The 57671-nt window shown below is 35.0% G+C and carries 51 protein-coding genes and 1 tRNA gene (1 of these 52 running past the window's edge); 28 read left to right on the top strand and 24 right to left on the bottom strand.

Annotated elements, in window-relative coordinates; all coding sequences use genetic code 11:
• Both DLK05_RS12325 and DLK05_RS12320 read left to right on the top strand, forming a co-directional pair.
• Nucleotides 1-432 carry the 3' end of a thiamine pyrophosphate-dependent enzyme gene (locus DLK05_RS12325; RefSeq protein ID WP_127344307.1) on the top strand. Its footprint begins 1191 nt before the window's first position, so only the last 432 of its 1623 coding nucleotides appear in the window; the start codon falls outside the window, past its left edge; the stop codon is at nucleotides 430-432.
• Between the two features lie 86 nt (nucleotides 433-518).
• Nucleotides 519-1103, top strand: coding sequence for an indolepyruvate oxidoreductase subunit beta (locus tag DLK05_RS12320; RefSeq protein WP_127344306.1), 585 nt, complete (start codon nucleotides 519-521; stop codon nucleotides 1101-1103).
• Nucleotides 1104-1718: 615 nt separating this feature from the next.
• Here DLK05_RS12320 and DLK05_RS12315 read toward each other — a convergent pair.
• Nucleotides 1719-2141, bottom strand: coding sequence for a hypothetical protein (locus DLK05_RS12315; protein ID WP_127344305.1), 423 nt, complete (start codon nucleotides 2139-2141; stop codon nucleotides 1719-1721).
• 156 nt (nucleotides 2142-2297) lie between these two features.
• Here DLK05_RS12315 and DLK05_RS12310 point away from each other — a divergent pair, with 156 nt between their 5' ends.
• Nucleotides 2298-3596: a hypothetical protein gene (locus DLK05_RS12310; RefSeq protein ID WP_209319864.1), complete on the top strand. Its 1299-nt coding sequence runs from the start codon at nucleotides 2298-2300 to the stop codon at nucleotides 3594-3596.
• Nucleotides 3597-3676: 80 nt separating this feature from the next.
• Here DLK05_RS12310 and nhaA read toward each other — a convergent pair whose 3' ends face one another.
• Nucleotides 3677-4978, bottom strand: a complete 1302-nt coding sequence (gene nhaA, locus DLK05_RS12305; RefSeq protein ID WP_127344304.1) for a Na+/H+ antiporter NhaA — start codon at nucleotides 4976-4978, stop codon at nucleotides 3677-3679.
• Between the two features lie 379 nt (nucleotides 4979-5357).
• Nucleotides 5358-5431 (bottom strand) — tRNA-Arg (locus DLK05_RS12300).
• Between the two features lie 251 nt (nucleotides 5432-5682).
• On the opposite strand from DLK05_RS12300, the gene DLK05_RS12295 reads away from it, so the two are divergent.
• The 4 genes from DLK05_RS12295 to DLK05_RS12280 all read left to right on the top strand — a co-directional run bounded on the left by DLK05_RS12295 (nucleotide 5683) and on the right by DLK05_RS12280 (nucleotide 9298).
• Nucleotides 5683-6561, top strand: a complete 879-nt coding sequence (locus tag DLK05_RS12295) for a helix-turn-helix domain-containing protein (RefSeq protein WP_127344303.1) — start codon at nucleotides 5683-5685, stop codon at nucleotides 6559-6561.
• Nucleotides 6562-6682: 121 nt separating this feature from the next.
• Nucleotides 6683-7282 carry a YceI family protein gene (locus tag DLK05_RS12290; RefSeq protein WP_127344302.1) on the top strand — a complete coding sequence of 200 codons (600 nt, stop codon included), beginning with the start codon at nucleotides 6683-6685 and terminating at the stop codon, nucleotides 7280-7282.
• Between the two features lie 168 nt (nucleotides 7283-7450).
• Nucleotides 7451-8635: an alpha/beta hydrolase gene (locus tag DLK05_RS12285; protein WP_127344301.1), complete on the top strand. Its 1185-nt coding sequence runs from the start codon at nucleotides 7451-7453 to the stop codon at nucleotides 8633-8635.
• Between the two features lie 117 nt (nucleotides 8636-8752).
• Nucleotides 8753-9298: a heme NO-binding domain-containing protein gene (locus DLK05_RS12280; protein ID WP_127344300.1), complete on the top strand. Its 546-nt coding sequence runs from the start codon at nucleotides 8753-8755 to the stop codon at nucleotides 9296-9298.
• Here DLK05_RS12280 and DLK05_RS12275 read toward each other — a convergent pair.
• The 6 genes from DLK05_RS12275 to ligA all read right to left on the bottom strand — a co-directional run bounded on the left by DLK05_RS12275 (nucleotide 9290) and on the right by ligA (nucleotide 15627).
• Nucleotides 9290-10705, bottom strand: coding sequence for a COG3014 family protein (locus DLK05_RS12275; RefSeq protein ID WP_127344299.1), 1416 nt, complete (start codon nucleotides 10703-10705; stop codon nucleotides 9290-9292). The genes DLK05_RS12280 and DLK05_RS12275 overlap by 9 nt on opposite strands.
• A 56-nt stretch (nucleotides 10706-10761) precedes the next feature.
• Nucleotides 10762-11358 (bottom strand): penicillin-binding protein activator LpoB, encoded by a 597-nt coding sequence (locus tag DLK05_RS12270; RefSeq protein ID WP_209319863.1) that lies wholly within the window; start codon nucleotides 11356-11358, stop codon nucleotides 10762-10764.
• Nucleotides 11359-11429: 71 nt separating this feature from the next.
• The gene (gene dapA / locus DLK05_RS12265) at nucleotides 11430-12317 is read right to left on the bottom strand and encodes a 4-hydroxy-tetrahydrodipicolinate synthase (RefSeq protein WP_127344298.1); all 888 of its coding nucleotides are present in this window, start codon (nucleotides 12315-12317) and stop codon (nucleotides 11430-11432) included.
• Between the two features lie 6 nt (nucleotides 12318-12323).
• A complete protein-coding gene (locus DLK05_RS12260; protein ID WP_127344297.1) occupies nucleotides 12324-12866 on the bottom strand; it encodes a DUF6913 domain-containing protein in 543 nt (180 codons plus the stop codon).
• Nucleotides 12867-12975: 109 nt separating this feature from the next.
• Entirely contained in the window at nucleotides 12976-13563 is a 588-nt protein-coding gene (locus DLK05_RS12255; protein WP_127344296.1) for a 3'-5' exonuclease, read from the bottom strand.
• Nucleotides 13564-13617: 54 nt separating this feature from the next.
• Nucleotides 13618-15627, bottom strand: coding sequence for an NAD-dependent DNA ligase LigA (ligA, locus tag DLK05_RS12250; protein WP_127344295.1), 2010 nt, complete (start codon nucleotides 15625-15627; stop codon nucleotides 13618-13620).
• An 845-nt stretch (nucleotides 15628-16472) separates the two neighbouring features.
• On the opposite strand from ligA, the gene DLK05_RS12245 reads away from it, so the two are divergent.
• The 9 genes from DLK05_RS12245 (at nucleotide 16473) to DLK05_RS12205 (ending at nucleotide 28142) form a co-directional block, all read left to right on the top strand.
• Entirely contained in the window at nucleotides 16473-16817 is a 345-nt protein-coding gene (locus tag DLK05_RS12245; protein WP_127344294.1) for a LiaF transmembrane domain-containing protein, read from the top strand.
• 24 nt (nucleotides 16818-16841) lie between these two features.
• Nucleotides 16842-17555 carry a LiaF transmembrane domain-containing protein gene (locus tag DLK05_RS12240; protein ID WP_127344293.1) on the top strand — a complete coding sequence of 238 codons (714 nt, stop codon included), beginning with the start codon at nucleotides 16842-16844 and terminating at the stop codon, nucleotides 17553-17555.
• 5 nt (nucleotides 17556-17560) lie between these two features.
• Complete coding sequence (locus DLK05_RS12235) at nucleotides 17561-18613, top strand: sensor histidine kinase (protein ID WP_127344292.1); 1053 nt, start codon at nucleotides 17561-17563, stop codon at nucleotides 18611-18613.
• A gap of 3 nt (nucleotides 18614-18616) precedes the next feature.
• Nucleotides 18617-19369, top strand: coding sequence for a LytR/AlgR family response regulator transcription factor (locus DLK05_RS12230; protein WP_127344291.1), 753 nt, complete (start codon nucleotides 18617-18619; stop codon nucleotides 19367-19369).
• Between the two features lie 286 nt (nucleotides 19370-19655).
• Nucleotides 19656-22055 (top strand): TonB-dependent receptor, encoded by a 2400-nt coding sequence (locus tag DLK05_RS12225; protein WP_127344290.1) that lies wholly within the window; start codon nucleotides 19656-19658, stop codon nucleotides 22053-22055.
• Between the two features lie 249 nt (nucleotides 22056-22304).
• Complete coding sequence (locus DLK05_RS12220) at nucleotides 22305-22637, top strand: cupin domain-containing protein (protein ID WP_127344289.1); 333 nt, start codon at nucleotides 22305-22307, stop codon at nucleotides 22635-22637.
• A 231-nt stretch (nucleotides 22638-22868) separates the two neighbouring features.
• A complete protein-coding gene (locus DLK05_RS12215) occupies nucleotides 22869-24245 on the top strand; it encodes an MATE family efflux transporter (protein ID WP_127344288.1) in 1377 nt (458 codons plus the stop codon).
• Nucleotides 24246-24323: 78 nt separating this feature from the next.
• Nucleotides 24324-26930, top strand: coding sequence for a T9SS type A sorting domain-containing protein (locus DLK05_RS12210; RefSeq protein ID WP_127344287.1), 2607 nt, complete (start codon nucleotides 24324-24326; stop codon nucleotides 26928-26930).
• 168 nt (nucleotides 26931-27098) lie between these two features.
• On the top strand, nucleotides 27099-28142 hold the full coding sequence (locus DLK05_RS12205; RefSeq protein ID WP_209319862.1) for a lactonase family protein: 1044 nt from the start codon (nucleotides 27099-27101) through the stop codon (nucleotides 28140-28142).
• Between the two features lie 99 nt (nucleotides 28143-28241).
• On the opposite strand, the gene DLK05_RS12200 is transcribed toward DLK05_RS12205, so the two are convergent.
• The 3 genes from DLK05_RS12200 to DLK05_RS12190 form a co-directional block, all read right to left on the bottom strand.
• Complete coding sequence (locus tag DLK05_RS12200) at nucleotides 28242-28547, bottom strand: ASCH domain-containing protein (protein WP_127344285.1); 306 nt, start codon at nucleotides 28545-28547, stop codon at nucleotides 28242-28244.
• Between the two features lie 83 nt (nucleotides 28548-28630).
• Nucleotides 28631-29068, bottom strand: coding sequence for an NUDIX hydrolase (locus DLK05_RS12195; RefSeq protein ID WP_127344284.1), 438 nt, complete (start codon nucleotides 29066-29068; stop codon nucleotides 28631-28633).
• The gene (locus tag DLK05_RS12190; protein ID WP_127344283.1) at nucleotides 29065-29490 is read right to left on the bottom strand and encodes a VOC family protein; all 426 of its coding nucleotides are present in this window, start codon (nucleotides 29488-29490) and stop codon (nucleotides 29065-29067) included. Before DLK05_RS12190 ends, DLK05_RS12195 begins: the two co-directional genes overlap by 4 nt.
• A 450-nt stretch (nucleotides 29491-29940) precedes the next feature.
• Between DLK05_RS12190 and DLK05_RS12185 the strand changes: the two genes are divergently transcribed.
• The gene (locus DLK05_RS12185; RefSeq protein ID WP_127344282.1) at nucleotides 29941-32127 is read left to right on the top strand and encodes a GH92 family glycosyl hydrolase; all 2187 of its coding nucleotides are present in this window, start codon (nucleotides 29941-29943) and stop codon (nucleotides 32125-32127) included.
• Nucleotides 32128-32147: 20 nt separating this feature from the next.
• The gene (locus tag DLK05_RS12180; protein ID WP_127344281.1) at nucleotides 32148-32984 is read left to right on the top strand and encodes an endonuclease/exonuclease/phosphatase family protein; all 837 of its coding nucleotides are present in this window, start codon (nucleotides 32148-32150) and stop codon (nucleotides 32982-32984) included.
• A gap of 788 nt (nucleotides 32985-33772) precedes the next feature.
• Here DLK05_RS12180 and DLK05_RS12175 read toward each other — a convergent pair.
• From DLK05_RS12175 to DLK05_RS12135, 9 genes are all read right to left on the bottom strand, one after another.
• Complete coding sequence (locus DLK05_RS12175) at nucleotides 33773-34375, bottom strand: FmdE family protein (RefSeq protein WP_127344280.1); 603 nt, start codon at nucleotides 34373-34375, stop codon at nucleotides 33773-33775.
• 12 nt (nucleotides 34376-34387) lie between these two features.
• Complete coding sequence (locus DLK05_RS12170) at nucleotides 34388-35290, bottom strand: cation diffusion facilitator family transporter (protein ID WP_127344279.1); 903 nt, start codon at nucleotides 35288-35290, stop codon at nucleotides 34388-34390.
• A 3-nt stretch (nucleotides 35291-35293) separates the two neighbouring features.
• A complete protein-coding gene (locus DLK05_RS12165) occupies nucleotides 35294-36283 on the bottom strand; it encodes a porin (RefSeq protein WP_127344278.1) in 990 nt (329 codons plus the stop codon).
• Nucleotides 36284-36288: 5 nt separating this feature from the next.
• The gene (locus DLK05_RS12160; RefSeq protein ID WP_127344277.1) at nucleotides 36289-36666 is read right to left on the bottom strand and encodes a rhodanese-like domain-containing protein; all 378 of its coding nucleotides are present in this window, start codon (nucleotides 36664-36666) and stop codon (nucleotides 36289-36291) included.
• Between the two features lie 12 nt (nucleotides 36667-36678).
• Nucleotides 36679-37431, bottom strand: a complete 753-nt coding sequence (locus DLK05_RS12155) for a sulfite exporter TauE/SafE family protein (protein ID WP_127344276.1) — start codon at nucleotides 37429-37431, stop codon at nucleotides 36679-36681.
• 252 nt (nucleotides 37432-37683) lie between these two features.
• A complete protein-coding gene (locus DLK05_RS12150; protein WP_127344275.1) occupies nucleotides 37684-40773 on the bottom strand; it encodes an efflux RND transporter permease subunit in 3090 nt (1029 codons plus the stop codon).
• Nucleotides 40774-40776: 3 nt separating this feature from the next.
• Nucleotides 40777-41826 (bottom strand): efflux RND transporter periplasmic adaptor subunit, encoded by a 1050-nt coding sequence (locus DLK05_RS12145; RefSeq protein ID WP_127344274.1) that lies wholly within the window; start codon nucleotides 41824-41826, stop codon nucleotides 40777-40779.
• Entirely contained in the window at nucleotides 41823-43106 is a 1284-nt protein-coding gene (locus DLK05_RS12140; RefSeq protein ID WP_127344273.1) for a TolC family protein, read from the bottom strand. Before DLK05_RS12140 ends, DLK05_RS12145 begins: the two co-directional genes overlap by 4 nt.
• A gap of 70 nt (nucleotides 43107-43176) precedes the next feature.
• Nucleotides 43177-43767 (bottom strand): TetR/AcrR family transcriptional regulator, encoded by a 591-nt coding sequence (locus DLK05_RS12135; protein ID WP_127344272.1) that lies wholly within the window; start codon nucleotides 43765-43767, stop codon nucleotides 43177-43179.
• 146 nt (nucleotides 43768-43913) lie between these two features.
• Here DLK05_RS12135 and DLK05_RS12130 point away from each other — a divergent pair, with 146 nt between their 5' ends.
• From DLK05_RS12130 to DLK05_RS12120, 3 genes are all read left to right on the top strand, one after another.
• Nucleotides 43914-46457: a phosphoenolpyruvate carboxylase gene (locus tag DLK05_RS12130; RefSeq protein WP_127344271.1), complete on the top strand. Its 2544-nt coding sequence runs from the start codon at nucleotides 43914-43916 to the stop codon at nucleotides 46455-46457.
• A gap of 97 nt (nucleotides 46458-46554) precedes the next feature.
• A complete protein-coding gene (locus tag DLK05_RS12125; RefSeq protein ID WP_127344270.1) occupies nucleotides 46555-47196 on the top strand; it encodes a tRNA (guanine-N1)-methyltransferase in 642 nt (213 codons plus the stop codon).
• A 185-nt stretch (nucleotides 47197-47381) separates the two neighbouring features.
• Nucleotides 47382-48056 (top strand): ferric reductase-like transmembrane domain-containing protein, encoded by a 675-nt coding sequence (locus DLK05_RS12120; RefSeq protein WP_209319861.1) that lies wholly within the window; start codon nucleotides 47382-47384, stop codon nucleotides 48054-48056.
• Nucleotides 48057-48076: 20 nt separating this feature from the next.
• Here the strand turns inward: DLK05_RS12120 and DLK05_RS12115 are convergent, their stop codons facing one another.
• Nucleotides 48077-48751: a Crp/Fnr family transcriptional regulator gene (locus DLK05_RS12115; RefSeq protein WP_127344268.1), complete on the bottom strand. Its 675-nt coding sequence runs from the start codon at nucleotides 48749-48751 to the stop codon at nucleotides 48077-48079.
• 196 nt (nucleotides 48752-48947) lie between these two features.
• Between DLK05_RS12115 and modA the strand changes: the two genes are divergently transcribed.
• Genes modA through modC form a run of 3 tightly spaced genes read left to right on the top strand, consistent with a single transcriptional unit; the run spans nucleotide 48948 to nucleotide 51568 of the window.
• Complete coding sequence (modA, locus tag DLK05_RS12110) at nucleotides 48948-49733, top strand: molybdate ABC transporter substrate-binding protein (protein WP_127344267.1); 786 nt, start codon at nucleotides 48948-48950, stop codon at nucleotides 49731-49733.
• A 1-nt stretch (nucleotide 49734) separates the two neighbouring features.
• Complete coding sequence (gene modB / locus DLK05_RS12105) at nucleotides 49735-50430, top strand: molybdate ABC transporter permease subunit (protein WP_209319860.1); 696 nt, start codon at nucleotides 49735-49737, stop codon at nucleotides 50428-50430.
• Nucleotides 50431-50473: 43 nt separating this feature from the next.
• Nucleotides 50474-51568 (top strand): molybdenum ABC transporter ATP-binding protein, encoded by a 1095-nt coding sequence (gene modC / locus DLK05_RS12100; protein ID WP_127344266.1) that lies wholly within the window; start codon nucleotides 50474-50476, stop codon nucleotides 51566-51568.
• A gap of 8 nt (nucleotides 51569-51576) precedes the next feature.
• Here modC and DLK05_RS12095 read toward each other — a convergent pair whose 3' ends face one another.
• Nucleotides 51577-51825 (bottom strand): DUF3820 family protein, encoded by a 249-nt coding sequence (locus DLK05_RS12095; RefSeq protein ID WP_235831996.1) that lies wholly within the window; start codon nucleotides 51823-51825, stop codon nucleotides 51577-51579.
• Between the two features lie 155 nt (nucleotides 51826-51980).
• On the opposite strand from DLK05_RS12095, the gene DLK05_RS12090 reads away from it, so the two are divergent.
• Nucleotides 51981-52472, top strand: a complete 492-nt coding sequence (locus DLK05_RS12090) for a GAF domain-containing protein (RefSeq protein WP_127344265.1) — start codon at nucleotides 51981-51983, stop codon at nucleotides 52470-52472.
• 28 nt (nucleotides 52473-52500) lie between these two features.
• Here DLK05_RS12090 and mnmA read toward each other — a convergent pair whose 3' ends face one another.
• Nucleotides 52501-53625 (bottom strand): tRNA 2-thiouridine(34) synthase MnmA, encoded by a 1125-nt coding sequence (gene mnmA / locus DLK05_RS12085; RefSeq protein ID WP_127344264.1) that lies wholly within the window; start codon nucleotides 53623-53625, stop codon nucleotides 52501-52503.
• A gap of 141 nt (nucleotides 53626-53766) precedes the next feature.
• Here mnmA and DLK05_RS12080 point away from each other — a divergent pair, with 141 nt between their 5' ends.
• The 3 genes from DLK05_RS12080 to DLK05_RS17540 all read left to right on the top strand — a co-directional run.
• A complete protein-coding gene (locus DLK05_RS12080) occupies nucleotides 53767-55806 on the top strand; it encodes a M13 family metallopeptidase (protein ID WP_127344263.1) in 2040 nt (679 codons plus the stop codon).
• A gap of 559 nt (nucleotides 55807-56365) precedes the next feature.
• A complete protein-coding gene (locus tag DLK05_RS12075; RefSeq protein WP_127344262.1) occupies nucleotides 56366-57031 on the top strand; it encodes a hypothetical protein in 666 nt (221 codons plus the stop codon).
• Between the two features lie 441 nt (nucleotides 57032-57472).
• On the top strand, nucleotides 57473-57671 hold a 199-nt coding region (locus tag DLK05_RS17540; protein ID WP_209319859.1), incomplete at its 3' end, for a hypothetical protein.

Here is a 57671-nt window from a genome sequence, read left to right as displayed (position 1 = left end):
GTAGATATGGGAGCTTCGGTAACCATGGCAAAAGGTGCTGCTGATGCTGGCTTGATTCCTGCCGTTGCTGTTATTGGTGATTCTACATTTACTCATTCCGGAATGACTGGTTTGTTAGATGCTATCAACGAAAAGGCACCAATCACTGTTATTATTTCTGATAATGAATCTATTTCTATGACTGGAGGCCAGGAATCTTCAGCAAAAGGTAAACTGGAAGATATTTGTGAAGGACTTGGTGTAGAAAAAGAACACATCCATGTTTTACTTCCTGTTCCTAAAAAGCACGAAGAAATAAAAGATATGATTCGTAAAGAATGCGATTACCAAGGAGTATCTGTTATTATTCCTCGTAGAATATGTGTTCAGAAAAATATTAGAGATCAAAAAATAAAAAAAGCTGCTAAAGCAAGAGCTGCTGCAAAGGCGTAATTAATAATTAACAATCTGAAAAATCATTCAAGAAATTACAAAACAGAATTTCTGTTTTGTAATTTCTGAAACTAAATTAAAGACAAATGAAAACAGATATGGTCATAGCAGGTGTTGGCGGTCAGGGTATTTTATCCATTGCTGCTGCATTAGGTTTTGCTGCATTAGACAACGATTTATATATGAAACAAGCTGAAACTCATGGAATGAGTCAGCGAGGTGGAGATGTTCAATCTTTTATGAGAATCTCCGATCAGCCAATTTATTCGGATTTAATTCCAAAAGGTGGGGCAGATATTATTTTATCTGTGGAACCGATGGAAGCTTTACGTTATTTACCTTTTTTAAAGAAAGGCGGATATTTGGTGACCAACTCCACTCCCTTTATTAATATTAACGATTATCCTGAAGAAGAAAAATTGGTAGAAACCATTCATTCTTTACCTAATTATATTCTTATTGATGCAGATCGAATTGCTAAGGAAGAAGTGGGTTCTGCCCGTGCTTTCAATTTTGTGATGTTGGGTGCTGCTTCTCCATTTATCGAAGTTCCTTTTGAATATTTGGAAGAAGGAATTCGTAAGATATTTTGTAAAAAAGGGGATGATGTGGTTGATATGAACATCAAAGCCTTGCATGCCGGACGCAAATTTGCAGAAGAGCATAAATAAGCCTAATCTAAGCTTAATTATATAATCAAAAATCCCGAGCTGGAATTATTTCCGGTTCGGGATTTTTTTAATGCTTCGGATTTTTTAATTGATTGTTGCCATAAACCGAGTTTCTCCTACTACTTGGATGGAACGGCTAGAGGTTTCTCTTTAAATTATTTCCTTAGTCTAATCGTTTTTTGCAATGATTTATTCGCAGACTAATTAGGTTAAGATAAGGCGTATTGGATGTTTTATGCAGCTTATCATCCGCAGTTTGCATTACAGGTTCTCCTTCTTGCAATTTAGTATCTAATAGGCCGCATAGCATGTTGTTGTGCTTGCAGCATGGCATCCGTTGTCTGCATAGCGTATTGTAGTTCTTGCAGGCAGGAATTCACAAACTACAAAGCATATTGTAGTTCTTGCATTTTTGTAAGCAAATGCAATGAAGCATAGCCTGATTCTTGCATCTTAGTGTCCATAAACTACAATGCATACTAGTGATTTTACATCTTCGTAGTCGCAAAGCACATAGCATATTGTGGTTTTTGCAGCTTAGCATTCCAGAGCTGCAAAGCGTATTGTGTATCTTGCAGTTGAAGAGTTATAAGCTTCGACTGGCGAATGGAATAATCAAGCTTTATTATCTAAAATTTCATTAATGGTTCTTAAACAATTGGCAATTTCTCTTTTAAAGGGATGATTTGGCATGATACCGCTTTCCGCATCCAGACCATTTAAAATGCCCATCCATATGGCACTAATTCCAAATCCTACTAAAACATCCTTTTTATAATTCGAAATGAAAACCTGTCGGTATTTTTCAATGAAGTTGTTGAAATGAACCGAGATTTGAAACCGGTAGGAAGCATCTGGATTTTCGCCATTTGCCATATGGAATTGAATAGTATTAGCAAAAGTTTTAGCAAGAGTGTCTGCCGCCTCGACTATTTCATCGCGTTGCTGCTGTTGAATATCCATATCCATTATTCCTTTTTGGATTAGTCCGATAATATCTGCTGTGCTTAAATTATCTTTTAGTAGTATCGCTTCCATTTATAATAATTGTTGAAGATTCAAACTTATTTTTAATGAGTCTAAAATACTAGAATTAATTGTATTTTTTGTTTTGGGGAATAATCATTTGCCGAAAATAATAACTAAAGGATTTTTAAATTTGATATCTAAATTAATCATCACAAAATTGAAACAATGAAAAATTATTTACTCTATTTGCTTTTAGCAGGTTTGTTTATATCATGCCAGCAAAAAAAGAATGTTGAGGAAGAAATGAATGGAATTGCAGAAAAATATGTGAAAACGGTTTTAGAAGTTGGGTTGTATGATCCGCTTTACGTTGATGCTTATTACGGATCAGATGCATGGAAAAAAGAGGTAGAACTGCTGAAGCAGGATAAGCTTCCCGCCGAAAAGTTGCTCGCTGATATCAGTACCATGAAAATAGAATTGAATGCTTTGCAGATAATGAAAAAGGAGGAGATGTTGAATCTGCGAAAGCTTTATTTGCAAAAACAACTAATTGCAGTTCAGGCAAGAGTGAAAATGCTGAATGGAAACAAATTTACTTTTGATGAAGAATCGGAAGTTTTATACGATGCCATAGTTCCTCCTTTCGAAGAGGATTATTTTGCTGAGATTATTACGGAATTAGATAAGTTGTTGCCAGGAAAAGGAAACCTTATCGCTCGATTGTCTGACTTTCAGAAGGATTTTATTATCCCGATAACTAAGCTGGATACAGTTTTTAAAACTGCTATTAAAGAATCGCGCAGGCGTACAAAATTACATATCAACTTGCCAGAAAATGAAAATTTTGAATTGGAGTATGTTACTGATAAAGCATGGGCAGGATACAATTGGTACAAGGGCAATAACTTTAGTTTGATTCAGGTGAATACGGATTTTCCGATATTAATCGATCGGGCAATAGATATTGCTTGTCACGAAGGTTATCCCGGTCATCATGTGTATAATTCGTTGCTTGAAACCAATATGGTAAAAAAGAGAGGATGGATGGAATTCTCGGTTTATCCTCTATTTAGCCCTCAATCGCTTATTGCCGAAGGAAGTGCCAATTACGGAATTGATGTGGTTTTTCCCAGAGTCGAAAAGCTTAAATTTGAGAAGGAAGTGTTGTTTCCACTTGCAGGTTTAGATACGACAAGTGTAGATCTTTATAACAAGGTACAGGATTTATCTCATGAGTTGACATATGCCAGAACGGTTGCGATGCGTAACTATTTAGATGAAAAATGGGATAGAGAAACTACAGGTAAATGGCTTGAAAAATTCGGTCTTCGAAGAGCCAACGATGCCACATTCCGTTTTCCGGAAACCTATCGTTCTTATATCATTAATTACAATTGGGGACAGGATCTAGTGAAGGCTTACGTTGATAAAAATCAAGGTGACAAAGAAAATTCAGATAGGAGATGGGAGATTTTCACTCATTTGATTTCTACACCTCAGGTTCCTTCAAACTTAAAATAATAGAAATGGATTGCCATTAATATTTAGTTGGTTATTAATGGCGATTATTTTAATTATAAATCAAATTTAAATTATTAGGGTTAGTCTAATCTCTTCGTATTAAATCTTAGAATGAAATAGCCAATTAAGCCCGATATTAAAGAGCCAATTAGTATTCCAATTTTCGCAGAATCAATAAAGATTGGATCATTATTAAAAGCTAAATTTGCTACGAAAATAGCCATGGTAAATCCGATTCCAGCCAGAAATGAAATTCCAATAACATGTATTTTTCGCACTCCTATTGGTAGTTCTGCTAATTTTAATCTTGTGCTCAGAAATGACATAAAAGAAACCCCAATGCTATTGCCAACAACTAAACAAACGGAGATGTTTATTACCAATTGGTAATCTAAATGTATATCGCCCATGAAACTAACGCCAGCATTTGCCAAAGCAAAAATAGGCATGATAAAAAAGGCAACCCAATTGTGTAATTTGTGTTCCAAATGCTGTAATGGGGATTGAACTTGTGTGGTCCAGTCTTCTAAATTATCAATTTGTTCTATTTGTTGATTGGATAGGACTGGAACTTTATTATCTGCAGAGTCACTAATGTTTTTTACAATATCTGAGAGTTTATCAGAATAAGTTCGAAAGTTAATTTTTTGACGAATAGGAATCGTAAAAGCGATTAGAACCCCAGCAATAGTTGGATGGATACCGGATTTCAAAAAAAGATACCAAATTAGAATGCCAGCAAGAAATACAAAGTATTTTAAATAGATTTTTTTGTAAGCTAGAAATGCTAACAGAAGCAATGGTAGGAGAGCCAAGATCAAAAGATTCCATTGAATATCTGAGCTATAAAAGATTGCAATTACTAGTACTGCAACTAAATCATCTACAATTGCAAATGCAGTAAGAAATATTTTTAATCCTATTGGAATTCTTTTGCCGAGTACTCTTAATATGGCAAGAGAAAATGCAATATCTGTAGCCATTGGAATACCCCATGCGTTTATAGTAGAAGGATTACTGTTAAAAATAAAAAAAAGAAGAACTGGAACAAACATTCCTCCAATAGCTGCAAAAATTGGAAAACTAGCTTTGCGTAAGGTATTTAATTCACCAATGATTAATTCTCGTTTTATCTCCAGGCCAATAAGAAAAAAGAAAATGGCCATTAAACCATCATTAACCCAGAGAATTAAAGGTTTATATAGCGTAAATCCGTCACTAATTATTCCAATTTTATATTGCCAAATATTTTTATATAATTCTGAAAAGGTAGAGTTTGACCAAATAAAAGCTATGACTGTAGCTACGAATAATAATATTCCACTAAAACTTTCAATTTTTACAAATTTTTGAAATGGTGTAATGAGTATTTTCTGTATCATAGATGTATATTAAATAGGTGTATGTAAGCGTAATCTAATTTACGAAAAAATATTATTTAGATTATCGGCTAAGTCGAAATGAAACCAATTTTCATTTTGTATGATCTAATATCGGATATAATAGTTACATCAAATCATGTTTAGATGATAGAGCTACATTCTTATAAGTCTTATGGTATATAAAATAATGACATCTGTATTGAATTCGGAGAATTTGAAATGCAATAGAGAAGAATATTATTTTGTATATGTGAGTAATTACTAATGTGATGTTGATTAATCAGATTTAGGGGTGGATATATTCCTGCTATATCTAATTGCAGGATATACTGAACTTTATACGCAAAAAAAGCCTTGGTAAAATACCAAAGCTCTTATGTGAACGCGGAGGGACTCGAACCCCCAACCTCTACGGCCGTAACGTAGTGCACTATCCAGTTATGCTACGCGTCCGATCATGTCTCAAATACCCTGTAAATATAGGCCTTTTGAATGTATTTGTAAAAGTATTTTTAATATTTTTTTAAGGCAATAGGTATACTTCTTTAAGCTATTAATTGGTAGGTTTTTCTAATATAGTATAATATTATATCAGCGAGATGAAGGAGGGATAAAATGAAAATAAGTCAGATATTTTAACAATGGATTAACGAAACCTCTTATAGATATTGCATAAATTTACAATTACATTAAATTTAAAATAGATGAATAGAGAAGCCTCCGAGTTATTTGAACCCATTGGTGAATCCAAGGCCTTGTTCCATATCCATAAACTGCAGGACATGTGTAATGAGGTTCGCAAACAAAACAGCGATAATCATATGCACAACTATTTCACCATTACCTGGATAAAGGAGGGAGAGGCGATCCATGCAACCAAATATGTGGAATATACATTAAGGAAGAATGCTATTTTATTTGTTCCACCTGGACTCATGCATCGATTTTTAATAAATAGCCATTGTACAGGTTATGCTATCACATTTAATGAAACTTTTTTTGCCATTAAAGAAAATGGAGAGGGCTCTGTCTCTGATTCTACCTTATTTTTTAATCCTGATTTTCGATCGATTATTCAATTGAATGAGGACAAATTGGAAGTTTTTAATGGTATCGTCGGTTTAATGGAAAAAGAGTTTAATGGCGATGATAGATATAGGCACGACATGCTATATCATCAATTAAAGTTGTTTTTATTGGAATCGAGAAGAATCTATGAGAAGCAGCACGATCTAAATATAGCTTTGGACGAGGAGCATCCCGGATCAGTAATAATAAAATTTAAACAATTGATTGATGGAAATTATAAAGACCATAAAAATGTCTCGGCTTATGCTGAAATGCTAAATCTGAGAGCTACCGGCCTTAATGAGATCTCGAAGAAAACAACAGGTATTACCGCAGGAGAATTAATTCGCAACCGTGTGATTAAAGAAGCTAAAAAAATGCTCTATAGTTCCGATTTAAACACCAAAGAAATTGCTTATGAGTTAGGCTTTCAGGATCCGGCTTATTTTAGTAGATTCTTTAAGAAGTATACCAATCAGACATTAAGCGATTTTCGAAGTTTCGTAAGAAAATAGTACATCAATAATCGAAATTTATCCATTTATTGTCAGTGATTCATCCTCTAAATTTGTAATTGTAAAGTTTTAATTCAAACTCGAAAAAATTAATTAGCGATTTAAATAAAATTTAGAAGTTATGAGAAGAAAAAGTTTAATTATTGCAAGTATCCTGTTATTTAGTACATTCCTTTTATCTAGTAGTAGTTTTGCACAGGTAAAGAGTTTTATTGTAAATCCGGAAAAAAGTATTGTAAACTGGCACGGTAAAAAAGTAACAGGAGAACATTTGGGAACGATCAACGTGAGTAAAGGTAATCTTGTACTTCAAGATGATCAAATTAAGGCGGCAGATTTTATTGTTGATATGAAAAGTATCGCAAACACAGACTTGAAAGATCCAGGCTATAAGGCAAAATTAGAAGGGCACCTTAAATCCGATGACTTTTTTGGTGTTGAAAAATATCCTGAATCTGAATTTATTCTTACTGAAAGTAAGAAATTAGCAGATGGTTCTTATGATGTAAAAGGAAATATAACCATTAAGGGTATTTCTAATCCAATCGAATTTAAAGTAATGCTTGAAAAACAAAATGAAGTAGTTCATGTTAGTGGAAAGGTCGTAATTGATCGTAGCAAATTTAATGTTCGTTATGGTTCGGGTAGTTTCTTCGATAATTTAGGTGATAAAACAATTTATGATGATTTTGAACTTGATTTGGATTTGATACTACAGTAAATTGCAATCCTATTTAATACAAAGCCGGAATTTATATAATTCTGGCTTCTTTTTATTTGTAAATATCTCCTAAAATGATATTATTGAGCAACTTATAATCGTAAATGTTTGATATTATTATAAATAGTTGTAAATTAATCGATAGCTTTTAAACCTAAACCACATTACATGAAGATAAGATTAATTGCATCTTTCTTTGTATTACTTCTGTATAATAATACTTTGGCCGAAATTAACCAACGCAATCTTCGTTCCGTCAGAGTCTATTCTACGGTATTAAAGGAGTACAGAGAACTACAGGTATTTGTTCCCAGTGAATATGATAGTACTTATTATACCTATCCAGCAATCTATTTGCTGGATTCCGAAAAGAATTTTTCTACAGGAGTTGAGGTGCTTAGTTTTATGATGGATAATCATTTTATTCCTCCTCACGTTATAATTGGAATTCCAAATACCGATCGGTTTAGAGATATGACACCTGTGGATTCGGTGATGAATAAAAACATTTTCCCTACTAGAGGAGGAGCAGATAATTTCTTGAAAGCTTTAGAAATGGATATATTTCCCTTTGTAAAACACCACTTCCGATTAAATTCACAGCGTTTGTTAATGGGGCATAATTATAGTGGATTATTCGTAGTTTATACATTCATAACTAGAAATGATTTATTTGATAGATATCTTGCGTTTAGTCCTATTTTATGGTGGAATAATGATGCTATTGTGGGAGATATGCGAAAATTCCTCCGGTCTAAATCTACTTTGCGAAATCATTTTTTTGTCTCTTTTGCAAAAGAAGCTAATAATATGTTAGAAGCGTGTAAAGAATTAATCTCAATTATGGAAGAAGATGCACCGGATGATTTACATTGGAATTACGAATGGATGCCGGATGAAGATCATTATAGTTTGTATCGAAAAAGTTTAATGAAAGGCATGGATAACATGTTTCAAGATTATAAATATCCTAACGTTCAAAAGTTAGTAACTGAAGGTATTGAAGGAGTTAAATCATATCAGCGTAAAGTACTTTTAAATTATGGAAGGAATGAAAAATTGCCATTTTCACTTTTAGAGAGTGTTTGTCTGGAATTGAAAAATAATGGTAGTGTTAATGATGCGCTTAGATTTTTAAACTATACCTTACTTGTTTACCCGGGAAAAGCTGAAACTTATTTTTATGTTGGTGAGATTTATGAACAAGAGAATATGATTCAAAAAGCGTTTCAGTTTTATGAAATTGCACATAATAAAGATAAAGGAAGATGGGATTACGAACAAAAATATATATCAGTTCACAAACGCTTGAATGAAATGAATAACGAGCAAGCCAACCAAACCAATTTGTAAAATAGAGCATTGGCTACAATATAATATCTTATTGAATCGTTTTGTATCGTGAAGTGAACAGCCTATAATTTTTTAAAAAATAAAATTGTTCTTTTCTAATAGTAAATCTGATAATTAATGAATGGTATTTTTTTCGAGGAATTTTTAGAAATGATAGAATCTGATTATGGTTCTGAATTGGTGGAAGGCATAATTATAGATTTTGATGGGATCGGTATTTTCGATTCTCATTATGATTATCCATATGCTCAGTTTGATGAATTGATGAATTTAGTAGGTCATGTGGTTCGACGTTCCGTTTCTGATTTAAAAAAGTGTTTTGGAGAGTATTTATTTAGTAGATTGGTAATATTATATCGACCGGAATTCGCCGGAAATTCTGATATATTTGAATTCCTGGAGCATTTGGAAAAATTAATCCACGACAGAATACAGACCTATTTTCCTTCTGTAAGTATTAAAAATTTTAGTTCACAAAGAGTAAGCGATAACACTTTTCAGGTTACTTATCAAACAAAAAGTGAACATATTGATTTGGCAATTGGATTATTTATGGGATGTCAGAAATTTTTTAATGAGGAACTCCTTTTAAATACAGAATTTCTTCCCAATAAGAACAGTATCGTAAAATTTACACTTTCTAAAAATCAAGTTTTAATTTGATTCCATATTGTGAAAAGTGAAAAATTTTGTTTCTCCAGCTTTTATTGCAATGGTAAGGTTCTGTTTCTTGCTAACACCGTTTGGGGTATTTACTTCTAAGTTTATATTTTGATTTCCTCCTTTTAACCGTATTCGGGTATAATAAATAGAATGTGGCAAAGTTTGCCAATTGCGTGTATCTGCTTTCTCGGTAACCGCATTAATAATACTAAGTAGGGTTCCCAGGTTTTCATCCTTACTTCTGGTGTATTTTTCCAAAGCTTGTTTAGTGGCCAAACGTAGTAAAGAGTTTGCCATTTCCCGAAGCATGCGATCATGTAATGATTTAAAGGCAATTGCATTTAAATCCTCACCTTTATCTAGCGGAATAGCAATAGAATCATTCACCCAAACATTGGCATTGGTAAATACTGGTACTCTTTCGCGATATTTGGGAAAAGCAACGCGAACAAAATCCAAATCACTGAATGAATTTCGGGTTCTATTATCCATATTTCCAACATAGAATGGTAAACTGATATTTTCGTCACCATTAACCATTGTAAGATAACCACCGCCACTATTTACTGCACTAAAGTTAATACTCCATTCATCCTTTACAGGACCAAGCCCAGTCATCCAAATAAATATGATGTCTCCTTCAGATTTATCTCTTTTCTCAAAATCAAAACCAAACTTACGCTTATAAAAATCATATTCTTGTTCTAAGCCTGTTAAGTGAGCCGTTCTTAATAAATCATCTTTTAATTGATGGGGCGGAGGAGTATTGAAATTTTTTAAATAATTATTTTCATAGATATTATAAGCATTTCTGTAAGCAATAAAAGCATTATTATAGTCGCCGGCAGAATCATAAATTAGTCCCATTAGTGTGTGAGCAAAGGCATCATCGCTATATCTGTTCTGATAATTTTTGGGATATTTGTCATTTAAAGCATACAATTTTTCATTCACTCTTCGGCATTCTACTAAAGCGGATTGTGTATTTCCCATTTCCAGATAGCTTAATGCTTTATAAAAATTCAGCATTACATTCTCGAAATCTTCAGGGACATAAGGCTTAATTGCCGGATTTAAGAGTAGTGCCAGTGCTTCGGAACCAATGTTTTTTCTCTGATCCTCAATAAATAAATCTGCTTGATTGAAATAATCGGTAGCTGCAACATAGTTTTGTTGCATCCACGCAAGTGTGCCTTTGTTGAGAAGATATAAGGCTTTATTTTTTTTGCGATTACTTCGTTTATCCTTATCCAATGTTTTTTCGGCATTGGCAATATCACCTTGAGTGAAATAATTATTGAATGCTTCATTTTGTGCATAATAGGTAGCACAGCTGGTAAGTGCTAGAACGAAAAGGAGAACGAACAATCGTAAACCCAATTTATTTGCAGACAACTTTATATTCATCGGGTAGAGATAAGAAGGAATCAGGAAGTCTTTATAGACTTCCTGAACTATTGAATTTATCGATTAACGTATTTTTTGATTTTCTTGTCGCCCAACCAAACCAGTTCATTATTTTCCAGATTTGTTAAGGAAAGGTTCAATTGATAATATCTTACTTTTTCTTTTTTGTAGCTATCTATAATAGAAGAAATATCACCTTGTAGCATAAAATCGGCACCAAGTTCACGGCCCCATTTCTTAATGGTTTCTTTAGCTGCAAAATCTTGCTGATCTGCTCTTTCCTGACGAAGTGCTTCTCTCTTGGCACCTGCTTGAACCAAGCGAACTCTACCATCGTTCAAAATTGCTTTTTCAATATCTTTGATATAAGTGTCCGCATCGATATGTTCTGAGCTTTTGTTTGTGATTAAGCCAACAATTACTACCGGTTTTCGATTGAATTCCTGTTTGAAATTTTCAATCCAATTTTGAGATAATACCTGATCGATTAATGCTTCTGAAGCTAATTTTGAATCGGTATCGTTCCAACGACCGCTTAAATCAATTTGCTGATCAGGAGAAACTCTGGTTACTTGTCGCGAGCATGAAGCAAAGCTTAATAGTGCCAGTGCGAAAATAAATAGACGAAAGGAGTATTTCATTTTACTTTTCATTTTTGGTTAAATTAATTTCCTAAATTTTAGCTTTTAAATACTCAAGCTATCAAACAATTTTTATGCCAATTTTATTGTATTATCTCTAACAATTTTGCAATTTTTTGGTAGTGCTCAACACTAACCGGACAAAGGGGCAAGCGCAAGTAGTTGGGGGTGATCTTCTTTAGATGTAAAACAGCCTTTACTCCGGCAGGATTTCCTTCTTTAAAAATATTTTGAATCATATCCAGCATCTTGTAATGCAGTTCTAGAGCTTTTTTATTTTTTCCTTTTAAAGCAAAATGAACCATATCGCTCCATTCTTTAGGAAAGGCATTCCCAATTACCGAAATAACTCCGGCTGCACCAAGTTGAATCATAGGAAATGTTAAGGCATCGTCACCCGAAATTAATAGAAAATCATTCGGTTTATTATTCAGGATATTCATTACCTGCTCCATGTTTCCAGAGGCTTCTTTAATAGCGATAACCTTGTCTATTTCTTGTGCGATTTTCAAACTTGTTTCTGCTGTGATATTCACACCAGTTCTGCCGGGAACATTATAAATAATTATAGGAACAGGACTTACTGCAGCTATACTTTGGTAATGTAAAAATATACCCTGTTGACTTGGTTTGTTATAAAATGGAGCAACAGATAGGATGGCATCAATATTATCAAATGATTTAAAATCTTTTATTTGTTGAACTACATCTGCCGTATTGTTGCCACCAAACCCAACTACGATGGGAATACGCTTGGCATTAATCTGGCAAACTCGCTCGACTACCGTCTTTTTCTCTTCTTTGGTAAGGGTTGCAGCTTCACCGGTGGTTCCCATTACCACAAGATAATCTATACCTCCTGAGATTTGGTATTCAACCAGTTTATCAAGAGATTCAAAATCGATATTACCATTTTCCTGAAAGGGAGTAATCAGGGCAACACCTGTTCCTGTGAATTTATTTTTTGTCATTTTCTATTAGTTTTTTTGAATCAGAGAAAGATAGTTGATGCTTTCCTGTATTAGGTTCTCTATAGATTTATCTTTGGTTTGTTCAATCATCAAATCCAGATATTCGCATTCCTTTGAAAATGATCCTACTTTGCAGGAAGCTTTGGATACATTTACTAAATATTGAATAGCCAGATGATCGGCTTTCGTTAGGATGAATAATAAATCAAAGCTTTTATTCATAAATTCTATTAATTCCGGAATAGCAGGAGCACCATTCCATTTTACATCTTTGTTGGTGTAAAAAATAATCTTTTGTGCAATTCCAAAGTCAGGTATTTCATTGGCATTTACCCATCCAGCTGTGCTCACCTGAAATCCTTTTTGAATTAAATCTTCCGAAAACTTTTTTACGATTTTGTGATTCTTTTCTTCCAGCGTATCGAAAATAATTCCGATGCTTTTGGCACTATCCAAATTATGAAATTCCTTTTTGCGAGGATTTTTCTTTTGTTTGCCAGTAATTATCTTTTGGGCTAGCTTGATTTTAATATCTTGAAAAATACTCATTGTAAATAGAATAGTTAATGTTTTTAGGATTTATGAACGCTTGAATTGGGCTGTTCCGTTTCGAATCACAAGTTAGGAAAATTTTTATTTTCGAAATTAGTATTTAAACTTATTTAAGTTTTTTAGGCGATTGACATTTGTTGGCAGACCATTTCCCAGGGCAAATTCCTATTTCCTTGGCAAGATCGCTTAATTGGCTTGCATTCATTGTTTCGCATGCTTTAATAGCAATTTTAGCACAGGCTAAAGTATCCTCCAAAGCATCGTGATGTTTTAAGGGAATATTAAAAAGATGGGCCATCGTGTTTAGCTTGTGATTGGGCATGCCAGGCCATAAAATACGACTAATTTGCACGGTACACATATAGTCGAAATGCGGTAAAGGGATACCATAAGTATTTAAACAAGCCCGGAGTACCGAAGTATCAAAACTGGCATTGTGGGCAATTACCATCTGATTTTGCAGATATCCTTCTACCTCTTCCCAAATATAATTGAAACTTGGTTCATTGCGAACATCCTCTTCGGTAATACCATGTATGCTTACATTCATTGGATGAAAATACATCTCTGGAGGAGAAATCAGCCAGTCTTTACTTTCAACAATTTTGCCATTTTCTACCCGAACCATTCCTAATGAACAGGCTGAATTTCTTTTGCCGTTAGCAGTTTCAAAATCTATTGCGGTAAAATTCATAAATAAAAATTAAAAGGATAAAAGAGTTAAAAGACACAAGGATGAAAATTGAGATTATTCCCCAATTTTTCCTAAAAACTCATCTTCGCTAATCATTGGGATGTTTAAGGTTTCAACCTTAGCTAATTTGCTGGGACCAATTTTTTCTCCTGCCAGCAGAAAGCTTGTCTTTTTAGAGATAGAACTTACATTTTTGCCACCATGCAACTCAATTAATTCCTTTAATTCATCTCGTGAATATTTAGAAAAACTACCGGAAATTACAATCGATAATCCTTCCAAAATTTTGCTTCCTACTCCTTCTTCCTGTTCTTTGCCTTGTAATTGCAGACCAAAAGATTTTAGCCTGGCGATCAATTCCTGATGATAATCATTCGAAAAATACTCCATGATGCTCACTGCAATTTTATCGCCAATTTCATCAACTTCCACCAGTTCTTCCATGGTAGATTGAGCCAACGTATCAATCGAAGGTATAGCTTTAGCAAGTTTTTTTGCCACTGTTGCACCAACATAGCGAATGCCGAGTGCGTACAAAACTCGTTCATACGGGACTTGCAGGGAATCCTGAATGCTATTTAAAATTCTTTCGGCTGATTTATCACCCATGCGTTCCAAGGGAACAATATCAGCTTTGCTTAATTCATATAAATCTGCAACATTACGAATTAATTTTTTCTGATAAAGCAGATCAATTGTCTCTTCGCCTAATCCATCGATATTCATTGCTCTACGACTAATAAAATGTTCAATCTTTCCTTTAATCTGTGGAGGGCAGAGCATGTCGTTCGGACAATAATGATTGGCTTCTCCCTCTTTACGGATCAATAAACTTCCACATTCGGGACAGGTATCAATAAATTCAATTGCTTTTGCATTTGCCACGCGTTCATTGGTTTCTACACCTACAATTTTGGGAATTATTTCCCCACCTTTTTCCACATAAACCGTATCGTTTTCGTGCAAATCGAGATTCTGAATAATGTCTGCATTGTGTAGCGATGCTCTTTTTACTGTTGTTCCAGCCAGCTGTACCGGATCAAGATGTGCAACTGGTGTTATCGAACCGGTTCTTCCAACCTGATAAGTGATTTTTTGTAATCGGGTGGCAACTCTTTCTGCTTTATATTTATAGGAAATAGCCCAACGTGGTGATTTGGCCGTAAACCCCAATTCTTCCTGCTGATCCAGAGAGTTTACTTTTATTACAATCCCATCGATGGGAACCGGAAGATCTTCCCTTTTTTTATCCCAAAGCTGAATAAATGCGATTACCTCGTCGATATTTTTACAAAGGGCAGTATTCTCTGATATTTTAAAACCCCAATTGGCAGCCTGTTGCAGGTTTTGATAGTGGGTGCGGGCAGGGATTTCTTTTCCTAATAAATAGTAGAGATAACAGTCCAGATTTCGCTTGGCTACCATCGCAGAGTTCTGCATTTTTAATGTACCCGAAGCAGCATTTCTGGGATTGGCAAATGGCAGTTCTCCAATTTCTTCGCGTTCTTCGTTTAGTTTTTTAAAAACAGCAAAAGGCATCAAAATTTCGCCACGGATCTCAAATTCATCGGGATAATCATTACCACTTAATCGCAAAGGAATGGAGCGAATCGTTTTTACATTTGCAGTAACATCATCGCCTCTAACACCATCACCACGAGTAACGGCCTGTATCAGATTCCCGTTTTTGTAGCTCAAGGAAATTGAGGTGCCATCGTATTTCAATTCACAGGCATATTCCACTTCTCCATCTATCAATTTCTTGATTCTGGTTTCAAAATCACGGATTTCTTCTTCGGAATAGGTATTCCCAAGCGAGAGCATGGGATATTTGTGTTCTACCTGATTAAACTCCAGATTGATATCACTTCCTACTCGTTGCGATGGGGAATTGGGGTCCTGCAGTTCCGGATGCTGTTTTTCCAGATCTATCAATTCTTTCAGGAGCATATCGAAATCGAAATCGCTAATGCTGGGTTGAGATAAAACGTAATAATTATGGTTGTAGGTATGTAATTGTTCGCGTAATGTTGCGATGCGAATTTTTGCTTCTTCTTGATTCATAAGTGTTAAGATAAATCATAAGTGAATAGGAGAGAGGGAGCTTTGGATTCCGCTCTGCCATGGTAAAAATAATAAACATGAACGGCTTTATCGAATAGATTGGAATGAATATTTCTATGATTTTTGTGGCGGAAAGAAGCTTCCTTTTTGTAGGCTTTGAAACCTATCGTTCACACTCAATAAGGATCTTTGATTTTAAATTAGTTGAACTATTATAAGCTATAAAAGTGGTAAGTGATACCCCGCTTTTTTCTTGATAAAAGCCCTCTACGAGAATTTATGGCTTGATTCTTATTCACATCGCTTGTATTCAATTTGGAAATTGCATCTCTCACAAAAAATGAGTGTCAACTCATGAATAAAGCTATTCCTCTCATCCCTGAACTCACTCCTCTCACTCCGAAAACTATTCCTCTCACCTCCGAACCCCCATTTCTCACCTGGGAACCCTTCATTTCTCACCTGGGAACCCCCATTTCTCACTTCCAAACCCCTCTTTCTCACAAAATATGCCATTGAAAATAGGAGAGGAGATTACTAATAAAAGCAATTCAATATCCTTGAAGTTCCTGGCAGAAAGAAATGTAAAAAGATTGAAAGAAGAATTGTTTTTTGAAGGAAAACTGCCACAAAAATAAGTGTTGTATCTCCTATTTCAACCAAACAAGAGAATCCTCGCTATTCATTTTAGAAGACCACCATAGTGTGGTCTTTTTAATTTTCTGCATATTTTCTTTACCATTTACCGATTAGAATAAGCCTTTAATCGATTTGGAGTATTTTTATGGGCAATCATAGTCTAAATTAGCATTAGAATTAAAGGAAAAACCTAAAATGTAATTGTTATGAAGGAGATGAAAAAAAGGCATAGCTTATTTATAGGAATACTACTAATCATTGTGGGAGTAGTAGTTTTACTACAGCAAGTGAACTTTCAATCCGAGTTTATAGAGACTTATCTATATCGTTGGGAAGCCATTTTGATTTTAATTGGAGTTTTACAGATTGCTGTGAGCAGAAAAATATTTTCAGGAATAATTGCCATGGGTGTGGGGATCTATTTTATGATGGATAATCTCACTTTTATGCCACAGAACTGGGAAATATGGTTCTTTCCAGTAATTCTAATCTTGGGAGGGATTGCATTTATTTTTGCACCCGATTCACCTTACTGTAGTAAAAAACAATAAATTCATTGCTTAAAATAGAATATTATGAGATCACATCATCAATCAAATCAAAATAACCGAGCCATTTTTGGTATTTTCTTAATCCTTTTTGGCTTACTATTGGTATTCAAAAACCTCGATATATTTCCTTATGAATTTAGACATATAATCTTTTCCTGGCCTGCGTTATTGCTTGGATTAGGAGCTCTTTTCTTTCTTGGTAAAAAGGATAAAACTGCAGGGATTGTTTTAATGATTGTAGGAGGTGTATTCCTCTTTCCTCTGGTCTTTGATTGGGGATATAACTTACGCGGATTGTTTTGGCCTATCATCTTAATTCTTGTAGGTGTTGTTATCATACGCAGGCGAGGAGATTACGACTTTAGAAATCGTTCGGATAAAGAAACTTCCGTTGATTATATCGATGAGTTAAATATTTTTGGTGGTGGCGAAAAGGTAATTAATAACAAGAATTTTAAAGGAGGGAAAATAACCTGTGTATTTGGTGGTTCCCAACTAAATTTAACCAATGCACAGTTGGCTGAAGGAACTAATGTTATCGATTTGTTTGCCATGTTCGGAGGATGTACTTTAATTGTGCCATCCGATTGGGATGTTAGGGTAGAGGTGTCAGCAATATTGGGAGGAGTATCAGATAAGAGAATGCCAACAACCAATTATATTGTTGAGCCTAAGAAAGAGTTAGTGATTAAAGGATTAGTTGCCTTAGGAGGATGCGAAATTAAGTCCTATAAATAGAATCGATGAAGCACCCCGTACTACATTTTCGATACGGAATACCCATTTACCTTGCTAGTTGGGTATTCTTTGTTACTTCATTATTTATAATTGGATGGTATTTTGATGGCAGGCCTGTATATAACTCACTTGCAAATGCATTCAGCTTTTCTTTACCATTACTGATATTAGGGGCTTGTATCTGGTTTGTTGTTGTATATACTAGTCTCGAAAATTCTGGAGTTGCCGGATTTTTGCTACACCATTTAACAGCCGGAATTATAATTGTAGGGTTATGGATTTCTTTGTCTTATCAGATAAGAATAACTTTTTTTGATACTTATCCTCAGGAAGGCTTAAACTGGATAATCCCTATTCATTGGCAGATCTTTCTTGCTTTGTGCACCTACGACTATATTGTGATGGTGTATTATCTTATCATATACTATCAGAATTTTAAAGAGAAACTAACAAATGAATCGGAATTGAAAAATTTGGTAAAGGAAGCGGAGCTCAATGCATTAAAATCGCAAATTAATCCTCATTTTTTATTTAATAGTTTGAATTCTGTTAGTTCACTCACTTTGTCGAATCCTGAGGATTCTCGTGAAATGGTGGTGAAGTTGTCTACATTCCTGCGCTATTCATTAGATCAGAATTTAAAGGAGCTAAATAGTCTGAAGAATGAATTGGATAATATTCGTTTGTATCTGGAGATTGAAAAAGTGCGTTTTGGCGACCGTTTGCAGTTGGAATATGACTTGACAGAAACTTGCAGGCACTTAAAAATACCAAATCTGATATTGCAACCTCTTTTCGAGAATGCTATAAAATACGGAGTTCATGAGAGTTTGGAACCAGTTACTATTCGGACTAAGTGTCGGGCAGAGGAAGGTAGACTAAAAATTAGCATTACAAATAATTTCGATCCGGATTCGGTGCCAAGTAAGGGAAAAGGAATTGGATTGAGAAATATACAGGAGCGTTTGCGATTAATATACGGACGAGCAGACCTAATGAAAATAGTAAAAGGAAATGATCATTTTACAGTTCATCTTGAATTTCCACAAAGTGTATAAAATATGAATAATTTGAAGGCTTTAATTGTAGATGACGAAAGTCTGGCGAGAGATTTGGTTCGCAATTTTTTGAAAGATCATTCGGATATTGAAATTGTAGGGGAATGTTCCGATGGATTTCAGGCCTTAAAAGCCATCAGCAATTTGCAACCCGATTTGGTGTTTTTAGATATCCAGATGCCTAAGTTAACTGGTTTCGAAATGTTGGAATTACTTGATGATGCCTGTAATATTGTATTCACTACCGCTTACAATGAATATGCTATTAAAGCCTTTGAACACAATGCTATTGATTACCTGCTAAAACCATTTTCGAAGGATAGGTTTGAGGATGCTTTGGAAAAGGCAAAGGAGAGAATCACTCATTCAAGCAGAAGTAGAGAAGCAATTGAAAAACTAAAATCGCATAATGATACTGCCAAAGAGGAATTAACGCGCGTAGTAGTAAAATCCCGAAATAAAATAGATGTGATTGCTGTTTCTAAAATAAGATACTTCGAAGCACAGGACGATTACGTAATGATTTATACGGATCAGGGACATCATCTCAAACAAAAAACTATGAAGTACTTCGAATCTCATCTGAATGATAAAGAATTTTGTAGAATTCATCGTTCCTATCTGGTTCGAATCGATCAAATATCACAATTACAACCTTACGAAAAGGACCAATGGATTGTGATTCTTAAGACAGGAGAGAGTTTAAAAGTAAGTAGAAATGGATTTAAACTGTTAAAACAACAATTGGAGATATGATAAAATTATTAGCAAAAATAGTAGACCACCATTCATTCGAATAGGTGGTTTTTTGTTGTTGTCAGGTAAACTATTATGGCGAATTGTGTTATTACCGGATAAGCAACAAGTTCTTTAGATAACTAATACAAAGTTACTGAGGGAAACTATTTCGTGCGAATAAGCGATATTCTCTGACAAACGGCAGATTTTTATTAATTAATAATAGATTTTTTAAAATTTATATGTACTTACATCATAAATTTTTTATTTTTGTTCTGCCTAACTATAAAAATCTAATTGACTAATGAACCTAAAATTTACTTATTTAAAAAGCCTCATTTTTATTGCATTATTTATTTTATCGACTACCGCATTAAATGCTCAAAATAAGTCGACAGATGTAATGAATTCTAGCTTAAAAGGACAGATTGCCGAAAAGGAAAATCAAAAGCCTTTGGAATTTGCCACTGTTTCTATTTATACCCTTTCAGATTCTACTTTCGTTAAAGGAACAATTACCAACAAAAGAGGAGAATTTAAACTCGATAAATTGAAAGAAGACAAATACTTTCTGAAAGTTGATTTCATGGGATTCCAGGGAATACATGGAAGTACCCTATTTCTGAAAGAAAATCAGCACAAAGTAATTTCTAAGCCTATTTATTTGCAATCGGATACCAAGAGTATATCCGAAGTTAAAGTGGAAGGAAAGCGTGACTTTTCAAGAGTTGAATTGGATAAAACGGTTTATAATGTTTCCAATTCACCAGTTGCTGACGGAGGTTCTATTAATGATGTGCTTGCTACTATTCCTAAATTGAGTGTAAATCCAGAGGGAGAAATTCAATTTCGTGGTAGTTCAAACGTAAAAATTTTGATTGATGGTAAAATCAGTGGCGTATTAGGATTAAATCCTGCGGATATATTAAGAAATATGTCAGCTGCTGATGTTGATAGGGTAGAGTTGATCAGTAGTTCTTCTGCTAAATATGATGCTTCCGGAGCCTCAGGAATTATTAATATTATAATGAAAAAAGAGCATACCAAAGGCTTTAATGGTAATTTTTCAGGTACGGTTGGAACAAAGGATAAGCATGGAGCGAATGCTAGTGCAAATCTCCGCACTGGAAAAATAAATCTATCAGGATTCTATAGCTATCGCAACGAGTGGGCAGCAAGAGATTATTCCGTTGACAGATTAATACACAGTGGTAGCTTTTTAAATAGTCTGAAGGAAAATGCAGATGTTGATTTTGGAAATAGGAGTCACATTAGTAAAATTGGTTTGGATTATCTAATTAATGACAATAATACTTTAAGTCTTGCTGTTACCAATCGAATGTTTAAGCAAAATTGGAATGGGTTTTATATATACGATAGAGCTAATTTATTAAGCAGTTCATTTCCGGAGGAAACATCACGGGAAAGTGCAGTTGATATCGATATGTTATCGTGGGTTTACAATGCGTCCTTTATTCATAAATTTGAAAAAAAAGGAGAAGAATTATCTGTTGATGTGGCTTATACAGATAATAGTGCAGATAATGAAGGGAAATATAAAGATTGGGATTCTGATAATAATTTGACAGAATCTAATGATTTCTTTAATTCAGATCGGAAGGAAGCTGTTGTACAGATTGATTACAGTCACCCTGTAGGGAAAAGCGCTTCTATTGAAACGGGGTATATGTACCGCAGTAACGAAATTGATTATAATGAACCTGCAGACATGTCTACCGCTTTTAATTACAAGGAGCAAATTCATGGTTTGTATGTGCAGTACAATGGGAAAAAGGGAAATTTAGGATACCAATTTGGTGTAAGATCCGAATATTCTGATATCCAAACCAATCAAGCTTATAATGATGAGTATCTGGATTTCTTTCCAAGCATGCATTTATCATACAGATTAAACGATAAAAAGCAGGTGATTTTATCCTATTCAAAAATGGTTTATCGTCCTGATTCCAGAATGTTGAATCCATTTCAGAATTTGAAGGATCCGGAAAATCAGCGATTGGGTAGTCAGGATATATCTGCTTATTATACGCATAATGGGGAATTGTCAATTGCATTTAAAAGAGATAAAGCAAATTATAAAATAGGAGTATTTGCAAATTACTATAACAATTTAATTAATCAGTTTAGAAGTGTGGATTCAAATGGAAATGCTATTGTTTCCTACACGAATCTTAATAGCAAATTTACTTACGGTCTGGAGGTTGAGGCTTCTGCTAAATTCAATAAATGGTGGAGTTTTAATGGATATGTTTATTCCGGATATGAAAAAAATTCTCCAAACGACGAATTGAAATTTAAATCAAATGATGCTTATTTCTTGGAAGGAAAAGTCACTTCTGTGATGAGAATTCCGAATTGGTTTAATTTTCAGGCCAGTTTCCGTTATCAGACCAATACGCCTACAGCTCAAGGAGAATACGATAACTTGTACTATGTCGACTTAGGATTTAGCCGAAGAATTTTGAAGAAAAAAGCTAGTCTATCCTTAAATGTGTATGATCTATTTGATACTTTCAAATTTAAAATTAATTCCGGCGATACAGATTTTGACCAACGAGAGTTAAATGGAAAAGAAACCAGAATAGCAAAATTGACATTTAGATATTTCTTTGGAAAGAAATACCGGATTTTAAAGGCAAGAACAAAACAAAAAAGGATGCGCCATTACGAAATGGACATTTAGTCTTCATGATTTGAATTAATAATTAAAACCTCTTCGCAAGATGAGGTTTTTTTGCTTTACCAGGAATGATGCGATTAAAAATTGGACTAAACAATTCTGAATTTGTGCGAATATGATGGCGAATCAATAAGTTGTAATATTCTATTTTGAAATATTAAATTTGCAGGAATGCATAGTTTTGACGTCTTTGTATTTTTTAATATTTATATCTTTTGTTTGAAATTCTTTGTACACATTAAAATTAATGTAATGAGTAACATTTATCCAGATATTATAAAGGATCTACCTGAGGCAAATATTCCCTTTGATGGTGTTCGTGGTTGGGTAGCACAAGGTGAAAATCATCAAATTGTATTCTTCGAAATAGAAGCAATTGGCAAAGTTCCCCGTCATTCTCATGCTGCACAATGGGGAGTTGTTATTGATGGAAATATGGATTTAACTATTGGAGGAGATACTAAAAATTATCGAAAAGGAGATCATTATTTTATTTCTGAAGGAGTACTGCATTCGGCTATTTTTCATACCCGAACAATTGTGATGGATTACTTTGCTGAAAAAGACAGGTATGTATTGCTTTAAATAATATCTACTGCACATTTTAATAAATTGATCTTTATGATACTATAAACATCTATAGTATCATAAAGAAAATAGGTTCAAATAGATTTTGTCGACTTTGATTCTGTTGACCTCTTCTCATCATTGATTTACCTCCATGTAATCGTTATTTGCCGATTTCCCTACCTTTTTATTTAGATTTAATAACCATTACACTGCATTAATGGTACATTTGCCACACTAAAATTGCCTATGGATAGAAATTCCCAAAATGTTTACGAACTCGAGAATTCAAGCATCAAGAAATTGTTGTGGAAATATTTTTTGCCAGCTTTCACTGGCGTAATGGTAAATTCGCTGTACAATGTTGTTGATAGAATTTTTATCGGTCAGGGAGTAGGAGCAATTGCATTATCCGGATTAAGTGCGGTGTTTCCAATCATGCTAATACTTATGGCATTTGGGATGTTAATTGGTTTAGGCGCGGGAGTTCGGATTTCTATTAACCTTGGGAAAAAAGATTTTGCGAGGGCAGAGTGGGTTTTAGGTAATTCCTTTGTTTTAATGATAATTGTTTCGGTACTGATAACTATTATAGGATTCACAATAAAAGACCCATTGCTTCGATTGTTTGGTGTTGGAGTAGATACAATGGATATTGCTAACGAATATTTAAATATCATTCTATATGGGGCAATATTTAGTGTTGTAGGTTTTTCCATGAATAACCTTATCCGATCAGAAGGAAATGCCAAAATAGCTATGTATTCTATGCTGATTAGTGCTGGAACTAATATCGTGCTGGATCCCATCTTTATTTTTGTTTTGGATTTGGGTGTTGCAGGTGCTGCCTGGGCAACTATTATTTCTCAATTTATCCTATGCATCTGGGTTGTTCGTCATTTCTTAAGTCAAAAATCAGTAATTAAATTACGCTTGTCTAATTTTAAACTCAACGGACAGATCGTGATTTATATAATTACAATTGGCTTTGCACCTTTTTCTATGCAGATTGCAGGTAGTTTCGTACAGGCTCTTTACAATATTCAATTGGTTAAATTCAGTAATGACATTGCCATTGCAGCCATGGGAGTGATCAATTCAGTTGCTATGTTGATTGTAATGACCGTGGTAGCAATTAATATGGCAGCACAGCCTATATTCGGATTTAATCACGGAGCAAAGCACTATGAACGAGTTAAAGAAACATTGATTATTTGTATGAAAGCCGCAACCGGAATAGTGATTTTGGGTTGGGTAGTAGTTCAACTATTCCCAGAAACACTTGTACAGGTATTTAATAGTAGTAGTGAGGAATTGCTGAAAGTTGGTTCTGTAGGTTTAAAAACTTTTTTAATTGCTTTACCTGTTGTGGGTTTCCAGATTATAGTAGGGAATTATTTTCAATCTATTGGAAAGGCTGGAATTTCCACTTTACTTACCCTAATGCGACAAGTAATTTTGCTTATCCCAATTTTGTTTTTTCTGCCACGTTTCCTGGGATTGACCGGTGTTTGGTTTGCTGGCCCAATTTCTGATGTTGGATCGGCGATTATTGCCGGCATTTTTATTTTTAGAGAATTCAAAAAACTGAATAGAAATATATCCTTTCCGCTGAATTCTAAATAAGCTCTGTAGAGGTGTTTTTATCCTTATCAATTCCTTGGAATTTTGTATTTTATAATACGTTATAAAATCGAGGGTGTGATGAGGAGTGTATTTATTTTTTTGTTTTTCTTTCTACTTACCGCGTGTTATTCGCAGGATGTTCCTACAATTCATGCGAACAGACCAAGATTGGATATTTCAGCCGAACGCTTTAATTGGTTGAAAGCAAATATTTCGGGAGGAGAAAGCGGTGAGACCTATAGTCGATTTAAAAGTAGTTACGACAGAAATTGGGTAACCGATGCCGATACTTACCTTGTGGGGTCGGATTCTAGTCAATGGCATTATAATTTTAATTCGAATAGTGCATTTCAGATGTCGAAGATGACGGCATTTCTTTTGCAATTGGGAACTGATGGTTTAGCACAGAAAAGATGTGAATTTATTATTTCCAGATATATTGAATATCTCGAGGGGTTAAATTTTAATAATTACTCAGGAGATACCAAGGAAAATCTCTTACGCATCAACTGTGACTATGGTGGAATTCTTTTAGATTGGACCTATGATGAAATTCCTCAAGCTCTTCGGCAGGATTTATCTAAAGCTCTTTACCGGGTTTTGGAGTATTTTATGGAGAATTATGTACTTACACCTTCTGGAAATAGTTATGTTTCCAGTCACAATATTTACAATTGTAGTATAACAATGCATGCCACGTTGGCACTTCATGGAGCCGATGGTTTGTCTTCCTCCCAAATGTCAACAATAAATGCTTGGTATAAAACTTTGGTTGATAAATGGGAGAATGGGATTTTACCAGCCTTTGCTTACTTTCGTGATGATGATGGTGGTTGGAATTGGGGAGCTGCATATTCGATGTTTGGTTTACCAAGACAATATCAATTGTTCGATGATATGCTTTACGCTACTGATAAAAATTATTATCAAGATCAGCCTTGGGTAAGGGAATCTATCAATCAGTACTGGTACTTCTATCGTCCTGATCATTTTACTATTCATTTGGGAGATGCAATAATTCATTTAGATCAGGCTAACAGGGTAATGTACCGCCATGCAGCTCAATTTGGAGATCCGAGAAGTCAGTATTTGGTGCAGATTTATGGTGGAGTGGGATATTTAAATAATTCCAGTTTAATTTTTCAAAAGCTATTGTATAAGGATTTTGAAGCAGCGAATGTACAACACCCGCAACCACCTTTGAACTGGTGGGCTAATAAAACGGGATTAGCAGTTAGTAGAACATCCTGGGAAGATGATGCAACAATGCTTTGGTTTTACTGTGCTCCTTCTAAGAGGGCAGATCACGAACATCGCGATAATAATACTTTCACGATTATTCGCGATAAGCCTTTGATTTTAGATGCTGGTTTTTATGATTCTTTCGGAACATCTCATTACAATAACTATTATTCCCGAACCATTGCGCATAATTCTGTTTGTGTTTATGATGCTTCCGAAACCTATCGGAATTTTGGAAAAACAGTTTCTAATGATGGAGGACAAATTGAATCGGATAGGTTAGAAAACTTAAATGATGTTTTTTCTGATGATCACAAACGCGGAAAGTGGATACGTTACGCCTCGGGAGAAGATTATTCCTATCAGGTAGCAGATGCTGCTGATTCGTACCAAGCTGACAAACTGGATCGATTTGAAAGAAGGGTTCTATTTCATAAACCGGACCGTGTGCTAGTGTTAGATCATATTCATTTGTTGTATACTCAGAGTAACGAGAGAAAAGCAAAGTATATCAATCATTTTGTAAATAGGCCTGAAATAAGTGGCAAAATTATCAATACTCAGGTAGCAGATCACATATTAACGTATAACGGACGCGATTACAAAACAACCAATGGTAAGGGAAGTCTTGCAATTCGAACACTACTTCCTGAATCTACTACCACAACTTTGATAGGTGGAAGTAATTATGAGTATTGGGTCGACGGAACAAATTATCCTCCAGATAGGAATATTGATTTGGTGAACGAACATCCTGGGTTTTGGCGGATTGAGGTGGAACCTACAAATGTACAGGAGAATCTTACTTTTTTGCACACAATTAAAATTGGTGATAATAAAAACCCGGCATCTTCAGGTGGAAAACTTATTTCTAATGCTAATACGATTGGTGTGGATTGGGAAAATCATCTTTACCTTTTTCAGGCACAGGGTGATACAGCTAGCATGTCTTACACGGCAAATCCAGTTGCCGGAGATCGGGTTTTAAAAATTTTTGCTCTCGATTTAAAGAGCAATTCCTCTTTTGGTGTTTTTGTAGATGATACCTTGCAGCGCGTTGGCGATGCCAATAAGAATGGCGTTTTTGAAATCACGGTTGATCTGTCATCTGGTAATCACAAGCTTGTATTGAAGGATACCATTGCTGCAGATCCTAATCCCGGAACCGATCCGGAACCTAGTCCGGAGGAAGGAAACAAAGAAAGTGGCAGCGTATTGGTTTATCCCAATCCTACTAATGGAATTTTTACAGTATCAATTGATGAGGATACGGTTAGCGAATTTGAATTAAGTATTTATGATTCCAATGGACGAAAAATATCAGAACATCATCAAAATAGTAATCAGGCAAATATTGATCTGACTGCCTTATCTGCAGGAATTTATTTGCTGATAATTCAATACCTAAATAAAACTATTAAGAAGAAAATCGTATTGATTTAAAACGTTTCAATTCCGGATTAGGGGTAACTATAGATGTGTAGCAAATGATCTCATTTATATTTACCCTATCTTTATGCATTCAAAAAAATCAATTGTATGTTTAAGAGAAATTTCATCGTCATAATGCTTTTATTGGCTGTATTCGCATGTCAGAACCAAAAAACAAATATGAAAAAAGTAAATTATTCTTTTTATGTCGGAACTTATACAGATACAAGTTCCAAAGGTATTTATAAGGTGGAAATGGATTCTATTGGGCATATGACGATGTTAAGCTTACAAGCTAGATCAGATAATCCATCTTTTTTGACTTTTGCTAATAATGGAAACACTCTATTGGCAGTAAATGAGATAAATACTGTTGAAGGAAAAGGAACGGTTGAATCCTATTTGGTTGGTAATTCTTTGAAATTAATCAGTCGTAGATCCAGTGGTGGAGCTCATCCTTGTTTTGTAGGTGCAAACCAAGAGGGAATTGTACTTACTGCAAACTACACCAGTGGAACCAATGGGCTTTTAAAAGTTGATAAGGATTCTAAATTGTCTACTCTTTTAGATGTGCAGCAACATATTGGGTCGGGAGCGAATAAAGTTCGACAGGACAAAGCGCATGCACATAGTATTTGGTTTGTACCTAATTCCAATTTGGTAATCGCAGTAGATTTAGGTACAAATGAATTGTGGATTTCGGAGATAGATCGTGTCAATAATAAGTTCCGATTGAAAGATAAATTAGAAATGGAAGATGGCGCAGGTCCGCGACATTTAGCTTTTCATCCTAATGATAAATATATATATGTGATTAATGAATTGAATAATACGATTAGTACAGTTCAGATTGCAGCAGATAAAACACTTAGCTTGCTAGGATCTGTTTCTACCTTACCAAATGATTTTCAGGGAGAAAGTTTTCCGGCAGATATTCATATTAGCTCCGATGGTAATTTTTTATATGCTTCAAATCGAGGACATAATAGTATTGCTATTTATAAGGTTTCAAATGGTGGAAAATTGAATTCCATAGGATTTGAATCTACTCTTGGCGATCATCCCCGTAATTTCAGCTTATCGCCCGACGAAAAATTTCTTCTCGTGGCAAATCAGAACACAAATAATATTGTGTGTTTTAAAAGAGATAAGAAGACAGGATTGCTCACATTTGTGGAAGAGTTGAAGGTTGCTAAACCAGTTTGTATACTATTTCAAAAATAATTTGTTATTCTGCCTAGAAAGAAATGCTTTTTGTAAATTTTCACATTGGCTTATTATTATTATGCAATATCGAGCCTAATCCTACTTGCTATTTTATTTCTAAATACAGCGAAATTCTACCAACATCAAGATATCTGTTTTTTCTAGTTTAGGATAAAATTTGAGGAGGATATTCCAAAGTTCCTGTTTCGATTGGAAACCATCTTTTTCCGCTTCTTTCTTACTAAGTTGATTAAAGGTTTTATGTGATACTTTAGTGATTTCAATAGGCAAAGACTTATTGTCAGAGAAAATGGCTTCAGCCTTACCCAAGGGATAAACAGGTTCTCCAACTCGGGCAGTTTGTGTTTTTATACCTTCTTTAATTGGTGTGTAAAAACCTTCGTGAAAATGAATCTGAGTCATATAATATTAATTGAAATGGATTTATTTTAATTTTCCTAAAACCTCCAAATTTTTGTAAAATTAGGAGGTTTTGGGAGATTTATTCAGGGATTAGTTGTAAGTAAGCAATTCTTTACTTTTTCAAATATTAAATTTTGAATATCCGGATAAGTGAGATTTTCTGGTAGATTTTTGAAAAGGCGGATCTCGGCAATTTCAAAAGGAGGCAATTCACCTAATTGTACTACATTGGCAAAGTATATTCTACCATAATTAGTTTCTCCCTTCCAATCGCAAGTATAATCGCATATCGTACGCAAATTAAAACTTATAGCTCCGGTTTCTTCATATAATTCTCTTTTTGCTGCTTGTAAAGCGGTTTCATTAGTTTCAATATGTCCGGCTGGCATTTCCCAGGTTTTTCGGGTATGGTTTCGTACAAAAATCCAATTATCTTGATATCTGGAGCAAACAATGGAATATTTCAGATTTTTCTCAGCGATGCTAAGCGGATCCATAAATCTCACTACAGCCTTTCTCATTCTGATGTTGATTTACCTTTATACATTTCACTGAACGGACCTTCAATGGGTTCCCATAATTCCACCTTATTTCCTTCAGGATCTAAAATCCATGCGAATTTACCATATTCAAATTCCTGCATTTCACCCACAATTTCAACGCCTTCTTCTTTTAGTAATTTTAATAACTCTACCAGATTTTCCACACGATAATTAAACATGAAATCTTTTTCCGAAGGCTGAAAATATTCTGTATTCTCATCAAACGGACTCCAAATGGTAAATGCAGTTTCTTCAGGTTTGCTTGTCTTTTGCCACTCAAAAACACCACCATACTCATCGGGACACTGAATGCCTAGATGTTTGTTGTACCATTCTCTTGTATCTTTTGGGTTTTTGCTTTTAAAGAAAATACCGCCAATTCCTGTTACACGTTTTTTCATAGTCTTACTTTTAGGTATGTATGTTTATTTTGTATTTATTCGATGTTTGAACTTCATTAAAAGCTTAAAGATAAGCACATGAAACGAACATTTATATTTAATCGATAAAATTACATACGGTGTAAGGCATAAATTTACATGCGGCTTTCATATAGCCTTAATATGAAAATTATAATACATGAAATCAATAAGTCAAAATCCTATTTAAGCAAAACTTGTGATATGAATTTCAATTATAGCTTCCTAAAAACCCGAAATGCAGAGGTGTTGTTTGAGTCTTTTAAGATAGTTTATCGTAGCAGAAACAACTCTTTTGTGTGACAGGAAAGGAGTTTTGCGGAATCAATATCGTACTTTTCACTATATTTGAAAGATTATTTCCCAAAAGCCAATTATTCCATTCTGATTTTTTAATGTTAGCACGTTTAAAAATCTAAATTTTTATTGAATATGAGATTACTAGCCTTTTGTTTGGCTGTACTTGGTCTTTTTGCATGCAGCAAAGAGTCGGGTAATGGGGAGAAAAAGTTCACTGCATATGTAAATACATTTGTTGGTACCGATGGATCTGGGAATACTTATCCGGGAGCAGTGGTTCCTTTTGGTATGGTACAATTGAGTCCTGATAATGGATTGCCTGGTTGGGACAGAATTGCAGGTTATTTTTGGCAAGATTCTACTATTGCAGGCTTTAGTCACACACATTTATCAGGAACAGGAGCGGGCGATATGTATGATTTGCTAATTATGCCCATGAATAGCCGATTTACAGAGAGTTTGACTCCAGATGGAGATTATCGTCCTTATTCAAAAATTTCGCATGATAGGGAAGAGGTATCACCGGGGTATTATAAAGTAGATTTATTGAGTTCGGGAATAACTGCCGAATTAACTACAACAAAACGGGTTGGTTTCCACCGATATACTTTTCCAAAAGATACAGCTTCTACAATAATACTCGATCTGGGATATAAATTGAATTGGGATAATCCCTACGATACCAAAATCATCGTCGAGAATGATTCTACCATATCCGGTTATCGTAAATCTAATGGCTGGGCTAAGGATCAACAGGTTTATTTCACAATTCAATTTTCAAAGGCATTCGATCATTTTGAATTGCAGCAATCGGGTGAACCATCTGAAAAAAGAGAGGTGCGTGGCACAAAGACAAAATTTATTGCTCATTTTCCTACCCGGGAAAAGGAGCAAATTCTGCTGAAAGTTGCACTATCCTATTCATCTATCGAAGGAGCCAGGCGAAATATGATTGCCGAAATACCAAATTGGGATTTTGATGCAACGAGGAAGCAAGCCGATGAGGAATGGAACACGGCCTTATCAAGAATAGAAATAGAAGGTTCGAAAGAAGAGAAAGAATTATTTTACACCAATTTATACCATGTTTATTTAACTCCAAGTTTGCTTTCCGATGTGGATGGCAGATATATTGGAGCAGACAGAAAGGAGCATATTGCAGTAGGATTTGATCGTTACGATACCTTTTCTTTATGGGATACCTATCGGGCTGCGCATCCCTTATACACGATTTTATGTCCCGATAAAGTGTCGGATTTTGTGCAATCTTTTTTGAGTCAATACGACGAAACAGGTTTGTTGCCTGTATGGTCTCTGGCAGGAAACGAATCGAATATGATGATTGGTTATCATGCTGTGCCCGTGATTGTAGATGCTTATTTCAAAGGAATAGAAATGGATGCGGAGAAAGCATATCTGGCATGTAAAGAGTCGGCAATGGAAAATGGTCGTCAGATACCGGAATATATGAAATTGGGTTATGTTCCTGCTAAGGCTGAAGGAGAAAACTGGTCGGTTTCGAAAACGCTGGAATATGCTTTCGATGATTGGTGCATTGCTCAATTTGCAAAGGCGTTGAATAAGCAGAAAGATTATAAATATTTTCTGAAAAGAGGGGAGAACTGGAAGTATTTATACGATAGTAAATCTACTTTCTTCAGACCCAAAGACGCGAAAGGACAGTTTCTGACTCCTTTTGACCCTAAGGCTTATACCAATTATTTTTGTGAGAGTAATGCATGGCAATATTTCTGGTATGTTCCTCAGGATATTCCCGGGTTTATTAAAACCGTTGGCGAAAAGCGATTTGCTGCAAAATTGGATTCTATGTTCACCTATTATCCCGAAAAGGATGATGATTTACCTATATTCAGTACCGGAATGATTGGGCAATATGCACATGGCAACGAACCAAGTCATCATGTGGCATATTTGTTCAACTACATCGGGCAACCGGAAAAAACACAAGAGTTGGTTCGTCGAATCATCAATACGCAGTACTCCACAAAACCTGATGGATATTGCGGAAATGAGGACTGTGGTCAAATGTCGGCATGGTTGGTGTTCTCTTCCCTGGGAATGTATCCTGTAAATCCAGCCAATGGGGTGTACGATCTTACTTCTCCAAGCGTAGCTAAAGCTGTAATTCATCTGCCAAATGGTAAAACGTTCACTGTTTCAACCGAAAATCAAGGAAAAGAGAACTATAATATCCTGAAAGTTTTACTAAATGGTGTGGAATATAACAAATCGACTATTACGCATCAGCAGCTAATGAAAGGTGGAGAATTACATTTTGTTTTGAGTCCGGGAAAGTAAATTTATATTAATTGAAATATATGAAACGTATTATTTTATTATCTGCAACATTATTGATTTTGATTGTTAATGTTCAAAGTCAGTCCTATCAATTCATGACTTACAATTTGAGATACGATAACCCAAAGGATGGAATCAACCGTTGGGATGTCCGAAAAGATAATCTTGTAAATCTGATTTTAAAATATAATCCTGATGTATTTGGAATACAGGAAGGATTGTATAATCAGGTTGAATATATGGATAGCTTATTGAGCGAATATACCTATGTGGGAGTAGGCAGGCACGATGGCAAAACCCAAGGGGAATATTCTGCTGTATTTTATAAAAAAGACCTTTTTAAAGTGATCAAACAATCTACATTTTGGTTGTCCCGGAAACCAGACAAGGTTTCCAAAGGTTGGGATGCGGCATTAAATCGAATTTGTACCTATATGTTCCTCGAAGATAAAGATTCCGGTAAACGATTTTGGGTTTTTAATACTCATTTCGATCATGTGGGTAAAAAAGCAAGAATTAATAGTGCTCATCTTATCTATAAAAAGATAAAGGAGCTGAATACCGAAGGATACCCTTATATTTTTATGGGGGATCTGAATTCAAAACCAGATACAAAAGTTTATCATTATTTAGATTCGCTACTGTATGATACATATAATTATGGAAGGGAAGGTAGATTGGGAGTACAAGGAACTTTTAATGGCTTTAAACACGATCAACCGGTTATAGATCGAATTGATTATATTTTCAAGAGTAAAAATGATGGAAAGGTAAAAGCTTTTAAAATTATTGATGATAAGATAAATGGTAGATTTCCGTCGGATCATTTACCGGTAATGGCTGAAATTGAATGGTAATATGTAATGATTGATAAAATAGAAAGGGTGAGAATATTATATATTTTCATCCAATATTGTCCTAATTAAATTGGCGCTTCGCCCAAACCCGACTTCATTTTTTGGTTTGATCCAAAAAACGAAGCAAAAAAGATCAAGGCTGCTTTTTAAATACCTTTCTTATTTGCCTCAAGCTTAAGTGCGGCCGGGTGATTTTCGAACAAAGTTCTCAACTTCCCGGTCTTACTAAAGCTTTCGTAAAACGAAAGCTATTTAATAAAGATGCCATTTGCCAGCTGCCAAGAAAAAACCCTTTATAGTGTTATTAGTCATAAACACTTGGGTTGCAATAAAAGGTATAAATAAACAGAACCGTTTAGGATAGAATTGATTCTCATACTTTTTCATTGGATTTAAATCAATTTCATTTTACGCTATCGTCAAACAAAAAAATGATGCTGTAATCTCCAGCGGATAGCTTTCAAACAAAAAAATGATGCTGTAATTTCCAGCGGATAGCTTCCAAACAAAAAAATGATGCTGTAATTTCCAGCGAATAGCCTTCAAACAAAAAAATGATGCTGTAATTTCCAGTGGATAGCCTCCAAACAAAAAATGATGCTGTAATTTCCAGCGGGTAGCCTCCAAACAAAAAAATGATGCTGTAATCTCCAGCGAATAGCCTTCAAACAAAAAAAACTCAGGTTATATTGTAATAAGAAGCTTCAAGTTTAGGATAATTTTTAACCCACCCAATATTCTATGCCACTTATTATTTATAACCTGAGTTTATTATCTGCTAATTGATATTATTTGGCCATGCAATCCTGACAAACTTTTTTGTCGCCTTTTATTCTTCCATATTGCTCTACAACCATTTCGCCGCATTCCTCACAAACAAATCCGTCGAAGGAAGGCTTTTCTTTAGGAAATTTATAGTTAAATATTTCAGAAACAGTTAGCATTTGCTCATCGGGAGCACTCATAATCATTTGTACTAATGGCTCAACAACTTCATCAGGAACCTGTGTAGGAGGAACTCCAACCATACGGTACTTGGTGAAAAATTCAGTCTTTTTATTGGCCATCATTGCTTCTGCTTTAGGAGTTACTCTTACTGCTCTATTGGTTTTTTTATCGATAAGTGTAACTCCCCATTTTCCTTTATAAGTTTTAGAGATATTTCCTTTACCATAAGTGCAGCCGGTAATTACCTGAATACCATCAGCAAAACAGGTTGCACAATGATTGTCCCCTAATTCTAAAATTGCGTGCAAAAAACCATCACCAGTACGTTCTACACCAAGAGCATTCATTGCAGCAGCACCAACTCTTAGACCATTAGGCATTGCAGGACATTTGTGACCATGGAACTTTTGTCCAATTTCTAACCATTCATTTGGATTAATCATGATATAAAAAATTTAAAAATGTTTATAAATAATTTGTTTATTATCAACAACCGAAAATTCTGGTTGTATCGTTACGTGTTTAATATTAAATTGAGATAGTATGTCTTTTATCTTTGTTAATACTAGTTCAAAATCCGTTATTTTAAAATCTTTGTGGACATCGATATGAGATTCAAACATGATGTTATGCTCATTTATTTGCCAAACGTGCACGTGGTGGATGTTCTTAATTTCCGGAATTTTGCTAAGCAGTTCCGTGATTTCATGAATTTCAATATTTGCAGGAGTAAACTGCATGATAATAGTAATGGCAGATTTAAAAATTCCCCAACTACTATAAAGCAAGTAAAGTGCAATGGAAATAGACAATATTGCATCAACCGATTGCCACCCAAAGTATTTCATTGATAATCCACCCACTAATACTGCAATTGAGGTAAGCATATCGCTAAAAAGATGGAGATAGGCTGATTTAATATTGATATTGTCATGAGCATCTTTACTAATAAATAAAACACTTAATCCATTTACAATTATACTTGCTAAGGCCATCCAAATCACCCAGTCAACAGCAACACTTTCTGGATTGAATAATCTAATTATTCCTTTAAATAAAATATAAAAAGCAAGTACGATAAGAGTGGTTGCATTTATAAACGCAGCCATTACTTCTGATCGACTAAAGCCATAAGTATGATTATTTGTTGCTGCTTTTTTTGTTAATTTATTTGCTAGATAGCTAATGATTAATGATAATACATCACTGAAGTTATGAATTGCATCACTTAACAGAGAAATACTTCCCGAAATGATTCCTCCAATGAGTTCTGCGAGCGTAATGAAAACATTAAGTAGAATAGACCAAAGTAGATTTTTCCCACTTACTTCGTGATGATGATGATTTTGTTTATTCATTTTTTATTGAAAAAAGATTTGCATTTGAATGCTGGCAAAGTAATTATTAGCAACAACATGAGATAATTTAAAACCATTGTCGAACATCAATTTCAACTTATCCTTATTTATTAAGTAATTATAACCTAAATGTATAAGGGGAGAATCGTCGGTGTTTTTAATGAGATCAGAATATTTTTCCCACGAAATGGAAAATTGACTCTTTCTTACTTTCAAACTAGCTAAAATATAGTATCCATCCGCTATGGCGCGATTTAAACGAGCATATAAATATTCTGTTTGAATCTGAAATGATTTTAGATTATATTTTGCAAACAGATTATAGCGAAAATCATTTCCACTAAACCGAAGAGAATCAGGTAATATCTTGAGCAACTGAAGTTGGCTTGCCTTGCGATACATCGCTGAATAACCTAGATCGAAGTGTTTATTTAGGAGATGGAATACCGTTTTGTTCGTTATCATGATACTTTTATTATCCGAACGGTATTCTTTTGTACCATACCCATTAAAAAGTCCAAGCCAACTTTCTATATTCTTATTACCATTATGAATATTTCCTTCTATACCAATATCCCTCACGCCTAAAGTGCCATTAGGTATCAAGGCATTAATTACATGGGTTCTTTCCATGAGAGGGATATGATAATCATGTTGAAAGCGTTGCATGCTGTAATTAGGTACAAATTGACCGAATGTAATCTTTAGATTATCCATCTTATAAAAAGCAAAAGCATCCTGCAGGGTAAATTTCTCATTCTGAAAACTGGTGAGTGTCGTTTGAACTTTAAATCCCCAATTAGCCTGGAAATCCGAACCGGAATGAATCCATAATTTCATCCTGCGCATTGCAAAGGAATTGGATCCGTTAGAACCAGATGAGTATCGGATTTGGGCGTAGCCATTCCAATCAACCACTTGTTTTTTTTCTGCAAGCTGTGCGTAGGATGAAAAATTGAATAGAAATAATAGTAAGAAAAAGATTACTCTCATTTGAATTATAAGTTTTTAAATATAAATCCAGGTTTTAAGGCTCCTGCAATCTCTTCATTACCTGCTTCTATCCATTTAACTTTCTCGAATCCTTTGGAGAGTAAATAAATGTAGGCCCATGCAGATCGGGTTCCAGAGGAACAAAAGGCTCCAATTACTTTATTTTTAGGAAGCTCTTTAAAACGATCTGGTAATTCGTCAATTGGAATATGGATTACCTCTATATTGAAATGCTGAAAATTAAATTGAAATGTTTCCACTTCTTCTTTTGCCCGAACATCTAAAAAGATGGCATCCCTTTGTTCGAGGAATGATTTTACAGCAATTTTGTGTTTTCCTGTACCTAGATAGGAAAGTTTCATTTTTTTTAGTGTATTATCCATTTTTATTGATATTTAAAAAGTGAAATTATTAATTATAGGCCAACTCAATTTTATAGCCATTAGTAATAAAATAAATGCGAGTATTTTTTTGACAATACCTGGTTTTAATTTCTTCTGCATAAACATTGTCCCAAGCGTAGCCCCTGCAAGTCCGGCTATAGATGCTATAGCCAAAAGTTCCCAATTTACGCTTCCCATCGACCAGTAGGTTAAAAAGCCGGAAAAGGAAGAAAAAGGCACAACAAAAGCCGTTATAGATGCTATTTTTTTTGGATTAAACCCTAACATAAGCATTAAGGGAGAAATTATTCCTCCTCCGCCAATCCCTAGTAAGCCTGATAAAAGTCCAGCAAAACCTCCAATTAATGAAAGAGCAATAAAAGGTCTGTCTGTTCGGTAAGTTTCTTTCTCCTTTTTTTTATGAAAAAGAAACATGAAGCCGGAGAAAAGTAAAAACCCAACAAACAAAAGCAGAATAATTTGTTTGGAGAAAAAATGAGAAATATAAGCTCCAACTATAGCAAAAAGAAAAGAAAAAATTATGATTGGAATTCCTATTTTGAAATCTAATCGCTTGTGCTTAATATTTGAAATACTAGCACCGGTAAGGCTAACGGTATTATAGAATAATCCTACAGGCTTTGCTATTGTTATTGGAATTCCTAATGATACTAAAATAGGAATCAGAATAATGGCAGCTCCAACGCCTCCCAGAGAGAAAATAAAGGCTGCTATAAAAGAAATAATACCAATTATATAATCCATGTTTTAATGTTTTTTTAAGGATAAGTTGCTTGAATGGTTTATTGAAATTTCTGAATATATTGAATCAAGTTTTATGAACGTATTTAGTATTTCGCAAAAATACGAAAAGAATATTTAAACTATCAAAATTTTAAAATAAATTATTGTTTAAGTTGTAAGATTTTTAAATGAAAAATTTGAATTGAGGATTAAGTTTTCCACTCCAAAATATATCCTTTGCAAGATCGGATATTTTTGGAGTGGAATTTTATTCTATTGTTTTACAGGAGTTTTTGCTTTGTCGTGATCGAATATATAAGCATATATTGGAATGAAAATTAATGTAAGCAAGGTTCCTATAAGAAGACCACCAATTGCCACATCAGCAAGTGGGCTTAATCTTTCTAAACCAACAGCCTGTTCTAGCGCTATAGGTATCATTCCAGCGATGGTACCAAAGGCAGTCATCATTACCGGACGAAAACGAACTCTTACACTTTCAACAGCACTATCGTAAGCAGATTCACCATTATTTCGATGATGTTGATAGAAATCAATAAGCAGTACTGCATTTTTAATAATTATACCAAATAGCAATAGTATTCCTAACATACTAGGCAAACAACTCGGTTTGTGAAATATTAGCATTCCCCACGAAGCTCCAATCATTGAAAGAGGGAGTACCAAAATCATTATAATGGATAGTCTTACTGACTTATAGATTGCAATAAGCATCATTATTAATACCAAAATTCCAAGTGCAATAGCTTTCATCATTCGTGTGAAACTATCATTTATTTGTGCAATATCACCTTCTTGAGAGAAAATTACATCTCCATTATTTGCTTTAATTTTTTGAAGCGCAAGTTCCGCATCATCGGTAAGATGAGTGATAGGCCTTTTGGTTCTATAACCGTTAATATCGAGACTATAAAGTAATTTATCTCTTTCGATCTTAGCAAATGTTAGTTGTCTGGATACTTTGGCCAGCGTTTCCAGAGGAACTTCTCCCATTTTCGTGTGTATTGGAAGTAAGCGTAAGGTTTGTTCATTCTGACTGAATTTTCCTTTAAGATACAGTCTTACTTTTTGTGTGTTTAATGATTGTAAATCTGCATTTAAACCCACAACTTGTCCTTGTACCGGTATTTGCATTGCAATTTGGTAGGGTGTAATACCATAGCTCAAAGCTTTATTCTCATTAATATCAAGTACAATTTCAGTAAAATCTCTATCCCAACTTCGCGAAACAGACGTAAGGCCTTTTACTTCTTTAATTGCTTTATCTACTGCGTAGGATTTATCTGCCAATCCGTCAACAATAGGCGATTTTAGCCTGACATCTACTGATGCTTTTATCGAGGAAACCGCTGTAGCACCAAAATCAAAAACATCAATCTTTTTAGCTCCTTCTAAATTGGCTAGTTTATCTCTTAAGATATTCTCAATTTCCCAAATATTTTGTTTTCTGCTAAAGCGATCAACGCAGTTAATGGTGATTGTTGCTTCGGCAGGTAGATTACCACTACCTAAACTAAGCACACCAGCTTCTGTACCAAAGGCAACTGAACTTTTTCTTGTCCAGCTTTGTTCGTGTAACCATTTCAGGAAAGGTTCAATTTTATTCTCGGCACTGTTTACTGTTTCGTTAGAACTAAAAGCTATTTGTGCTTTTATTATTCCTGTATCCATTGGAGGCATAGCGTCTTTTCCAATAGTTGGCAGGATATTTTTTACGCTTAATATTAGTAAAGCTAATACACCTAGACTTAATAAAATTCTTCGGAGAACTTTTCTTCCATTATTTGAAAACTTTATCACATTTACATATGGAGTAACTAATTTTCCCATTGAATTATCGTAAAGTTTATCGAACCATAACTCAAATTTAGTTTTCTTACTTCCCTTTTTGTAAAGTACTGTTAGTAGTCTTGGAATAAATGTTATAGCAAGGAAGAAGGAAATTAGTAAAGCAATAATTAATGTAAAAATAAGCGGTTTAAAAATTTTCTCGGGAAATCCACCTACAAACATTAATGGGAAAACAATGGCAATAGTTGCAAGTGTTCCCGACCAGATAGGAGCAATAACTTCTTTGGTTCCATTTTTTATGGCGGTTTGCAGATCTTCATGCATCTCATTTAAATGCCGTTCCACATTTTCAAGAACTACAACAGCATCATCCGTTAACATTCCCAGTGCCAGTATAATTGCTGTATAGATAACAATATTCAGACTACCACCGGTAAGCCATATTACTGCCATAGTAGCGAAAAACACCATAGGGATGGATAAGGCTGCTGCGGCGATTGCTCTAAAATTACCTAAGAAGAATAAAACAACAAGTAAGGTGAAGATAATAGCATCGCGTAAGGCCGAAAGCATATTGCTATTAGATAATTGAATAAGATCTCGCTGTGTGTCGGAAATATCAAACCGTATATTTGGGTATTGAATTTCCAGTTTTGCCATTTCTTCTCTTGCGGCATTACTTACACTAAGAACACTACCTCCGGGAGAACGTTGTATGGCTAATGCTATGGCTGGTTTTGCATTTCCAATATAACCGCTCATGCGTTTTTTATATCCCCATTTTACATCGGCAATATCGCTAAGCCGAACATTTGGCATTACGGTTAATTGCTTTAATTTTTCAATTTCGTCTTTCTCTCCGTAAAAGGTTATGGTATAAAAATTATTGTCTCCTTTAACAAAGCCTATGGGCATATCGCGATTAAGCGTTTGAAGTGCCATAGCAATTTTGTCAAACTCAATATTATAACGTTTCGCTTTAAATGGATCAACTTCAATGTTTATGGCACTTTCATAACCCCCAAAAACTTCCACATTACCTATATTCGAATTGCTAAGCAGGTATGGTTTAATAAAACTATCTGCTATTTTCCGAATATCTCCCAAATTTACATCATCTGTTTTGGGAGATAATGAAATAACATCTACAGGAAGTGTGAAATCACCTGCTGTATAAATTGCAGGATTGGCATTTGCCGGTAGATTTCCTTTGGCAATTGATAATGCATTGGAAACATCAACCGCTGCAGCATTTAAACTTTTCTTGTAATCAAAATCGGCTTTTACAATTGAAAAGTTAGCTACATTCACTGAACTAATATCTGTAACCAGACCTAAACGAGAGATTTCTTGCTCAATTGGTTTCGATACAGTATTGGCAGCAACCTGAGCGGTTGCACCTGGAATTTTAGTAATAACAATTACTTGTGGAGGATTTGCATCGGGGAACAGATTTTTGGGAAGCGTAACCAATGCTATTACTCCAATAATAAAAAAGCCCGCGATGATTGAGAAAAGTAAATAGGGTCTCTTATAAAAATATTCAAACATAATTTAGTCCTCCTTAACTTTTAGTGAAATACCACTTAATAGTTTTAAAAGAATGTCCTGTTTAGCTACTACAATTTCTTTTCCTTCCAGATTATTATTGCTGATAACAACACCTTGCTCGCCACTTTGAATAATTTGAACTTCTTTCGATTCAACCTTTTCACCATTTCTAACTAAAACAAAACTTTTTCCATTTCTGTCTAATATTGCATCGAAGGGGAGTTTAATAGCTTTTCCTTTATATACTTCTACAGCAACTTCAACTCGATCATCGGCTGTTAAATTCGTTTCGTCAACAAATACTTTATATTCAGCCAATCCGTTAAATGTACTATGTAAAGGTATTGCATCATAGCTCTTGTTATTCGAAACTACTCCCCAGATTTGTAGATCCGTAGGTACACGAACAAGCAATGAAAATCCTTTTTGAGATTTAAGAGATATGATTGGTCGTCCTGGTGTAGCTATATCTCCAACATTCATTCTATTGTTAGAAACTCGACCGGACGTAGGTGCCAGAATATTGGCATAGGATAAATTATTATTTAAATTATTTAGATTTTGATTCAGTCCTTCAATATTAGATTCTATTTCTGCAATTTTACTAATTTCCATTTCCGATTGCTCGATGGATGCACCTTTTACAGCTAATAATTCTAAAGTTCTCTTATGAGTGGCTTGAAGGTTTTTAAGTCCTGTTTGAGCCGATAATATTTTTGCTTTTATGCTTTGGATACTACTCACAATACTCGTATTATCAAGATGAACGATAACATCACCTTTATTTACGAAACTACCACTGGGCTTCAGATAATCAATTCTGGTAGCAATCTTAGCTGCCAAAACTACATCTTTGTCATTTTCAACAATTGCCAGGTAAGGTAATGTTAGTTGAACATTTTCCAGAACTGGCTTAATTGTAGAAGCCACTATCGCGTAAGACTTGGCAATAGGCAAATTTGAATCTCTTTTTTGGGCACTTTTTAAGATTACAACTCCCAATACTATTATAACCGCTACTACTGCGATTCCGATGATTGTCTTTTTGTTCATTTTACGATCTCCTCAATATTATTTCCATAAATAACGCTTAGTTTCATTAATGTTTGCCATTTTTGAGCTTTGGCTTTAAAAAGCTTAGATTTTTCTAAAATCAAATCATCTTCATATTTAAGATAATCTTCCATTGATATTTCATCTGTTTTATAGGATACCTTAGCAATTGCCAGTAGTTGGTCTTTATCTTCTACACTTTGCTTGTATAATTGAATGCTGCTTTCTATTAACAATAAACTTTTTTGTAGTTCCTCGGCTTGAGCTTCCAATTCAATACTCATTTTTTGAAGATCATTTTGAGAAGATTCAAAATCTAGTTTGCTTTTTTTGATATGAGCATACTGATCTTTAGCAAATAATGGGACTTTTAAAACTAATCCTGCCGTAGTGTAATCCTTATTGATGTTTTGGTTGTTATTATAAGATTTTGCAAAGCTGTTTGTGTAATTAGCTTGCAACATTAAGGAAGGTAACAGTTTCTCTTTTTCAGCTCTGTAATTTAATTTATTAGCATCCACTTTTTTTCGAAGCGGATCGAGTGATTTTATTACTCCTGCTTGGTAAGTACCAACCTGCTCTATATTGATAGGTTTTTCTAAACTAATTCCTGTAAGGGATTTAATAACCGATATTACACCTTCTTGCTGTATAGCTAGTTCGTTTTTTAAAATATCTATTTGATGGAGTCCATCATTAATTTTAAGAAGTGAAGATTCCGGAGCTCTTCCATTATTTACCTTGATATGAACAAATTCTAATGTTTTAGATAGGGAAGATTTCTTTTTTTCTAATGCTTTATTCAAAGCTTGCAAATAAGTGAGATTTGCATTTGCTCCCACAATAATGGCCTCATTTTTAAGAAGATTAATGTATTTTTGATCTTCTGCCGATTGCACTAATTTTTTTGCTTTAGCAGCCATAGGAAAAATAGAAGCAACCAAAACAGGCATGGATATGCTTGTTCCAATCCGAAATATATTTTCACTAAAAGGTTGAGCTCTGGTTTCATCTGCTTTATATGCAAATAAATCATTTAAAGGCAAGGGTAACATGGCAGCAGCTTTCGAGGAATGATCATAACGGCCAAATAAATCTACTTTTGGATACAATTTACTATATGCTAATTGCTTGCCAGTTAGTGCTTGTTGCACTCTGAATTCATCCTGAAGAGATACAGGTTGAGATTTTAGGGAATCAAATAATTGCCCTATATTTTTTACTTCCTGGGCTCTCAAAAGTATTGGGCTGAGAAGAAAAATCATTAATATTTTTTTCATTTTTTAATGTTTTTTAGAAAGATGAACATCTTTAAAGTAAGTGTTTACTTACATAAATTATCAAAAAAAACTATACTTGAAGAATTTTTAATAATAAACTCATCATTTTATTACAAAAATTATCCATGTGAAATACTCCGTTGTTTAATATCAGTTCTATGTTTAATGATACTGGAATTCCCATGTACAACATGGCCAGATTTTCGGTAGGTATGTTTTTATCCCATATTTCATCGGCTATACCTTCAGCAAATATCTTACAAACCAAATTCTTTTGAGAATTAAATATCTGATTTAAAATATTTTTTAACTCTGAATCATTGTTATGAGAGGCTTCAGAAAACATAAGCATTGTGATTCCCTTATTTTCTGTTAGGTATTTTACGGTTTTACAAAGAAATAACTTCAATTTATCTTCTGGTGCAGATTTTGAATATGCGATCTCTTTTAAAGCGTCTATAAAATCATGTTTAACGTCTTTAATGATCGCTAGAACAATTTCTTGTTTGCTTGCAAAATGACGAAAAATAGTTGCTTCACTCATTCCGATACGTTTGGCTAGGTTGCGAGTAGATAGGTTCTTTAATCCATCTGCATAGATGATGTCTAAAACGGCCTGTTTGATTTGCGCTTGTCTTGTTTCCGTTGATTCCCTCTTCATGAAGTAAGTATTTACTTACAAAGGTAAATTCATTTTTTTAAATTCAAAATATATTTTCCTTTCTAATTGTTCTTTTAATATTCTTAGCTTTTCTATCTTCAAGTAATAATTTGGTTTTTTTATAAAGGGAAAATAATTCAAGCAATATGCAATCGGAAAAATTTCAAAATGAAGTAGCATTAAAATACCATTTGTACAATAGCATATTCATGACTTTACCGCTAGATGGAATTCATGGAACCGGTATTTTAATTCCCCTTTTAAAAGACGAATGTTTGCAAGGACTGGAAGAGGGAAAATCTCCAGTCGAAATTCTCAATCATTTTTTCGAGAAACAAACTGGTTTTCGTTCAGAGAAGGAGAAAATCGATTTCATGTTTCGGGTAATTCATTACATTGAACGGCAAGTGGTTCTTTTAGATTCCTTAGAGGATGCCGCATTCCTTAAATTATACGATAATAACGGAGAAGGAAGTTTTCGCACTTTAAAGGAAAGACTTAAATGCGAAGGGCGATCGGATGACTTTTACGAGGAATTAAAACAATTTGCAGTTCGTATTGTATTAACTGCACACCCAACACAATTCTATCCAAGTACGGTGTTGGCAATTATAAACGACTTGATTGATGCTATTCAGCAAAATGATCTGATTCAAATAAAGATTCTACTTACTCAATTGGGTAAAACACCATTCTTTAAGAAGGAGCGACCTACACCGTTCGACGAGGCCAAGAGCTTGAGCTGGTATCTTGAGCATATCTTTTATCAATCGGCTTCCGATTTATATGGCAAGCTTTATACAGATACGAAGCAAGACAAAATTGGAACTCCTATTCTATTTGGCTTTTGGCCTGGAGGAGACAGAGATGGAAATCCGTTTGTCAGTACCTCAACAACCTTGGCTGTAGCCAATAGATTGCAAACCGTTTTGTTTTCAAATTACTACAACGATATTAAAATATTAAGAAGGAGATTGAGTTTTAAAGGGGTGTACGAATTGGTGGTTGAATTAGAGGAAAGGGTTTTAAAAGCAATCAATTCGAAAAAATATACTGTCGAAATAGACGCTTCGCAGATGTTACATTATCTCGATCAGATCGAAAAAATATTGATAGAGGAGCATGATGGATTTTTTATGGATTTGTTAAAGCAATTCCGAAATAAGTTGGTATTGTTTGGTTCTCATCTGGCGAGTATTGATATAAGGCAAGATAGACGAATTCTGAAAAGTGCATTCGAAGTTTTGTGCAAAACAGCTCCGGAATTAAAATCCGGAAAAATGCCGACGGATTTAAAGGATTTAATGGAAATGCATTCATCGGTTTCCTTGTTTCAGACGAATGATGAAGTTTATAAGGATACCCTTAACCTCTTTAGTACCATTAAGGAAATACAAGAGAAAAATGGAGAACCGGCTTGTAACCGTTTTATTATCAGTAATTGCAGAGATGCCGAAGATGTGGCTCGGGTATTTGCCATGGCACGTATGTGCGAATGGCAAGACCAGATTCCGTTGGATATTGTTCCACTTTTTGAAACGATTGAGGATTTGGAACAGGCAGATCAAACCATGCAGAAATTGTACAAAAATGAGATTTATGCCAGCCATTTAAAGCAGCGTGGGAGGAAACAAACGATTATGTTGGGATTTTCGGATGGCACAAAAGATGGTGGATATCTTTCGGCGAATTGGAACATCTATAAAGCAAAAGAAAATATAACTCGTTTATCGAGAGAAAAAGGAATAACGGTAGTATTTTTTGATGGACGGGGAGGACCACCAGCTCGTGGAGGTGGAAATACGCATAAGTTCTACTCTTCGTTGGGAAATAATATCGAAAATCAGGAAATCCAGGTTACCATTCAGGGACAAACAATTAGCTCCAAGTTTGGCACGCGGGATTCTGCCATGTACTATCAGGAATTACTGATAACTGCGGGATTGGAAAACAGATTGTTCGAAGATCAGAATAAACAATTCACGAAAGAAGATAGGGAGGTAATGGAGACGTTATCGAAATATAGCATGGAAGAATATTATCGCTTTAAATCTTCGGATAAATTTGTTTCCTATCTGGAAAATAGGAGTGCTTTGAAGTACTATGGCAAAGCGAAAATAGGAAGCAGGCCAAGCAAAAGAAAGCAAACCGAGAAATTGAATTTTGAAGATTTAAGAGCAATCCCTTTTGTAGGAGCTTGGAGCCAGATGAAGCAGAATGTGCCTGGTTTTTTTGGAGTAGGAAGTTCCTTAAAGAGATTGGAAGAGGAAGGACGTATGGAGGCATGCAAGCACTTGTATCAGAATTCTTCCTTCTTTCGTACGTTGGTTGAAAATAGTATGCAATCTATCTGTAAATCTAATTTTAAGTTGACGGAGTATATGAGAAATGATCAGGAGTTTGGCGATTTCTGGGAGTGGATACATCGGGAATATCAACTAAGTATTGAAATGTTATTAAAAGTTTCAGGGCAAAAGGAATTAATGGAGAATGCTATGGAATTAAAGGATTCTATTCGTTTACGTGAAGAGATGGTTTTACCTTTAATATGCATACAACAATATGCATTAATAAAAATCAGGGAAATGGAACAAAATAAGGTAACAAAGCTGGAGAAATACAGTATATTACAAAAGTTAGTCATAAGATCTCTTTATGGAAACATAAATGCAAGTAGGAATTCGGCTTAAACTTGTTTAAGAAAAATTATTCCGAACTTGCAATTTTCTTTGATGAATATCGTTTTCTTTGTAGTAAAAATTATATAATCTAGAAATACCACTTAAAATGCACAAAACAGTTCTTTCATTTATCCTCGTTCTTTTCGTTTCTTTTTCTATTCAAGCACAGGATACGCTTCAAAAGCAAGCGGAGAAAACTCCCGTTAGAAAAAAGCGAGTAATTCCTTCTCTTATCGAAGGTTCTCTTCAAAGTCAATTTGACTTTATGATGACAAAATCAAACACCTATCAGGAATATAAAGTGGTGAGTACGAAGTGGCTGAATAAATACCAATCCAATGTTAGTGATTCTCTAAAACAAATGAGCTTGCAATTAGTGGATACAAAGTCTGTAACCGATAAGCAAAATAAAGAGATTGCAGAATTGAAGGATGAATTGCAAAATGTGAAGAGTAAATTGGACGACACTGTGAATTCGAAGGACAGTATGAAATTCTTTGGAATAGAGATGCCTAAAGGAACTTATAATACTATTATGTGGGTGTTAATTTTAGGTTCGTTGATAGTGGCAGCAGCTTGTTTTATGCTTTTTAAAAGAAGTAATATCGTAACCGTAGCCACAAAAACGACATTGGAAGAGGTACGTGAAGAATTTGATACGCATCGCAAGAATGCATTGGTGAGGGAACAAAAATTAGCTCGAAAACTTCAGGATGAAGTGATTAAAAATAAAAATTTAGGCTTATAATAAGCGCAAAGCGTAAATGTTAAAGAACGGGACTCTCCTTAGAAAGTCCCGTTTTTTGTATTTCTATATGCAGTGTTTTATAAATTTTAGCTGGATCATTATACCTGAATCTAGGTATTTAGAATTTGCTTTTACTTGTTCATCTTTGTTAGCGTTAAAAAAAAGGAGAAATAAATATGAGTTGGATGAGGAAAAATTGGGCATGGATACTCGTAGTTATCATTGCAATTGTACCATTAATTAACATTTTTAGTGCGATAAGCTTAAATTTCACTAATCGATCTTTCGATTTTATACTTTTTGATGATTATGAGTTACCGGATCATCTTGCAGAACAATTGGGTAGAGATGTGATTCCCGGAGTGAAGATTGCCATTCATCAAACTGGAGAGTGGGCCATCCGTTGGATGATTGCTGTTTTATTAATTTCGCCTTTTCGGATTGTGTTTGGCACAAAAAATAATTTGTACGTTAGGCAGGCCATGGGAATTTCGAGTGGTGTTTATGTTACGCTACATTTTTTCTTCTTTTTATATTCCGAAGGGATTTTAGCCGTGTTTTCTGAATTTAATTTAGTTTTCGGATTAATTGCGAGTCTGATTATTCTGATATTAATGATAACTTCTAATCGTAAATCAATGAAATTCCTGAAAAAAGGGTGGAAGAAGATACATCGTTTTGTCTTTGTAGCGATAAGCTTGTCCATTTTACATGTTGTACTTCTGGAAAAAGGATGGGCACTTTATGCCATTGTTTTTGTGATGGGATTAATAGTAAGGTACAAGCCTATTCGATATCGATTGGAGACGAGTAGAATACGCGTTCCCTGTAAAAAGTTAATTCAACAGAAAATAAGATGAGTTGTAAAAATGAAAATTGTCTATTCCAAAGCTTTGGGATTTCTAACCAGAATTCTTCTTCGGTCGTAGGTAATGATGTTGCTTCGCTCTAAATCATTTAAAGTGGTAGTAACTGTCTGTCGGGTGGTGGCAGCCAGGTTTGCAATATCCTGATGGGTAAGATTTAGCCGGATTTCTCTTTCATCACCAATTTTAATACCATGTTCATCAATTAAATCCAGGAGTAAACTTTTCACACGTTCCGATGCGGATTTAAACCACATTCTTTCCAATCGACTTCGTACCTTCATCAATCGAAACCCGATTAGTTTTGTGATTTGGAGACTCAATCGGGGATGAGTGGCTAAAAAATTTTCAAATTCACGTACATCTACATAGCAGATTAGCGCATTTTCGGTAGTAGCTGCAATCTGCTCTCGGTTTTCCTGTCCGATTATTGCTAATTCTCCAAAGATCTCACCGGGTCCTAATATGGCATAAATCATTTCTTTGCCATCATCGGAGAAGGAAGAAATTTTAACTTTTCCTTTTTTTAGGAAATAGATAGAATTAGAAATATCGCTAGGTAGGTAAATGATTTGATTCTTCTTTGCTTCAATCATTTTTGCACGATCACTCAGCTCCATTTTTTCTTTCATGGAAAGGGAATCAAGAAAATTAAAACTTTCGAAGTACCAGAGAATGTTTTTTTGCATGAATTTGTTCTTAAGTTGAAGTTGGAATGAGTTTCCAAATTACAAAAAATTATTTAAAGTGATTTAAAATAAGCGATAGCTTTGATGAGCTTAACGGAGCTCTATGCAATAGCTTAATGTGATTCTTAATGGTAGAATATCTTTAAGACAGTTAAAAATTTAGTATTTTCAGAGCTTTAAATTATTTCAAGAAACAATGTCGAGAATAGTCCTTAGGAATTCATATCAATTGTTCTGTTTTATTGTACTGTCGTTCTTGCTTTTCTCTTGTTCTGCAAAGCAGAAAAAGGAGAAGGTGCTAACGGTTTACACCGCAGCAAGCGTAAGCAAGGTGATGCAACAAATTGCTACTGATTTTGAAAAAGATACTGGTATTGTCTTGCGAATTAATGTCGCATCATCAGGCACTCTGGCGCGCCAAATAGAAGCAGGAGCCAACTTCGACTATTTTATCTCCGCTAGTAGGGAATGGATGGCTTATGTGGATTCTTTGAGCCTTGTTGATAGGGGATCTATCTCTACAATGGCAAATAACCGTATTGTGGCTGTTGTTCCGGTTTCCAATACTGATTTGATGATTGGTGATAGCGATTTAAGTCATTTTTCATCTCTATTTAAGGGAAGACTTGCGATTGGTGATCCCAGTTATGTTCCGGTTGGGAAATATGCGCAGCAAATCATTCAAAAATATAAATGGGAAGCCGATTTAAAGAATAGATATTTACCTGCAAAGGATGCGCGTGATGCCTTATTTATGGTGGAGATGGGCGAAGTAGAAATGGGAATGGTATATTATTCTGATGCTTTGCAATCGAAAAAGCTTAGAATAGTGTATAAATTTCCAATTCAAGCAAGTGCCCCAATCCGTTATTATGGTGCAACCGGGAAAAAGCAAAACAAAACATTGACACTGTTTGTGAATTATATGCAAAGCGAAAAAGTGCATCAGATTTGGGTAAAGAATGGTTTTAATCACAATTAATATGAGAAATTGGTTTCATTTTTCGGATGCTGAGCTCAACGCAATAGGATTATCCTTACGCGTAGCATTATGGTGTTCCGTTCTGATATTGCCGCTTGCAATATTTTTAGCTTGGTATTTGGCGCGGAAGAGTTTTAGGGGAAAGCCTTTAATTGAAGGACTCATCAACTTACCATTGGTACTTCCTCCCGTTGCAACGGGATTTGTCCTTTTGTTGCTATTCGGAACCAAAGGAATCATCGGTAGTTGGTTATTCGATTGGTTTGGAATACGCATTGCCTTCACTTTTTATGCCGCAGTGTTAGCCTCTATGATTGTTGCATTTCCTTTAGCCGTGCGGGCAATAAGACTATCCATCGAAATGGTTGATCCCGGTTTGGAAGCTGCCGCAAAAACCTTGGGTGCAAATAGCTTTCAGAGCTTTATGCGAATAACATTACCATTGGCTTTACCCGGTATTATAAGTGGATTTGTACTTACTTTCGCCCGTTCGTTGGGAGAGTTTGGCGCGACGATTATATTTGCCGGGAATATAAGTGGCGAAACCCAAACCATCCCTTTGGCACTTTTTAGTCAGATTCAAATTCCGGGACAGGAAACAGCAGCTTTTCGTTTGCTAATGGTTGCGGTTATATTTTCTTTTTCTGCCATGGTGATTTCTGAATACCTGGTGAAAAAAGTTCACGAAAGACGATGATTTCAGTAATATTAAAATTAAGCTGATTTAATACAGATTCAACATGCATGCATTAAGTGCCAAATTAAAAAGAACAAAAGGAAATTTTACTTTGAATGTAGAGGTGAATTTCAGAAAAGGAATTACAGGCATTTATGGTCCCTCCGGAGCTGGAAAAACTACGCTCCTTCATTTGATATCCGGTTTAGAATATCCCGATGAGGGGAATATTAGCATTGCTGAGGAGGTAATAGTTGATTCGCAAAATAAAATATGGACTCCATCGCGGAAACGAAAAATTGGCTATGTTTTTCAGGAAGGGAGATTATTTCCCCACATGACCGTGCGGAAAAATTTACTTTTCGGCACTATTTTTCAGTCGAAGGATAAACCATTAATTGCTTTTGATGAAGTTTTACATTTGTTGGAATTGGAGCCTTTGGTAGATAAACGTCCCAGTCAATTATCAGGAGGAGAGAAGCAAAGAGTTGCTATTGGCAGAGCCTTATTAAGTGCTCCTAAGCTGCTTCTTATGGATGAACCATTTTCCTCTTTAGACATGGCACTTCGCAGACAAATCATTCCTTATCTGATTAAAATCAACCAACAATTAAACATACCCATGTTGGTGGTAAGCCATGATTTACCCGATTTATTAAGTCTCACCAGAGAATTATTTTTGCTTAAAAATGGATCTGTATTGGGGCATGGGAAATATATGGAATTGATTGAAAAGGAAAATATGCTTGATGTGATGCGCGGATCGGGATTAATGAATGTAATTCCATTTGTTGTAGAAACCCATGATAAGGAAAACGGCCTAAGCATTTTGGTAAATAAAGATGCCAGTCAGGAAATAAGGGTGGAGCGGGAACTAATAAAGGATTGCTGTTTGGTGGGGGAACAGATGAATGTATCCTTACGACCCGAAGATATTGCGTTAACCTTAAAGGAAATCTCCGATATTTCCATCCGAAACCAACTTCCGGGAACTATTGTGAAGTTAATCAGGAAAGAAAATCGGATTTATTGTATTGTGGATGTCGGCTTTAAATTGATTGTTTCCATAACGCAAGCATCGCAGCATAAAATGGATTTATGCGAAGGAAAACACATCTGGTGTTTATTCAAATCCATGGCGCTGCTGGTTAATGTTTAAGCTAATTTTTACTGATACTTTCGGCATAAGGGACGCAACATTTGCTCCAGACCATTCAATTTAATCTCATAAACCGAAGCCAGCATTTCCCCAAGTTTGCCAGCAGGAAATCCTTTCTGCCGAAACCAAACCAAATAAGGTTCCGGTAGATCGAGCAAATATCTTCCCTTGTATTTTCCGAATGGCATTCTGGTTTGAATTAATTTGATTAATGCTTCATTCATTGCTAATTCATTACTTCCCTTGTCCTGCTCCATTGTAAATTCAATATTAAATCGCTCAAAGTAAAATTTTACTTCGCACTGCAAATATATTTCAGAAATGCTTAGAAAGCGATTACTTTTTATTGTTTTTCCGACCGATTATTCCTTAACTTTATTAATCAAAAAACGAAAATATAAAAAATAGGGGTATGGAAACAGAAGCAAATATTGCCATGAATCCGGAGATAATACAGAAATGGCAGCAGAAGATAAATTTATTGCATGAATTATTGGGCGTGAAGGCAGCTTTAATTATGAAAGTTCATCCACTCGAAATAGAGGTACTCGTGCGTTCTACCAATTCGGATAACCCATTTAATGTTGGGGATAAAGGGGAAATTAATATCGGAACCTATTGCGATACAGTAGTAGGTAGTGGAAAACAAGTTGAAATTACTGATGCGGAAATGGACGATTTCTGGAAGGAAAAACTACCTGTGAATAATGGATTGGTGTGTTATCTTGGCGCACCCATTTTATTTCCGAATGAGGATTTGTTTGGAACCATTTGTGTGATGGATCAGACGGCAAGGAAATTTACGGGATTGGAGAAGAAATTATTCAATCACTTTCAGGAAAGTATCGAGACCGATTTGGTATTGGAGGAGCAAAGAGTATGGATTGATAAAAAATCCGACTAAAAAGTGTGGTGGGTTGCATTGGCATCTCTTAGCTTGCAAATCCACCACCAATTAATTTACTGCCAATATAAAAAGCAACTGGTTGACCGGGAGCAATTGCCCAAGCTTCCTGTTCTAATTCTACTTTTAGTTCTTTTTCATTAATCAGGCTAATACGACTTAATCCATCGGGATTTAATCCCAAACCACGAACCACTGTGGTGATATTTGTATCTTGAATATCCGCGATATCATGAAAATAGTAATCGTAAACCCGAATATCTTTTCGATTCAAATCTTCCCTTTTTGCCAGGATTAATGTGTTGGTGTCTGCACATATTTTACTTACCATCATTCCTGATTTTACCTCCAGATCCAATCCTCTTTTCTGCCCAACGGTATAGTAGGGATAACCATCATGCCAGCCCAAATGATTTCCATCGGTATCTAATACTGCTCCTTTACCAATTTTATCATCAAGATTGGGAATCATTTCTTTTAAAAAGTCCCGATAGTCCTTATGATCCATAAAACACACGCCCATGCTTTCCTTTTTTGTTGCTATCTCGGGAAAACCATGTGCTTTGGCTATCTCACGAACTTCGTGCTTGGTATATTTGCCGAGCGGAGTGATTGTTCGCTGGAGAATTTCTTGCGGCAGATTCCATAAAAAATACGATTGATCCTTCACCGGATCAAATCCTTTATGGATGTAGGCTGTCTGCTGTTCTTTTAAGATTTGTATATAATGGCCGGTGGCAATAAAATCGCATTCCAGTTGATTGGCTTTCTCCAGCAATAATTTCCATTTTAGTTGCGGATTGCAATGAATACAAGGACTAGGTGTTCTGCCAGCAAGATATTCATCTAGAAAGAATTGAATGATTTTTTCGCGAAATTCCCTACGTGCATCTATCACATGATGTGCAATTTTCAACCTTGTAGCCAATGCTTTTGCCTCCTGAATATACTCCGGATAGGCAGTTTTTGCATTAAAGGAATAATCCGTATTATAAAACCAAAGAGAAACACCAATCACCTCAAAGCCTTGTTCCTTTAGTAATATTGCAGAAACAGAAGAATCGGTTCCCCCGCTCATTCCCAATACTACTTTTCTCTTTGTTTTGGTGCATTCAATCATATTTCGCTCGAAATGGTTTATGCGTGCAAACATATTGCTTTCGGATAAGATATCAAAGCCTCACTCATCGGGCGAATGTCTATTCTTATCGAAAAAAATATACATTTATCTTAAAAATCTCTATTTTCGCAAGGATGTTAGAAAATTTTAAATACTTCAATAAATTATAAACACATGAAAAAAATTACAGGGGGCATAATGGGATTAGGACTTATCCTTGCCGTTACTGCTGGTTGTTCACAGCAGAGTCCGAAAGGAACTGGAGTAATAAAAAAAGAGGATATGGATTTATCCGTAAAGCCAGGGAATAACTTTTTTGAGTATTCAAACGGAACCTGGATGAAAAATACTCCCATACCAGAAGATAGAAGTCGTTATGGTGCTTTTGATATTTTGGCGGAGAATGCCAACGAAGCAATTCACGATCTTTTGGAAGAAGCAGCAAAAACTAAGGATGCCAAAGAAGGTAGTAACTTGAAGAAGATTCAGGATTTTTATGCTACCGGTATGGATACTGCCAAAATAAATGCTGTAGGCATAAAACCATTACTTCCTGAGTTTGCAAAAATTGATGCAATTCAGAATAAGGAAGACTTATTAAAATCTTTGGTTCATCTTCATAAAATGGGTGTAGGTGCCTTTTTTGGTGTGGGAGTAGAGCAGGATATGAAAAACTCAGACATCAATAGAATGTATCTTTCGCAAGCAGGTCTTTCTTTACCTGATCGCGATTATTATACCAACGATGATGAGAATAGCACTAAAATTCGTGCAGAGTATATCAAACATCTAACTAAGATGTATGAATTGATTGGCGACGAGGAAGCAGTTGCAGCGAAAAAAGCAGACAAAATCATGGCTTTGGAAACTCGCATGGCACATGCCTTTAATACCAGATTAGAAAATAGAGATTACACCAAGCTTTATAATCCTAAAACATTGGATGAAATGGCGAAAGCATATCCTAATTTTAATTGGAAAGAATATTTTAAAGATTTAGGTGCTGATATTAAAACTTTTGTTGTGCTTACTCAACCTAAATATATGGAGGAACTGAACCGTATATTGGGAGAGAACAATTTGGAGTCTATTAAATTGTATTTGAACTGGAAAGTGTTAGACGAATCTGCATCCTATGTAAATAAAGAAATTGCAGATCAGAATTTTGCCTTCTTTGGTACTGTTTTATCAGGTACTAAAGTTCAAAAGCCAAGATGGAGAAGAATGTCTAGTGCTACTGGTTCTGTATTGGGAGAGGCAGTTGGACAATTATATGTAGAGAAATATTTTCCTGCTGAATCCAAAGAGCGGATGATTAAATTGGTGTCTAATTTAAAGAAAGCACTTCACAGCAGAATTGAGAAATTGGATTGGATGAGCGATTCTACTCGCAAGCAAGCATTAATTAAGTTAGATGCTTTTGGTGTGAAGATCGGTTATCCTGATAAATGGAAAGATTATTCGAAATTGGAAGTGGGTACAGATTCTTATGTGCAAAATATTGGGAGAGCCGGAGTATTTGCTTTCAATAAAAATCTCGAAGATCTTGGAAAACCAGTAGATACCCAAAGATGGGGAATGACTCCTCAAACTGTAAATGCTTATTACAATCCAATGTTGAACGAGATTGTATTCCCAGCTGCAATTCTTCAACCTCCTTTCTTTTATAAAGATGGTGATGATGCTGTAAATTACGGTGCCATTGGTGTAGTTATTGGTCATGAAATGACTCACGGATTTGATGATTCTGGTCGTAGATTTGATAAGGATGGTAACATGAGAGACTGGTGGACTTCTGAAGATGCGAAAAAATTTAAAGCGAGAACTCAAAAATTAGTTGATGAATTTGACAGTTTTGAAGTAATTGATGGAATGCATGTGAATGGTAAGTTAACTTTAGGTGAGAATATTGCTGATTACGGTGGGTTAACTGTTTCTATGGAGGCATACAAAATGGCTTTAAATGGTAAAAAACCAAAAGATATTGATGGTTTTACTTATATGCAGCGATTCTATTTAGCTTATGCTAAGGTTTGGAGAGGTAATATAAGAGATAAAGCATTGAAACGTAATTTGAAAGAAGATGTTCATTCTCCTGGAAAATATCGTGTAAACGGTGGATTATTTAATATTCCCGAATTCTATACTGCTTTCGGAATTACCGAGAAAGATTCTTTGTATCGTACCGAAGAGCAAAGAGCTAAAATTTGGTAAATACCAATTATTAGAGTTTAATAATATACTATGGGAGGACGCAACATGTTGCGTCCTCCCTTTTTTTAAAATTGCCCAGACCCGTCAGGTTTTTTAAATCTGACGGGTCTTATTTTATAAGCAAGTTTTCGCATAGCTCCCTCAAAAAGGTGTAAATTCTCCTTCGTTCCTATTTGTATGAATCTTGTTTATTGTTATTCCTGCCCCCTAATTTACCGATTAAGTTATAGTAGGAATCAGGGAGAAGTTGGCAGATAAGGTTAATCTGAATTTATCATGTAAAAGAATTGTTATTGTGTACGAAATAGGCTTAAAGTCTGATAAAGCAAATTTAGCAGCCAATAATCTGAATATTTATTTCTGTAGACGGAAAATAAATGTTAAATTAGTATCTGATCATAAGGAAAGATATACTGCAATGGCAGATGTTTAGTAGGATAGGGATGAATTTAGAGCTGTTTGGCAAGAGGATGTGTTGTTGGAAGGATCATTTAATTATAAAAATGTACAGTTAACTCACTCCGGTGAACCTTTACTAATAAATTAATTTTTTTTAAAAATGGCAAAACTATTAAATGACAGAATGTCGTCGCAAGTGCACATCAGTAATGCTAACCGACATGCCCGATTGTGTAAACGTACCAAAGGAGCTGAAGCTTTAGCCGAAGCTATTGCTCCGAAAGTTATTGTGTTGAAAGACAAACGTGAGGCAACTCTTACACAAAAAGAGGTACGCGATGCTGCCTACGACGATGTAGTTTATAACGATGCTGCTTTGGATGATACCATTCGTAACATATCTGATTCGGCAAAGCAATATGATCGTAACAATCCGGGACGACCAATCTATAATCTGTTATTCCCCGATGGTAAATATTCCGACATTGTTCGTGCACCTTTCGTAAAAGAACTGGGTTTGGCAGAACAGTTATCGGAGCGATTAAAATCTTTGGGTGCAGAACATGAACTGTATGCACATGTAGCTCCTTTAGGCGCTGCAATATCTAATATGCAAGGTAGCATGAAGAAACTCGACGAGGAGGAATTAAAAGTGAAAACAGCAACAGCCAACGAAGAATTGGCTCAGCTGGAATTGCGCAAGCAGTACGAATTCAACTATCTGGATGCCGCAAAACTATTCGGTAAAAAATATGCCGATAGATTGTTCCCAAAATCGGTTTCTAAAGCAAAAGCAGAGCCGGAAGTAAGCTCTGCCGAAGCGTAATTTGGACTAAAACACAGGAAAGTATGCTTTGCAAGCTTGCAAAGCATATTTTTCTAAAATCGAATGAACTTTGCAGGCATGCAGAGTTCATTCTACCACAATCGAACGAACTTCTCCTGCATGAAAAGTTCACTCCACTCAAATCGAATCAACACCACATGCGTGTAAAGCATACTCTTCTACAATCGAATGAACTCTGCAGGCTTGCAAAGTTCGTTCTACCGAAAAAAAATGAATTTCACCTGCGTGCAAAGTAGACTCTACTGCGTTGGGGAGGTCTTTGCAGGCTTGCAGAATATATTTTATTGTTTTTTGATTATAAAAACACAAAAAATGAGGGCTTACTACTTTGTCCAATTCAGTGCCTTATAAGCAAGCAAAATCAACATTGTGTATCTTATTTGAAGAGGTATAAACAACTAACTATTAAAATTTGAAATTATGAAAGTTAAAATGAAATTATTTTCGGTATTCTTAATGTGTTTTATCTTATTTACAGCAATAAATCGTTGTAGTGACCATGATAATAACAACTTGGTAAATGGCGTTGTTGTTTATCTAGGATCCCCTGCAGCTGACGGTTGTGGTTGGGCAATCAATATAAATTCAAAAGTTTATAAACCGATTGAGCTACAGGAGA

Source organism: Ancylomarina longa (assembly GCF_003996985.1).
Classification (GTDB): Bacteria; Bacteroidota; Bacteroidia; order Bacteroidales; family Marinifilaceae; genus Ancylomarina_A; species Ancylomarina_A longa.
The sequence above is the reverse complement of the archived record's forward strand: the minus strand, read 5'-3'. Positions and strand labels throughout refer to the sequence as shown.

What these genes read in the sequence shown, in the direction of transcription:
- DLK05_RS12125 (WP_127344270.1), top strand. Translation starts at nt 46,555, where the DNA reads ATGCACAAAACAGTTCTTTCATTTATCCTCGTTCTTTTCGTTTCTTTT.
- DLK05_RS12170 (WP_127344279.1), bottom strand. Translation starts at nt 35,290, where the DNA reads ATGAATAAACAAAATCATCATCATCACGAAGTAAGTGGGAAAAATCTA.
- DLK05_RS12150 (WP_127344275.1), bottom strand. Translation starts at nt 40,773, where the DNA reads ATGTTTGAATATTTTTATAAGAGACCCTATTTACTTTTCTCAATCATC.
- nhaA (WP_127344304.1), bottom strand. Translation starts at nt 4,978, where the DNA reads ATGATACAGAAAATACTCATTACACCATTTCAAAAATTTGTAAAAATT.
- DLK05_RS12260 (WP_127344297.1), bottom strand. Translation starts at nt 12,866, where the DNA reads ATGAGTATTTTTCAAGATATTAAAATCAAGCTAGCCCAAAAGATAATT.
- DLK05_RS12235 (WP_127344292.1), top strand. Translation starts at nt 17,561, where the DNA reads ATGAAGCACCCCGTACTACATTTTCGATACGGAATACCCATTTACCTT.
- mnmA (WP_127344264.1), bottom strand. Translation starts at nt 53,625, where the DNA reads ATGTTTGCACGCATAAACCATTTCGAGCGAAATATGATTGAATGCACC.
- DLK05_RS12245 (WP_127344294.1), top strand. Translation starts at nt 16,473, where the DNA reads ATGAAGGAGATGAAAAAAAGGCATAGCTTATTTATAGGAATACTACTA.
- dapA (WP_127344298.1), bottom strand. Translation starts at nt 12,317, where the DNA reads ATGACAAAAAATAAATTCACAGGAACAGGTGTTGCCCTGATTACTCCC.
- DLK05_RS12120 (WP_209319861.1), top strand. Translation starts at nt 47,382, where the DNA reads ATGAGGAAAAATTGGGCATGGATACTCGTAGTTATCATTGCAATTGTA.
- DLK05_RS12175 (WP_127344280.1), bottom strand. Translation starts at nt 34,375, where the DNA reads ATGATTAATCCAAATGAATGGTTAGAAATTGGACAAAAGTTCCATGGT.
- DLK05_RS12090 (WP_127344265.1), top strand. Translation starts at nt 51,981, where the DNA reads ATGGAAACAGAAGCAAATATTGCCATGAATCCGGAGATAATACAGAAA.
- DLK05_RS12240 (WP_127344293.1), top strand. Translation starts at nt 16,842, where the DNA reads ATGAGATCACATCATCAATCAAATCAAAATAACCGAGCCATTTTTGGT.
- DLK05_RS12185 (WP_127344282.1), top strand. Translation starts at nt 29,941, where the DNA reads ATGAGATTACTAGCCTTTTGTTTGGCTGTACTTGGTCTTTTTGCATGC.
- DLK05_RS12200 (WP_127344285.1), bottom strand. Translation starts at nt 28,547, where the DNA reads ATGACTCAGATTCATTTTCACGAAGGTTTTTACACACCAATTAAAGAA.
- DLK05_RS12220 (WP_127344289.1), top strand. Translation starts at nt 22,305, where the DNA reads ATGAGTAACATTTATCCAGATATTATAAAGGATCTACCTGAGGCAAAT.
- DLK05_RS12155 (WP_127344276.1), bottom strand. Translation starts at nt 37,431, where the DNA reads ATGGATTATATAATTGGTATTATTTCTTTTATAGCAGCCTTTATTTTC.
- DLK05_RS12140 (WP_127344273.1), bottom strand. Translation starts at nt 43,106, where the DNA reads ATGAAAAAAATATTAATGATTTTTCTTCTCAGCCCAATACTTTTGAGA.
- DLK05_RS12230 (WP_127344291.1), top strand. Translation starts at nt 18,617, where the DNA reads ATGAATAATTTGAAGGCTTTAATTGTAGATGACGAAAGTCTGGCGAGA.
- DLK05_RS12225 (WP_127344290.1), top strand. Translation starts at nt 19,656, where the DNA reads ATGAACCTAAAATTTACTTATTTAAAAAGCCTCATTTTTATTGCATTA.
- DLK05_RS12145 (WP_127344274.1), bottom strand. Translation starts at nt 41,826, where the DNA reads ATGAACAAAAAGACAATCATCGGAATCGCAGTAGTAGCGGTTATAATA.
- DLK05_RS12165 (WP_127344278.1), bottom strand. Translation starts at nt 36,283, where the DNA reads ATGAGAGTAATCTTTTTCTTACTATTATTTCTATTCAATTTTTCATCC.
- DLK05_RS12075 (WP_127344262.1), top strand. Translation starts at nt 56,366, where the DNA reads ATGGCAAAACTATTAAATGACAGAATGTCGTCGCAAGTGCACATCAGT.
- DLK05_RS12195 (WP_127344284.1), bottom strand. Translation starts at nt 29,068, where the DNA reads ATGAGAAAGGCTGTAGTGAGATTTATGGATCCGCTTAGCATCGCTGAG.
- DLK05_RS12080 (WP_127344263.1), top strand. Translation starts at nt 53,767, where the DNA reads ATGAAAAAAATTACAGGGGGCATAATGGGATTAGGACTTATCCTTGCC.
- ligA (WP_127344295.1), bottom strand. Translation starts at nt 15,627, where the DNA reads ATGAATCAAGAAGAAGCAAAAATTCGCATCGCAACATTACGCGAACAA.
- DLK05_RS12275 (WP_127344299.1), bottom strand. Translation starts at nt 10,705, where the DNA reads ATGAATATAAAGTTGTCTGCAAATAAATTGGGTTTACGATTGTTCGTT.
- DLK05_RS12130 (WP_127344271.1), top strand. Translation starts at nt 43,914, where the DNA reads ATGCAATCGGAAAAATTTCAAAATGAAGTAGCATTAAAATACCATTTG.
- modB (WP_209319860.1), top strand. Translation starts at nt 49,735, where the DNA reads ATGAGAAATTGGTTTCATTTTTCGGATGCTGAGCTCAACGCAATAGGA.
- DLK05_RS12205 (WP_209319862.1), top strand. Translation starts at nt 27,099, where the DNA reads ATGAAAAAAGTAAATTATTCTTTTTATGTCGGAACTTATACAGATACA.
- DLK05_RS12095 (WP_235831996.1), bottom strand. Translation starts at nt 51,825, where the DNA reads ATGGAGCAGGACAAGGGAAGTAATGAATTAGCAATGAATGAAGCATTA.
- DLK05_RS12295 (WP_127344303.1), top strand. Translation starts at nt 5,683, where the DNA reads ATGAATAGAGAAGCCTCCGAGTTATTTGAACCCATTGGTGAATCCAAG.
- DLK05_RS12160 (WP_127344277.1), bottom strand. Translation starts at nt 36,666, where the DNA reads ATGGATAATACACTAAAAAAAATGAAACTTTCCTATCTAGGTACAGGA.
- DLK05_RS12135 (WP_127344272.1), bottom strand. Translation starts at nt 43,767, where the DNA reads ATGAAGAGGGAATCAACGGAAACAAGACAAGCGCAAATCAAACAGGCC.
- DLK05_RS12290 (WP_127344302.1), top strand. Translation starts at nt 6,683, where the DNA reads ATGAGAAGAAAAAGTTTAATTATTGCAAGTATCCTGTTATTTAGTACA.
- DLK05_RS12180 (WP_127344281.1), top strand. Translation starts at nt 32,148, where the DNA reads ATGAAACGTATTATTTTATTATCTGCAACATTATTGATTTTGATTGTT.
- DLK05_RS12255 (WP_127344296.1), bottom strand. Translation starts at nt 13,563, where the DNA reads ATGAATTTTACCGCAATAGATTTTGAAACTGCTAACGGCAAAAGAAAT.
- modA (WP_127344267.1), top strand. Translation starts at nt 48,948, where the DNA reads ATGTCGAGAATAGTCCTTAGGAATTCATATCAATTGTTCTGTTTTATT.
- DLK05_RS12280 (WP_127344300.1), top strand. Translation starts at nt 8,753, where the DNA reads ATGAATGGTATTTTTTTCGAGGAATTTTTAGAAATGATAGAATCTGAT.
- DLK05_RS12115 (WP_127344268.1), bottom strand. Translation starts at nt 48,751, where the DNA reads ATGCAAAAAAACATTCTCTGGTACTTCGAAAGTTTTAATTTTCTTGAT.
- DLK05_RS12315 (WP_127344305.1), bottom strand. Translation starts at nt 2,141, where the DNA reads ATGGAAGCGATACTACTAAAAGATAATTTAAGCACAGCAGATATTATC.
- DLK05_RS12285 (WP_127344301.1), top strand. Translation starts at nt 7,451, where the DNA reads ATGAAGATAAGATTAATTGCATCTTTCTTTGTATTACTTCTGTATAAT.
- DLK05_RS12210 (WP_127344287.1), top strand. Translation starts at nt 24,324, where the DNA reads ATGAGGAGTGTATTTATTTTTTTGTTTTTCTTTCTACTTACCGCGTGT.
- DLK05_RS12215 (WP_127344288.1), top strand. Translation starts at nt 22,869, where the DNA reads ATGGATAGAAATTCCCAAAATGTTTACGAACTCGAGAATTCAAGCATC.
- DLK05_RS12190 (WP_127344283.1), bottom strand. Translation starts at nt 29,490, where the DNA reads ATGAAAAAACGTGTAACAGGAATTGGCGGTATTTTCTTTAAAAGCAAA.
- DLK05_RS12310 (WP_209319864.1), top strand. Translation starts at nt 2,298, where the DNA reads ATGAAAAATTATTTACTCTATTTGCTTTTAGCAGGTTTGTTTATATCA.
- modC (WP_127344266.1), top strand. Translation starts at nt 50,474, where the DNA reads ATGCATGCATTAAGTGCCAAATTAAAAAGAACAAAAGGAAATTTTACT.
- DLK05_RS12320 (WP_127344306.1), top strand. Translation starts at nt 519, where the DNA reads ATGAAAACAGATATGGTCATAGCAGGTGTTGGCGGTCAGGGTATTTTA.
- DLK05_RS12270 (WP_209319863.1), bottom strand. Translation starts at nt 11,358, where the DNA reads ATGAAAAGTAAAATGAAATACTCCTTTCGTCTATTTATTTTCGCACTG.